The 54,046-nt window shown below is 69.1% G+C and carries 57 protein-coding genes (1 of these 57 cut by a window edge); 16 read left to right on the forward strand and 41 right to left on the reverse strand.

Annotated features, from left to right (window positions below; translation table 11 throughout):
• Positions 1–46: 46 nt before the first annotated feature.
• On the reverse strand, positions 47–691 hold the full coding sequence (locus AC1DSA_RS21315) for a hypothetical protein (protein WP_477892898.1): 645 nt from the start codon (positions 689–691) through the stop codon (positions 47–49).
• Between the two features lie 207 nt (positions 692–898).
• Between AC1DSA_RS21315 and AC1DSA_RS21320 the strand changes: the two genes are divergently transcribed.
• Positions 899–1,804 carry an SDR family NAD(P)-dependent oxidoreductase gene (locus AC1DSA_RS21320; RefSeq protein WP_477892899.1) on the forward strand — a complete coding sequence of 302 codons (906 nt, stop codon included), beginning with the start codon at positions 899–901 and terminating at the stop codon, positions 1,802–1,804.
• A gap of 14 nt (positions 1,805–1,818) precedes the next feature.
• On the opposite strand, the gene AC1DSA_RS21325 is transcribed toward AC1DSA_RS21320, so the two are convergent.
• Positions 1,819–2,103: an RcnB family protein gene (locus AC1DSA_RS21325; protein WP_477892900.1), complete on the reverse strand. Its 285-nt coding sequence runs from the start codon at positions 2,101–2,103 to the stop codon at positions 1,819–1,821.
• Between the two features lie 18 nt (positions 2,104–2,121).
• Here AC1DSA_RS21325 and AC1DSA_RS21330 point away from each other — a divergent pair, with 18 nt between their 5' ends.
• From AC1DSA_RS21330 to AC1DSA_RS21345, 4 genes are all read left to right on the forward strand, one after another.
• On the forward strand, positions 2,122–2,301 hold the full coding sequence (locus AC1DSA_RS21330) for a hypothetical protein (protein WP_477892901.1): 180 nt from the start codon (positions 2,122–2,124) through the stop codon (positions 2,299–2,301).
• A 179-nt stretch (positions 2,302–2,480) separates the two neighbouring features.
• Positions 2,481–3,140, forward strand: a complete 660-nt coding sequence (locus tag AC1DSA_RS21335; RefSeq protein ID WP_477892902.1) for a response regulator — start codon at positions 2,481–2,483, stop codon at positions 3,138–3,140.
• Positions 3,140–5,008: a sensor histidine kinase gene (locus AC1DSA_RS21340; protein ID WP_477892903.1), complete on the forward strand. Its 1,869-nt coding sequence runs from the start codon at positions 3,140–3,142 to the stop codon at positions 5,006–5,008. Before AC1DSA_RS21335 ends, AC1DSA_RS21340 begins: the two co-directional genes overlap by 1 nt.
• A gap of 125 nt (positions 5,009–5,133) precedes the next feature.
• Positions 5,134–5,355 carry a hypothetical protein gene (locus AC1DSA_RS21345; RefSeq protein WP_477892904.1) on the forward strand — a complete coding sequence of 74 codons (222 nt, stop codon included), beginning with the start codon at positions 5,134–5,136 and terminating at the stop codon, positions 5,353–5,355.
• A gap of 122 nt (positions 5,356–5,477) precedes the next feature.
• Here the strand turns inward: AC1DSA_RS21345 and AC1DSA_RS21350 are convergent, their stop codons facing one another.
• From AC1DSA_RS21350 to AC1DSA_RS21360, 3 genes are all read right to left on the reverse strand, one after another.
• A complete protein-coding gene (locus AC1DSA_RS21350) occupies positions 5,478–6,914 on the reverse strand; it encodes a UdgX family uracil-DNA binding protein (protein ID WP_477892905.1) in 1,437 nt (478 codons plus the stop codon).
• Between the two features lie 2 nt (positions 6,915–6,916).
• Positions 6,917–8,182: a putative DNA modification/repair radical SAM protein gene (locus AC1DSA_RS21355; protein WP_477892906.1), complete on the reverse strand. Its 1,266-nt coding sequence runs from the start codon at positions 8,180–8,182 to the stop codon at positions 6,917–6,919.
• Between the two features lie 76 nt (positions 8,183–8,258).
• Entirely contained in the window at positions 8,259–8,624 is a 366-nt protein-coding gene (locus tag AC1DSA_RS21360) for a DUF4148 domain-containing protein (protein ID WP_477892907.1), read from the reverse strand.
• Between the two features lie 114 nt (positions 8,625–8,738).
• Here AC1DSA_RS21360 and AC1DSA_RS21365 point away from each other — a divergent pair, with 114 nt between their 5' ends.
• A complete protein-coding gene (locus AC1DSA_RS21365) occupies positions 8,739–9,662 on the forward strand; it encodes a LysR family transcriptional regulator (protein WP_477892908.1) in 924 nt (307 codons plus the stop codon).
• Here the strand turns inward: AC1DSA_RS21365 and AC1DSA_RS21370 are convergent.
• The 5 genes from AC1DSA_RS21370 to AC1DSA_RS21390 all read right to left on the reverse strand — a co-directional run bounded on the left by AC1DSA_RS21370 (position 9,659) and on the right by AC1DSA_RS21390 (position 12,561).
• The gene (locus AC1DSA_RS21370; protein WP_477892909.1) at positions 9,659–9,973 is read right to left on the reverse strand and encodes a hypothetical protein; all 315 of its coding nucleotides are present in this window, start codon (positions 9,971–9,973) and stop codon (positions 9,659–9,661) included. The two genes, AC1DSA_RS21365 and AC1DSA_RS21370, sit on opposite strands and share 4 nt — an antisense overlap.
• 281 nt (positions 9,974–10,254) lie before the next feature.
• On the reverse strand, positions 10,255–11,172 hold the full coding sequence (locus AC1DSA_RS21375; RefSeq protein ID WP_477892910.1) for an EamA/RhaT family transporter: 918 nt from the start codon (positions 11,170–11,172) through the stop codon (positions 10,255–10,257).
• On the reverse strand, positions 11,169–11,579 hold the full coding sequence (locus tag AC1DSA_RS21380) for a hypothetical protein (RefSeq protein ID WP_477892911.1): 411 nt from the start codon (positions 11,577–11,579) through the stop codon (positions 11,169–11,171). The genes AC1DSA_RS21375 and AC1DSA_RS21380 overlap by 4 nt, the downstream gene beginning before the upstream one ends.
• Before the next feature lie 82 nt (positions 11,580–11,661).
• Entirely contained in the window at positions 11,662–12,339 is a 678-nt protein-coding gene (locus AC1DSA_RS21385; RefSeq protein ID WP_477892912.1) for a hypothetical protein, read from the reverse strand.
• Between the two features lie 3 nt (positions 12,340–12,342).
• Positions 12,343–12,561 (reverse strand): hypothetical protein, encoded by a 219-nt coding sequence (locus AC1DSA_RS21390; protein WP_477892913.1) that lies wholly within the window; start codon positions 12,559–12,561, stop codon positions 12,343–12,345.
• Positions 12,562–12,671: 110 nt separating this feature from the next.
• On the opposite strand from AC1DSA_RS21390, the gene AC1DSA_RS21395 reads away from it, so the two are divergent.
• The gene (locus tag AC1DSA_RS21395) at positions 12,672–15,479 is read left to right on the forward strand and encodes a PAS domain-containing protein (RefSeq protein WP_477892914.1); all 2,808 of its coding nucleotides are present in this window, start codon (positions 12,672–12,674) and stop codon (positions 15,477–15,479) included.
• 77 nt (positions 15,480–15,556) lie between these two features.
• Here the strand turns inward: AC1DSA_RS21395 and AC1DSA_RS21400 are convergent, their stop codons facing one another.
• Positions 15,557–16,414 (reverse strand): hypothetical protein, encoded by an 858-nt coding sequence (locus AC1DSA_RS21400; protein ID WP_477892915.1) that lies wholly within the window; start codon positions 16,412–16,414, stop codon positions 15,557–15,559.
• A 323-nt stretch (positions 16,415–16,737) separates the two neighbouring features.
• On the opposite strand from AC1DSA_RS21400, the gene AC1DSA_RS21405 reads away from it, so the two are divergent.
• The 3 genes from AC1DSA_RS21405 to AC1DSA_RS21415 all read left to right on the forward strand — a co-directional run bounded on the left by AC1DSA_RS21405 (position 16,738) and on the right by AC1DSA_RS21415 (position 18,978).
• Positions 16,738–17,160, forward strand: a complete 423-nt coding sequence (locus tag AC1DSA_RS21405; protein WP_477892916.1) for a VOC family protein — start codon at positions 16,738–16,740, stop codon at positions 17,158–17,160.
• A gap of 96 nt (positions 17,161–17,256) precedes the next feature.
• Positions 17,257–17,679, forward strand: coding sequence for a hypothetical protein (locus AC1DSA_RS21410; protein ID WP_477892917.1), 423 nt, complete (start codon positions 17,257–17,259; stop codon positions 17,677–17,679).
• Between the two features lie 147 nt (positions 17,680–17,826).
• A complete protein-coding gene (locus AC1DSA_RS21415) occupies positions 17,827–18,978 on the forward strand; it encodes an aminotransferase class V-fold PLP-dependent enzyme (protein ID WP_477892918.1) in 1,152 nt (383 codons plus the stop codon).
• Positions 18,979–19,030: 52 nt separating this feature from the next.
• On the opposite strand, the gene AC1DSA_RS21420 is transcribed toward AC1DSA_RS21415, so the two are convergent.
• The 5 genes from AC1DSA_RS21420 to AC1DSA_RS21440 form a co-directional block, all read right to left on the reverse strand.
• On the reverse strand, positions 19,031–19,339 hold the full coding sequence (locus tag AC1DSA_RS21420; RefSeq protein ID WP_477892919.1) for an MTH1187 family thiamine-binding protein: 309 nt from the start codon (positions 19,337–19,339) through the stop codon (positions 19,031–19,033).
• 61 nt (positions 19,340–19,400) lie between these two features.
• Positions 19,401–19,730 (reverse strand): hypothetical protein, encoded by a 330-nt coding sequence (locus tag AC1DSA_RS21425; RefSeq protein ID WP_477892920.1) that lies wholly within the window; start codon positions 19,728–19,730, stop codon positions 19,401–19,403.
• Positions 19,731–19,983: 253 nt separating this feature from the next.
• The gene (locus AC1DSA_RS21430) at positions 19,984–20,124 is read right to left on the reverse strand and encodes a hypothetical protein (RefSeq protein WP_477892921.1); all 141 of its coding nucleotides are present in this window, start codon (positions 20,122–20,124) and stop codon (positions 19,984–19,986) included.
• A 44-nt stretch (positions 20,125–20,168) separates the two neighbouring features.
• A complete protein-coding gene (locus AC1DSA_RS21435) occupies positions 20,169–20,696 on the reverse strand; it encodes a hypothetical protein (protein ID WP_477892922.1) in 528 nt (175 codons plus the stop codon).
• Positions 20,697–20,791: 95 nt separating this feature from the next.
• Complete coding sequence (locus AC1DSA_RS21440; protein ID WP_477892923.1) at positions 20,792–22,585, reverse strand: glutamine--tRNA ligase/YqeY domain fusion protein; 1,794 nt, start codon at positions 22,583–22,585, stop codon at positions 20,792–20,794.
• A gap of 203 nt (positions 22,586–22,788) precedes the next feature.
• On the opposite strand from AC1DSA_RS21440, the gene AC1DSA_RS21445 reads away from it, so the two are divergent.
• On the forward strand, positions 22,789–23,133 hold the full coding sequence (locus AC1DSA_RS21445; RefSeq protein WP_477892924.1) for a hypothetical protein: 345 nt from the start codon (positions 22,789–22,791) through the stop codon (positions 23,131–23,133).
• A 150-nt stretch (positions 23,134–23,283) separates the two neighbouring features.
• Here AC1DSA_RS21445 and AC1DSA_RS21450 read toward each other — a convergent pair whose 3' ends face one another.
• The 6 genes from AC1DSA_RS21450 to AC1DSA_RS21475 all read right to left on the reverse strand — a co-directional run bounded on the left by AC1DSA_RS21450 (position 23,284) and on the right by AC1DSA_RS21475 (position 27,532).
• A complete protein-coding gene (locus tag AC1DSA_RS21450) occupies positions 23,284–23,523 on the reverse strand; it encodes a hypothetical protein (protein ID WP_477892925.1) in 240 nt (79 codons plus the stop codon).
• Positions 23,524–23,985: 462 nt separating this feature from the next.
• A complete protein-coding gene (locus AC1DSA_RS21455) occupies positions 23,986–24,777 on the reverse strand; it encodes a LytR/AlgR family response regulator transcription factor (protein WP_477892926.1) in 792 nt (263 codons plus the stop codon).
• Positions 24,774–25,811, reverse strand: a complete 1,038-nt coding sequence (locus AC1DSA_RS21460; protein WP_477892927.1) for a sensor histidine kinase — start codon at positions 25,809–25,811, stop codon at positions 24,774–24,776. Before AC1DSA_RS21460 ends, AC1DSA_RS21455 begins: the two co-directional genes overlap by 4 nt.
• Positions 25,805–26,107 (reverse strand): 2TM domain-containing protein, encoded by a 303-nt coding sequence (locus tag AC1DSA_RS21465; protein WP_477892928.1) that lies wholly within the window; start codon positions 26,105–26,107, stop codon positions 25,805–25,807. The genes AC1DSA_RS21460 and AC1DSA_RS21465 overlap by 7 nt, the downstream gene beginning before the upstream one ends.
• Before the next feature lie 35 nt (positions 26,108–26,142).
• Positions 26,143–27,057 carry a DUF6622 family protein gene (locus AC1DSA_RS21470; RefSeq protein ID WP_477892929.1) on the reverse strand — a complete coding sequence of 305 codons (915 nt, stop codon included), beginning with the start codon at positions 27,055–27,057 and terminating at the stop codon, positions 26,143–26,145.
• Positions 27,058–27,382: 325 nt separating this feature from the next.
• Positions 27,383–27,532, reverse strand: coding sequence for a hypothetical protein (locus tag AC1DSA_RS21475; protein WP_477892930.1), 150 nt, complete (start codon positions 27,530–27,532; stop codon positions 27,383–27,385).
• Between the two features lie 170 nt (positions 27,533–27,702).
• Here AC1DSA_RS21475 and AC1DSA_RS21480 point away from each other — a divergent pair, with 170 nt between their 5' ends.
• Complete coding sequence (locus tag AC1DSA_RS21480) at positions 27,703–28,536, forward strand: undecaprenyl-diphosphate phosphatase (RefSeq protein ID WP_477892931.1); 834 nt, start codon at positions 27,703–27,705, stop codon at positions 28,534–28,536.
• Here AC1DSA_RS21480 and AC1DSA_RS21485 read toward each other — a convergent pair.
• From AC1DSA_RS21485 to mutS, 4 genes are all read right to left on the reverse strand, one after another.
• Positions 28,490–29,278: an esterase/lipase family protein gene (locus AC1DSA_RS21485; protein ID WP_477892932.1), complete on the reverse strand. Its 789-nt coding sequence runs from the start codon at positions 29,276–29,278 to the stop codon at positions 28,490–28,492. The two genes, AC1DSA_RS21480 and AC1DSA_RS21485, sit on opposite strands and share 47 nt — an antisense overlap.
• A 73-nt stretch (positions 29,279–29,351) precedes the next feature.
• The gene (locus AC1DSA_RS21490) at positions 29,352–30,149 is read right to left on the reverse strand and encodes an alpha/beta hydrolase (RefSeq protein ID WP_477892933.1); all 798 of its coding nucleotides are present in this window, start codon (positions 30,147–30,149) and stop codon (positions 29,352–29,354) included.
• A gap of 109 nt (positions 30,150–30,258) precedes the next feature.
• Complete coding sequence (locus AC1DSA_RS21495) at positions 30,259–31,089, reverse strand: proteasome-type protease (RefSeq protein WP_477892934.1); 831 nt, start codon at positions 31,087–31,089, stop codon at positions 30,259–30,261.
• The gene (gene mutS, locus AC1DSA_RS21500) at positions 31,086–33,689 is read right to left on the reverse strand and encodes a DNA mismatch repair protein MutS (protein ID WP_477892935.1); all 2,604 of its coding nucleotides are present in this window, start codon (positions 33,687–33,689) and stop codon (positions 31,086–31,088) included. Before mutS ends, AC1DSA_RS21495 begins: the two co-directional genes overlap by 4 nt.
• 82 nt (positions 33,690–33,771) lie before the next feature.
• Between mutS and AC1DSA_RS21505 the strand changes: the two genes are divergently transcribed.
• Positions 33,772–34,953, forward strand: coding sequence for an HPP family protein (locus AC1DSA_RS21505; protein WP_477892936.1), 1,182 nt, complete (start codon positions 33,772–33,774; stop codon positions 34,951–34,953).
• Here the strand turns inward: AC1DSA_RS21505 and AC1DSA_RS21510 are convergent.
• The 4 genes from AC1DSA_RS21510 to AC1DSA_RS21525 all read right to left on the reverse strand — a co-directional run bounded on the left by AC1DSA_RS21510 (position 34,904) and on the right by AC1DSA_RS21525 (position 39,591).
• Positions 34,904–36,661: a SulP family inorganic anion transporter gene (locus AC1DSA_RS21510; RefSeq protein WP_477892937.1), complete on the reverse strand. Its 1,758-nt coding sequence runs from the start codon at positions 36,659–36,661 to the stop codon at positions 34,904–34,906. The two genes, AC1DSA_RS21505 and AC1DSA_RS21510, sit on opposite strands and share 50 nt — an antisense overlap.
• Positions 36,662–36,664: 3 nt before the next feature.
• On the reverse strand, positions 36,665–37,510 hold the full coding sequence (ppk2, locus tag AC1DSA_RS21515) for a polyphosphate kinase 2 (RefSeq protein WP_477892938.1): 846 nt from the start codon (positions 37,508–37,510) through the stop codon (positions 36,665–36,667).
• Between the two features lie 93 nt (positions 37,511–37,603).
• On the reverse strand, positions 37,604–38,680 hold the full coding sequence (locus AC1DSA_RS21520; RefSeq protein ID WP_477892939.1) for a mechanosensitive ion channel family protein: 1,077 nt from the start codon (positions 38,678–38,680) through the stop codon (positions 37,604–37,606).
• Positions 38,680–39,591, reverse strand: coding sequence for an inositol monophosphatase family protein (locus AC1DSA_RS21525; RefSeq protein WP_477892986.1), 912 nt, complete (start codon positions 39,589–39,591; stop codon positions 38,680–38,682). Before AC1DSA_RS21525 ends, AC1DSA_RS21520 begins: the two co-directional genes overlap by 1 nt.
• Before the next feature lie 150 nt (positions 39,592–39,741).
• Here AC1DSA_RS21525 and AC1DSA_RS21530 point away from each other — a divergent pair, with 150 nt between their 5' ends.
• Together AC1DSA_RS21530 and cysE are read left to right on the forward strand one after the other, a co-directional pair.
• Entirely contained in the window at positions 39,742–40,464 is a 723-nt protein-coding gene (locus AC1DSA_RS21530) for an RNA methyltransferase (protein WP_477892940.1), read from the forward strand.
• Positions 40,465–40,493: 29 nt separating this feature from the next.
• Positions 40,494–41,267 (forward strand): serine O-acetyltransferase, encoded by a 774-nt coding sequence (gene cysE, locus AC1DSA_RS21535; RefSeq protein WP_477892941.1) that lies wholly within the window; start codon positions 40,494–40,496, stop codon positions 41,265–41,267.
• A gap of 188 nt (positions 41,268–41,455) precedes the next feature.
• Here cysE and mog read toward each other — a convergent pair whose 3' ends face one another.
• Together mog and yjgA are read right to left on the reverse strand one after the other, a co-directional pair.
• A complete protein-coding gene (gene mog, locus AC1DSA_RS21540) occupies positions 41,456–42,037 on the reverse strand; it encodes a molybdopterin adenylyltransferase (protein ID WP_477892942.1) in 582 nt (193 codons plus the stop codon).
• Entirely contained in the window at positions 42,030–42,650 is a 621-nt protein-coding gene (yjgA, locus tag AC1DSA_RS21545) for a ribosome biogenesis factor YjgA (protein ID WP_477892943.1), read from the reverse strand. The genes mog and yjgA overlap by 8 nt, the downstream gene beginning before the upstream one ends.
• A gap of 71 nt (positions 42,651–42,721) precedes the next feature.
• Here yjgA and pmbA point away from each other — a divergent pair, with 71 nt between their 5' ends.
• Entirely contained in the window at positions 42,722–44,098 is a 1,377-nt protein-coding gene (gene pmbA / locus AC1DSA_RS21550) for a metalloprotease PmbA (RefSeq protein ID WP_477892944.1), read from the forward strand.
• 115 nt (positions 44,099–44,213) lie between these two features.
• Here pmbA and AC1DSA_RS21555 read toward each other — a convergent pair whose 3' ends face one another.
• From AC1DSA_RS21555 to AC1DSA_RS21595, 9 genes are all read right to left on the reverse strand, one after another.
• Positions 44,214–44,663, reverse strand: a complete 450-nt coding sequence (locus tag AC1DSA_RS21555; protein ID WP_477892945.1) for a GatB/YqeY domain-containing protein — start codon at positions 44,661–44,663, stop codon at positions 44,214–44,216.
• Between the two features lie 78 nt (positions 44,664–44,741).
• Positions 44,742–44,954: a 30S ribosomal protein S21 gene (rpsU, locus tag AC1DSA_RS21560; RefSeq protein WP_104301834.1), complete on the reverse strand. Its 213-nt coding sequence runs from the start codon at positions 44,952–44,954 to the stop codon at positions 44,742–44,744.
• Between the two features lie 207 nt (positions 44,955–45,161).
• Complete coding sequence (locus AC1DSA_RS21565) at positions 45,162–46,391, reverse strand: BaiN/RdsA family NAD(P)/FAD-dependent oxidoreductase (RefSeq protein ID WP_477892946.1); 1,230 nt, start codon at positions 46,389–46,391, stop codon at positions 45,162–45,164.
• Between the two features lie 24 nt (positions 46,392–46,415).
• On the reverse strand, positions 46,416–47,183 hold the full coding sequence (cobA, locus tag AC1DSA_RS21570; protein WP_477892947.1) for a uroporphyrinogen-III C-methyltransferase: 768 nt from the start codon (positions 47,181–47,183) through the stop codon (positions 46,416–46,418).
• On the reverse strand, positions 47,180–48,085 hold the full coding sequence (ybiB, locus tag AC1DSA_RS21575) for a DNA-binding protein YbiB (RefSeq protein ID WP_477892948.1): 906 nt from the start codon (positions 48,083–48,085) through the stop codon (positions 47,180–47,182). Before ybiB ends, cobA begins: the two co-directional genes overlap by 4 nt.
• Positions 48,086–48,145: 60 nt before the next feature.
• The gene (locus AC1DSA_RS21580) at positions 48,146–50,956 is read right to left on the reverse strand and encodes a nitrate reductase (RefSeq protein WP_477892949.1); all 2,811 of its coding nucleotides are present in this window, start codon (positions 50,954–50,956) and stop codon (positions 48,146–48,148) included.
• Position 50,957: 1 nt separating this feature from the next.
• The gene (gene nirD, locus AC1DSA_RS21585) at positions 50,958–51,383 is read right to left on the reverse strand and encodes a nitrite reductase small subunit NirD (RefSeq protein ID WP_477892950.1); all 426 of its coding nucleotides are present in this window, start codon (positions 51,381–51,383) and stop codon (positions 50,958–50,960) included.
• Entirely contained in the window at positions 51,380–53,827 is a 2,448-nt protein-coding gene (nirB, locus tag AC1DSA_RS21590; RefSeq protein WP_477892951.1) for a nitrite reductase large subunit NirB, read from the reverse strand. The genes nirD and nirB overlap by 4 nt, the downstream gene beginning before the upstream one ends.
• Before the next feature lie 3 nt (positions 53,828–53,830).
• Positions 53,831–54,046: the 3' end of an MFS transporter gene (locus AC1DSA_RS21595; protein WP_477892952.1), read on the reverse strand. 1,071 nt of this gene lie beyond the right edge of the window; 216 of the gene's 1,287 nt are visible here — the last part of the coding sequence; its start codon lies beyond the right edge, outside the window — the gene reads right to left on this strand; the stop codon is at positions 53,831–53,833.

Here is a 54,046-nt window from a genome sequence, read left to right on the forward strand (position 1 = left end):
CCCGAGTGCCGCGGCCGGCGCGCCGCGGGGACGCGCGGGGGGCGCGTCAGAGCGTGGCGGGCCGGGTGGCAGCGAAGTGGTCGCCGCCGTGGGCATGGCGCTTCTGGTCGGCATCGCGCAGGGCGAGCAGCTGTTCGAGGTCGGCGCGGACTTCGTCCGAGGTGCGCGGAAGGACCATGGGTCCCTCGATGATGTCCGCCGGCTTGGTGAGCGGCGCCCGGCCGGGTGCCTCCGGCGGCGGTGCAGCGGGTGCGGTCCACGATCCCGGATGGGGCAACGGCGGACACTCGCCGGTGTCGTCGAGCACGAACTGCCAGGAGAAACCGGTGAGCCAGTCGCGGGCCTGCGGATCGAGGATCAACAGGCGATGAGCGAACTCCTGTTCGATGGCGGGACCGTGCTCCAGCAGGCGCGGCTCCCGGCGACGCACCAGGAAGCGGACGTGCAGGCCCTCCTGGCGCTTGCTGCTGGTGGTGCGCAGCATGTCGGCAGACACCCAGCCTTGCGGGATCCCGTTGCGGGTGAGCAGTTCGCGCAGAACCAGGCGCAGCACGTCCTTGCGCACCGAAGTCACCGATTGCGGCGACAGCTGGGACGCTTCGAACTGGATGCTGTTCTGGGCGGGATGGGAATTGTGCGGCTTGGGCGGTGGCCCCGCCTTTCGTCCCAGCAGCAGATCGAGCATCCCCATGAGTGGCCCCTTGTTCCTGTTGTTGTCAGTCGCCCCGGACAGTTTCCCGGAGGCTCGACTGTTGAGCGGGTCTGAGTTTTACAGATTGATGCAATTAGGCAAGGGTGGGCGACGCGAGCGGTCAGCTTCGCCCAACAAACGGGCGCGCTACTTTGCGTCGGGCCCGTGCGCTACATTCGACCGTTTTTTGCCAGCAACGGAGACAGGATGAGCTTGGATTTCAGCGGGCGTGTGGCCATCGTCACAGGTGCCGGGGGTGGCCTGGGACGCCAGCATGCACTGGCCCTGGCCGCACGCGGGGCGAAGGTCATGGTCAATGACCTGGGGGGCGCCGTCGACGGGTCGGGCGGCTCGTCGTCGGCCGCGCAACGGGTGGTCGCCGAGATCCGGGCGACCGGCGGCGAGGCCATCGCCAACGGCGCGTCCGTCACCGACTTTCCTGCCGTCCAGGCGATGGTGCAGCAGGCAATGGATGCGTGGGGCCGCGTCGACGTGCTGGTCAGCAATGCCGGCATCCTGCGCGACAAGAGCTTCGGCAAGATGGACCTGGACGACTTCCGCCTCGTGCTGGACGTCCACCTGATGGGCGCGGTGCACTGCTGCAAGGCGCTGTGGACCGTGATGACGCAGCAGAAGTACGGCCGCATCGTGTTGACGACCTCGTCCTCGGGGCTGTACGGCAACTTCGGCCAGGCCAACTATGGTGCCGCGAAGATGGCGCTGGTCGGGCTGATGCAGACCCTCGCCATCGAGGGCATGAAGAACGACATCCGGGTGAACTGCCTCGCCCCCACCGCCGTGACCCGCATGACGGAAGCCTTGTTTCCGCCCGACATGCAGCAGGCCTTCGGCCCGGAGGCCGTGGTGCCCGCGATGCTGGTGCTGGCCGCCCAGGATGCCCCGACGCGCACCACGCTGTGCGCCGGCGCAGGTGGCTTCGAGGCCGCCCACGTCACGCTGACCCAAGGCGCTTTCGTGGGCATCACGCCGGACGCGCCCGAACTGTTGCAGGAGCGCCTCGACACGGTGCGTGACCGCACCGGCGAAGCGGTGCCGGCCAGCGGCGCGGACCAGGGCGCGAACGAAATGCGCCTGGCCCGGCAGCGCCGCTAGGCTCGCGTGGTTCGTCAGTAGCTGCCGAGGATCGCGTTCGCGATCAGGCCGGTCGTCAGCGCCACCAGCAGGAACTCGCCGTCGACGTTCACCCACTGCTGGCCATAGGGCGGCGCGTACAGGCCGTTGAATGCGCGCCAGTCGTTCACGTAGTAGGCGTGGCTGCGGTACTGGTGCGGCAGGTAGCCGCCGCGGTAGAAGCGCTGGCCATGACCGCCATGGATGGGCTGGCCATAGCCATGGTCGTAGCCCGGAGCCGCGTAGCGGGGCGCCTCGTACCCGTACCGCGGCTGCTGCATTCCCGTCCGGGATCCCTGGTGGAAGGCGCGATCGTCGCCTCGATCGAAACGGCGATCCTGCCGCTCATGTCGCTCCTGCCGCTGCTCCGCGCGAGGGCCTCGATCCCCACGGTCGTGCTCGCGCTCGCCCCATTCGCGGGCGGACGCCAGGCTGCTGAAGCCGAGGGTGCCGGCGAGGACCGCACAGACGATGGCTGATTTCTTCATGGGTACTGCTCCTGTTCGATCCGCCATGGTGCGTGCGCGTCTTGTCGCGCACGCGAAGAGCAATCGCCGTCCGCGCAAAGCCAGGTAAGGGGATGTGCCCCCGGCGACCCATTTGGCAGAGGCGGAAAAGGCATTCGCGTACCACAATGGTTTCATTCTTGGAGCTGCGAATGTCAACGAGCGTGCTCATCGTCGAGGATGAACCCGAGTTCATGCGCCGGTTCACCAACGCCGTCCTGTCCGATTCCGCACTGGCCCTGGCCGGCAGCGCCGCCACGGCACGCACCGCGATCGCGATGATCGATGCGCAGCCGCCCGACGTCATCCTGCTCGACCTGGGGCTGCCCGACCTCGATGGCGTCGAAGTCATTCGCCACGTGATGCGGCGCGGCTGCGGCAGCGACGTGCTGGTGGTGACGATGTTCGACGACGACCAGCATGTGCTCGATTCCATCGAGGCCGGCGCCGCGGGCTACCTGTTGAAGGATGCCCTGCCCGAAGGCATCGTCGCCAGCGTTCGCGACCTGCGCGGTGGCGGCTCGCCCATCAGCCCCGGCATCGCACGCCGCATCCTCGCTCGCTTCCGCCTCGCGATGGGGCCGGTGCGCGTGGGGCCGGCGCCGACGGCCAAGGGGGGATCGCCGCTCACGGAGCGGGAGACCGAACTGCTGCGCCTGACCGCGAAGGGCCTGAGCTTCGACACCATCAGCGAACTCATGGGCATCTCGCCGCACACGGTGGTGGCCCACGTGCGCAAGATCTATCGCAAGCTCGCCGTGCATTCCCGTGGCGAAGCCGTCTACGAGGCCACCCAGCTGGGCCTGCTGTGATGCGTGCGCGGCCGATCGGCCTCACCTGGCTGCTGGCGCTGGCCTGCTGGCTGTGCCTGGCATCCGCGGCGCAGGCGGTGGTGCAGGAGCCGCCGGGCGCACTCATGGTGAGCGAGGCGTCCCGCACGCCGCCCGATGCGACCGCGGCCTGGAAGGCTGTCACGCTGCCGGACCTCTGGCGCAAGTCGCGCCCCAAGGTCGTGCCGACCGCCAGCTGGTACCGCGTTGGCTTCGACCACGCGCCGGGCGACTCCCAGCCCTGGGGTGTCCTGTTCCCTTACCTGTACGAAGGCGGGCAGGTCTGGCTGAACGGCGCGCTGCTTGCCACCATCCAGGAGAGCACGGCGCAGTCGCATGTGCGCTGGGCACGACCGCACCTCGTGTCGCTTCCCCCCGCGCTGCTGCGTCCCGGTGACAACGAACTGCTGGTGCGGGTCCAGCCTGCGCCCGACGGTTCTCTGCGCTTTCCCCGCGTGCGCGTCGGCCCCATGCCGGAACTCGCCCCGCTCCACGACGCGCATTTCTTCTGGGCCAGCGTCACGCCGCAGATCACGGCCGTCGTCTGCCTGCTGGTTTCGCTCTCGGTCCTGTACATCTGGTGGCGCCAGCGCGGCGAGGTGATGTACGGCCTGTTCGGCCTGGCGGTGGCGCTGTGGGGGATCCGCACGCTCACCTTCGTCGTCGAAGTGGTGCCCACGTCCGCGTGGCCCTTCTGGCGACTGCTCGTGCACTCGGCCACCGGCGGCTTCATCGTCGCGATGACGGTGCTGGCATGGAGGCTGGCGGGCATCCACAAGCCCTGGTTCGAGCGCGCGCTCTTCGGCTACTGGCTGCTGGGACCGCTCTGGATGCTGGCGCAGGGCGTGGCCGCCGAACCGCTCGTGAACCGGTGGTGGATCGGCGGCTTCCTGCCCATCGGCGCCACCATCGTCGCGGTGTCGGTGTGGTCGCTGGTGCGCCGGCCCACGCTCGAATCGGCCGCGTTGCCGGTGACCATGGCGATCGCCGCGCTGGCCGGCATGCACGACTATTTGATCCGCTGGGAACTCGATCCGCCCATCCCGTGGCTCGAAGCCTGGTTCGCCCAACGGTTCCAGCTGCTGCACCTGGGCGCCAGCCTGGTGCTGCTGGCGATCGGCTGGCTGCTCACCCGCCGCTTCATCGGCGCGCTGCGCTCGATGGAAGACGTCAACCAGACCCTGGAGGCGCGCGTGGCCGACCGCGAAAAGGAACTCGCCGCCAACTACGTGCGCCTGTTCGCCCTCGAGCGCGAGAACGCCGCCGGCCAGGAACGCCAGCGCATCATGCGCGACATCCACGACGGTCTCGGCTCGCGCCTGTTCGTCTCGCTGTCGCGGGTGGAGCGCGGGGAGATCACGTCGGACGAGATCGCCGATTCGCTGCGCGGCTGCATCTCGGAGATGCGGCTCGCCCTGGACACGCTGACGCCCTGCGAGCAGGACTTCCGCTCCACCCTGGGCAACTTCCTGTTCCGCTGGCGCAGCCAGCTGCTCGCGTGCGGCGTCCAGGCCCGCTGGGACATCGACGTGCCCGACGAGGCCCTGCAGCTATCGCCGCATGCCTCGCTGCAGCTGTTGCGCGTGGCCCAGGAGGCGCTGACCAACGTGGTCAAGCACGCCGGCGCCTCGATCGTCGATGTCCAGCTGCGGCTGGTCGACGGCAAGCTGGAGCTGGAGGTGCGCGACAACGGCATCGGTGCGGCGGGCGTGTCGCCGGAGTCGAGCGGCCGCGGGCTCACCAACATGCGCACGCGCGCCACGCAGCTGGGCGGAAACGTCGACGTGCACGGCGGCTCCGGGGGGACGCGCGTCACCGTGCGCGTGCCCTTGCAGGCGGTGTGCGCCTGACCTCTCCCGGATGGATTCGCGCCGACGGGGGATGCGCAGGCGCATGCATGCTATGTCCCAAACGCGGATCGTCTCCTACAGTGATGGCAAGCCGCTCCGGCCCCCATCGCCACCTGGAGGAAGCCATGAAAAGAAAGATCCGTCGCAAGGCCGGACTCGCCTCTGCCGGCTCCTGGCTCATCCCCGTCGCCTTCACGGCCGCCGCCGTCGTGTCCATCGCCCGCTTCAACGGCGGCCTGCCCGCGTACGCTGCATTCGCCCCCGTGCTGTTGCAGACCAGTTCGCAGCCGGCCTCCTTGCCGGACAATCCGGCGCCGGAGCGCAAGCCACATGGCCAAGCCTTCTGAGCACGCGTGCCTGCTATGGAGGGTCTGAGGGACGGGGATCCGAAGGGTTTGTTGCGCACGAGTGCCGGTAGCGTGGTGGGTCCCCACTGCGGGCACCCCGTCGTGCGCTGGCACGGGCCCTGTCACGACGCGGACTGACCCGGCGGGCCCACCCAGGCCTGCGCGAGATCGCCCACGAACTGCTCGAACGCTTCGGGCAATTGCTGCGGAGGCAGGTGCAACAGGGCTGACGGGTGCAGCGTCACGAGGACGCGCAGGCCATCCGGGCGCTCGAACCACTCCCCGCGTTCCGACGTCACGGCCACCGGCCGACCCAGCAAGGACCGCGCAGCGGTCGCGCCCAGTGCGACCAGCACGCGTGGTTGCACCAAGGCGATTTCCTCGTCCAGCCAATGCCGGCAGGCCAGGGCCTCCACCTGGCCCGGGGTCTTGTGGATGCGTCGCCTTCCGCGCAGCTCGAAGCGGAAATGGCGCACCGAGTTGGTGAGGTACACGGTGTCGCGCGCGACTGCGAGTTGCCGCAGCGCGCGGTCGAGCAGTTGGCCCGCGGGCCCGACGAAGGGCTGGCCTCGCAGGTCTTCCTGGTCCCCGGGCTGCTCGCCGACCAGCATGACCTGCGGCCGCAACGGGCCTTGTCCGGGTACGGCTTGCGTGGCCTGCGCGGCCAGGGGGCATTCGCGGCAGGCTTGCACTCGCGTGTTCAGTGCCTGCAGCGTGTCGGCTCCTCGCGCCAACGACGGAACAGGAAGCACCGGAATGCGCCGGGCCGGCCGCGTGGCGGGCTGCTCGATCATGCGGCCGCTGCGCTCCATCGCCTGCGCCGCCAGCGGTGCGATCAGCGGTGCTTCGGGCAGGTTGCGCCAGTACCGGCGCGGCATCTCCTTCACCGTCATGGCCAGGTTCAGGCGGGCCGGGTTGAAGATGCTCTGGTAGTAAGTCAGCCACAAGGCTTCGCCGGCATCGGCGGGCGGTGCATCGGCACGACTGGCGCCGCCTCGGAAATGCAACTGCCGACCGTCCCACTCCACGCACCGCCGGGGACCGAGGATGGCCCAGCGCAGGTTCGCGAAGCGGCGACTGAACCACGGGGCGTTCGCGTCCACGATGTGGTGCTCCGGCTCGAACCAGGCGACGTGCAGGGGCGGTCCCGCGTCCTCCTGCACCTGGCGGAAGCGCACGAAGGCACGCATCTTGTGCATCTCGCGCTGCACGGCGCGCGCCATCTGCCGTGCCGCCAGCATGTCGGCGTCGAGCGGGTCGTGGCGCAACAGGGGTTCGCGCTGCAGGCGCCAAAGCAGGCGGTAGAGCAGGGCGAAACGCGCGGCATCACTGTGCAGGATCACGCTGTCGCACAGCGCCAGCAAGCCCGCGGGCACGGTGATTTCCGCGGGAAGATGCGGCGCCATCCGGGGCGCTTCCATGGAATCTTCGAATAGGTCGGGATCGCCGTCGCCCGCGCACCAGGTCACCTCGGCCGGCGGAACCTGCAGCGCGAGCAGCGCACGAGCCTCGCGGCGAAATCCCGCGAGGTCGGTTTCGTCGGCCAGCCGCACGCGCATGGTCAGAACAGCGCGGCCTGCTGCGGCGTGGGTCGAACATCGACGTCGGACCGAGCCGAGGACCGCCGCGGACGGTGGTCCGCCAGCAGTACGAAGGGCAGCACCTTCTGTACCGGCACGCGCAGGCGGCGCAGATCTTCGCAGCGAATGCGCCGGGCGCGGCGTGCCAGCAGCAGCCGGTCCACCGCCTTCACCCCGAGGCCCGGCACGCGCAGCATCAGCTCGCGCGGCGCGTGGTTCAGGTCGACGGGAAAGCGCTCGGGATGCGCCAGGGCCCAGGCCAGCTTGGGGTCTACCTCCAGCCGGAGCATGCCGCCCGCGCGGGGGGAGGCGATCTCCTGCGCATCGAAGCCGTAGAAGCGCATCAGCCAGTCAGCCTGGTACAGCCGGTGCTCGCGCACGAGCGGCGGCGCCTTCAGCGGCAGCGCCGACGCGGCATCGGGGATCGGGCTGAACGCGGAGTAGTAGACGCGCTTGAGCCGGTAGGCGCCGTAGAGCTGCGCGCTGGTGGCGAGGATCGTTGCGTCGTCGGTGCCGTCCGCCCCCACGATCATCTGCGTGCTCTGGCCCGCGGCGGCAAACGAGGGCGGTTTCGCGCGTGCGGCTGGCGCGCCGGGCAGCGAGCGCAGCGGCTGCCGCGCGTTGTCCGTCCGTTCCGCTTTCGCGTCGTCGATGTGCACGCGCAGGCGTGCCATGGAGCGCCGGATGGCGGCCACATCCTTCTCCGGCGCCAGGGCGGCGAGCCCGCGTTCCGTGGGCAATTCGATGTTGATCGACAACCGATCGGCGTAGCGGCCGGCCTGCTGCAGCAGCTCGGGAGCGGCGTCCGGGATGGTCTTCAGGTGGATGTAGCCGCGGAAGTCGTGCTCGTCGCGCAGGCGCCGCGCGACCTCCACCACCTGTTCCATCGTGTAGTCCGGGCTGCGGATGATCCCGCTGGACAGGAACAGGCCTTCGATGCAGTTGCGCCGGTAGAAGTCGAGCGTGAGCTGCACGACCTCGTCGATGGTGAAGCGGGCGCGGGGCACGTTGCTGCTGACGCGGTTGACGCAGTACAGGCAGTCGTACTGGCACCAGTTGGTGAGCAGGATCTTGAGCAGCGAGATGCAGCGGCCGTCGGGCGCATAGCTGTGGCAGATGCCCACGCCCTCGTTCGAACCGAGGCCGCGGCCCTGCGTGGAATCGCGCCGGTCGCCGCCACTGGACGCACAGGAGGCGTCGTACTTGGCGGCGTCGGCGAGGATGGCGAGCTTGCTTCGGAGATCCACTGGATAATCGTACAGTGTTCCTCGCCGGGCCAGGCCCGGAGCCCCGCATTGCGCGGGGCTGCCGCCAACAATTTCCTTATTGGGCGTTCACGGGCTGGCCGGCCAGCTGGCGGGATGCGTCCGTGGCCGGCTTGCGCGCAGCCAGGTAGGCGGAGCCGCTGTCCTCGGCCGTCATGGCGGCCACCGCGTTGTGGCTGGCGAGGTATTCGGCCTGCACTTCCGCGCGGCTGCGCTCGCCCTTGAACGACTTCAGCGGGTTGTACGACGTGGACCAGGGGTTCACGCCGGCCTGGCGGTACTCGGCCAGCTGGGCTTCCACCTGGGCGCGGGTCTGCGTGCCGGCGACGCTGTTGGCGAACTGACCGGACAGGTCGGCGTCATCGGCGTGGGCGGCGACCGCGGCGAAGGACAGGGCGGCGAGGGCGATACGGGCGGTTTTCATGGTGTGCTTTCCTTTGGGTTTGCGTTGTCGATGGAGGGACTGTATTCCTCGCATTCGAAGCAAAAAAGCGCGCCAAAGACAAACAGACATTTCAATCAACGCAATAATCACCCCATGGACCGACTTCAATCGATGCGGGTGTTCCAGGAGGTGGTCGATCAAGGTGGCTTCGCAGCCGCTGCACGCAAGCTCGACCTGACGCCTGCCGCGGTGACCCGCCTGGTCAGCGACCTGGAAAAGCACTTGGGCGTGCGGCTGCTGCAGCGAACGACGCGGAGGCTGTCGCTCACGCCCGCTGGCGAGGCCTACCTGAACCGCCTGCGCACCATCCTGAGCGACATCGACGAAGCCGATGCCCTGGCGAACGCGCAAAGCCGCGAGATGAGCGGCACCGTGCGCATCCTTGCGCAGCCGGTGGTGGCGACGCACATCATCGCGCCCTGCGTTGCCGAATTCCAGCGGCAGTACCCGGAGGTCACGCTGGACCTTTTCGTGCACGACTTCGCCGACCCGGAGGTGGAGGACTACGACCTGACCATCGTCACCGGCCACGTGCCCCTGCTGTCCAGCGCGATCGTGCGCACCATCGTCGAAAGCCAGGCGGTGTTCTGTGCGTCGCCGGACTACCTGGCGCGCTTCGGCGAACCCGCCACGCCCGGGGAGCTGGCGGGGCATCGCTGCCTGCGGCTGCGCACGCCGGCGGTGCGGGCGCGCGTGCTGACGCTGATCGATCCCACCCAGGGGGATCGCCAGCTGGACGTCGAGGTCACGCCGGTGATGACCGCGAACCATACCGACACGTTGATGCGCGCAACGATCGCCGGCGCCGGCATCAGCAGCCAGCCGGCGGACCTGGTCGCTCCCCTGCTCAAGAGCGGCGAATTGCGGCGGGTGCTTGCGCCGTGGATCACCAACCGGTTGCGGCTGGTGGCCGCGCTGCCCAGTCGCCAGTTCATGCCCGCGCGCACGCGTGCTTTCCTGGACCACCTGGTGGACCACACGCGGCGATCGCTGTCCGGCCTGGGCGTCGCGTCCTAGCCCTGCATGGGCACCACGCGCAGCCCGACCCAGGCCGCGCCGATCACGGCGTTGACGGGTACCGCCAACGCGCCGGGCACGTAGAAGACCACCGACAGGCCGGGCGCCTGCAGCAGCGATTCCGCCACCACGCCGAGGCTGAAGAAAAACAGGCCGCACCACACCCAGCGCCGCATGTAGGTGGGCAGCCAGCGTGCCTGGTCGCGGTTGTGCCGCCATGCGGCCGCGCGCTCGATCAGGTTGCCTCGGTTGACATCCTTGAACAGCCAGCCGAAGAAGAAATAGCGATACAGCAGTGTGCTGAAGGACATATGCGGACTCATTTCCGGCAGGCCTTCGCGCGTCTCGCGCACCGGCCGCGTCGCCTGCCATGTTCAATCCTTGTAGCGCCAAGGGCCGTGCGTGTCCATGCTGCTTTCGTGTAGGAACACGGAAAGCGCTGCACCGGTTTGCCGGCGCTTGCCTGGAAGCACCCAACTGGTGCGAAACGAACGCCCTCAGCGTCTACGTCGAGGGCCAGCTAGCACCGTCGGCTACGCTGCGCAGCGACGCGCTGGCGTGACGGCGCCGTGGAATGGCGCGTGGCGATGGTTCAGAGCCTGAGGCCCAGCGCCAGCAGGCCCGCGACGACCAGCGCAAGACCGCCTTGCTCCACCGGGGCGAGCTTCTCGCGCAGCAGCCGGCGCGACACGAGATAGCTGAACACCACTTCGATCATGCCGAGCGTGCGGACGTTCGCCGCCGTGGTGAGCGCGAAGGCCGTGAACCAGCCGATGGAGGCGAGTGCGCCCATCGCGCCGGCGAGGGTGGACACGCGCCACGCGGTCGCTGTCGCGCGCAGCGCATCGCGCGCCCGCCACGCCAGCCAGCCACCGAGCAGCACGGTCTGGATGCTCTGCGCCAGCAGCACGCCCCACGCGCCCGCCAGCCAGGCGGAGCTCTCCGGCAGTTGCAAGGCGGCGCCACGGTAGCCCACGGCCGACAGCGCAAAGCCCGCGCCGGACGCGAGCCCGTACCACGCAGCCCCGGAGGTCCATGCACGGCCTTCGACGGTGGCGCCCTTTTGCGGCAGCGACAGCATCACCACGCCGGCCGTGGCGAGTGTGATGGCGACCAGCGTGACGATGCCGGGAAGCTCGCGCAGGAACAGCGATCCGAACAGCGCGACCTGCAGCGCATCCGTCTTCGAGTACGCCACGCCGACCACGAAATTGCGCTGCTTCATGGCGGCGAGCAGGAAGGCGGTCGCCGCCAGCTGGCCCAGCGCGCCGAGCAGCAGCCAGCCGAAGTAGCCACCGCCGAACGCGGGCACCGGTGCCGCCGTGGCGGGCAGGTGATGGAGCAGCAGCACCCAGGCGGCGGCGAAGGGAATTCCGTAGAGGAAGCGGGCAAGCGTGGCGCCGAGGGTGCCTGCCTGGGCGACCAGCGAACGCTGCGCCGCATTGCGCGCGGTCTGCGCGAGCGCCGCCCACAGGACGATCGGAACCCACAGCCAGGCCGCGGTGCTCAAGGGTTGCAGCTGCCGCCGGCGGCACGCGTGAAGGATTGGCCCCGGGCGAGCGCCAGCAGGCCGGTCGCGTCGACGACACGCAGCTCATTGCCCTGGGCCAGCAGTTCCATGGTTTCGTTGCGCAGCGGATCGGTCTTGACCAAAGAGCCCTCGACCCGCCCCGTGAGCTCGCGAACGCGCGCCTTGCGCGTGAGCCGGCCTTGCACGTTCTGCAACTGCTGCACGATCTCCAGCGTGAATTCATGCAACAGGCCGGCGCCGCACCACAGCCCGCCAACGTTGGCGGTGGTGTCCTGCCGCAGCGTCACCTGCTCGGACGCCGAAGGGGAAGCCGCGCGCAAAGCCAGCGGCATGCTCGAAAGCGCAACCAGCGAGGCGAGCGCCGCGCAACGGGCAAGGAACTGCATGCGCCAAAGATAGCATCCGTTGGCGTGCGGCGTGCGGCGTGCGGCGTGCGGCGCGCGGCGCGCGGGACGGAACGAGGCTGGCTCAGCGCCGCCGCGAGAGAGCAGGCGTGCGAGTGCGCGCCGGCCGGCCCAGGTAAAGCGTCTCGGACCAGGTGGCCACCCACTGCGGCCGGTAGGCGACCAGCAGGCTCACGAGCGCGCAGCTCCACGAGGCCTCTCCCATCGCGAGGAGGCCCATCGCCACTCGCTGCAGGCTGGCAAGGGGTGCCTGGAATCCTTGGCCCAGCCAGGCGGCCAGCAGGCTGCACAGGCCCAGCGCGACCATGGGTGCGAAGAAGGCACGTCCCAGCAGGTAGGCGACGGGGTTCGGCGCGAACGCCTTGCGCACGCCGTGCCCCAGCACCAGCATCAAGGTCGCTGGCAGCACGCCCGACCACACCGTGACCGACAGTGCCTGCCACCAGGGATGTCCGAGGGTGACCATGGTGCTGAGTCCCGCCACGGTCAGCAGGGGGATGGCGAGCGGCCAGCCGAGGAGCAGCACCACCAGCGGCGCGGCCGACCAATGCAGTGGCAGCGCCAGCGCGGCGGGGCCGGGCCATGACCAGAGCCAGGGCACCACGGTCAACGCCGCCAGGAAAGGTGTCGCGAGCCGGACCTGCCCCTGCCACGGCTGCAGCAGCCGCCAGGGCCGCACCGCCAGCGCGCAGGCCCAGGCCAGCAGCAGGAGCAAGGCTTCGACGGCGACGCGCGAGACCATGTCCTACTTCCCGTCGAGCCGGATCTTGCCTTCCCGGCAATAGCGCTCGTATTCGTCGCGCGTGATGGCGGCGGCGCCGGTGTTGCCCTCGTCGTCGGTCCACGACAGCGTGACACTGTCGTCGGCCACGTCGATGCCGACGTCGCCGTCGGGAACCGGCATCAGCACGCCGTCGCCAGCACGGAAGCAGACTTCTCCCCGGATCATGGCGTGCTGGGTCATGGCGGCTCCTGGTTGCGTGGGTCTTCAGTGTCCCGTCGGGTGCCACGGCCGGCCTGTCAGCGGACAACCCGTGTGTTTGCCGGAGGGGCGCCGCAGCGCACAATGCACGCATGAGGAGAACGTTGAGGGACGCGGGGGCGGTGTTGGCCCTGGCGCTGCTCACCGGCGCATTGCTGGTGTTTGAGTTGCTGTACTTGCGCGAGGCGTCCCTGCGCAGCGGCGAGGAACTCACCGATTCACTGTCGCGCGTGATCTCGGAGCAGACGGCGCGCACGCTGCAGTCCGTGGACCAGACGCTGCAGCTGTCGATCCTGCGGCTGGACGCGCTGCGATCGGCGCGCACGCTCGACGAGCCGTCCGCCCGGGCCGCACTGCGCGCCGAGCTCAAGGGACTGCCTTTCCTGCGCGCGCTGTGGGTGATGGACGCCGGGGGCCGCATCATCCTGGATTCGGACGAAGGCAACATCGGTGCCGCCATGGGCGATCGCCCCTATTTCCAGGCGTTTCAGGGCAAGCCGGACACCGAGTTCTTCATCGGCCCGGTGCTGCGCAGCCGCACCACCGGCACGTGGATGATGAGCGTCGCGCGGCCCATCCGCAATGCGGACGGCAGCCTGCGCGGCGTGGTGGCGGGGGCCGTCGAGCCTCCGTATTTCGAGCAGCTCTGGCGCGGCATCGATCTGGGCAGCACCGGTGCCGTCGTCCTGTACAGCCGCAAGGGACAGCTGCTCGCACGCAGCCCGGCCGACGAGTCGCTGCTGGGCAAGGATTTTTCCGCCCTGCCGCTGTTCACCCAATACCTGCGCAACGCACCGCAGGGCACCTTCATTCGCGAAAGCGGCATCGACGGCGTGATGCGGGTGGTGGCGTACCGGCAGTTGCCCGCGTATCCCGACCTGGTGGTGGCGGTGGGCTCCGGCTACAGCGAAATCCTGGCGCCGTGGCGCCGCTTTGCCGCGCTGACGGGCTCCGTGTGGCTCGCCGCGGTCGCCGTCGCCTTCATTCTCACGGCCCAGGTGCGCCGGCATGCGCGCAGTCGCCAGCAGACCGAGGACCGCTTCCGGCAGCTCGCGCAGGCCATGCCGCAGATCGTCTTCATGTCGGACCACCGGGGCTCGGTGACCTTCGTCAGCCAGCGCTGGGTGGAAGTGACGGGTCATCCGATCGAGGACGCGCTGGGCGCGCGCTGGCAGCGGATGGTCCATCCGGCCGACGTGCAGGCCATGGTGGCGCACGTGGCCGAGGGCCTGAGCACCGGAAAGGAACTGCAGCACGAGCACCGCCTGCGCTATCGCGACGGCGGCTACCGCTGGCAGCTGCTGCGCGCCGTGCCCGTGCGTGAGCGCAAGGACACCGTCGCCTGGTTCGGGACTGCCACCGATATCGACGAAATCAAGCAGGCGGAGGTGCGGCTGAAGGCGCAGGCCGAACAGCTGCACATGGCCGGCCGCCTCACGCGCATGGGGCACTGGCGCGCGGACCTCGCGAGCCAGCGCCTCACGCTGTCGGCCGAGGCCGCCGCGGTGCTGGACATGTCGCCGGATGCCGAGCCGACGCTGCAGGAGCTCTTCGCGATGATCGCTCCGCCCTCGCTGCCCGCTTCACTGCGGGCCCTGAGCGCATGCATCGAACGCGGCGAGCCTTTCGACCTGGAGACGGAGTTGGTCACCGCGGCGGGTCGGAACGTGTGGTTGCGGATGGTCGGCGAGGCCGTGATGGACCCCGCCACCGGCAAGGCCGTGGCGATCCAGGGCGGGCAGCAGGACATCACGTTGCGCATGCTGATGATGGAGGAGATCCGCCGGCTCAATGCCAGCCTGGAGGAACGCATCGCCGAGCGGACCGCCCAGCTCACCCGGCAGGAGGCGCTCTTTCGCACGCTGGCGGAACAGGCGCCGCTCCCTTTCTGGACCGTGGACCCCTCCGGACGCGTCACCTTCCTGAGCCGCGCCTGGTACGAACTCGCCGGCGGCGCGCCGCCGAAGTGGCACGGCGACGAGTGGCTGAAGGCCGTGCATCCGGACGACGTGGCGGCGCTGCATGAAGCTTGGCGCCGCTGCGCGCCGACGGGCGAACCGTACGAAGGCACCCGCCGCATCCGTGCCAGGGACGGCACGTACCACACCACCAGCTTCCGCGCTGTGCCCGTGCGCGACGAGCGCGGCGACATCCTGTTCTGGGTGGGCGTGGACGCGGACATCACCGATCTCGTGGGAAACCAGGAAGCCTTGCGCCTGGCCAACGAGCAGCTGGAATCCTTTTCGTATTCCGTGTCGCACGACCTGCAGTCGCCCCTGCAGCGCGTGAGCTCGTACGCGCGCCTGCTCCAGCAGGAGCTTGCCGCGATCCCGGAGGGACGTGCCCACCACTACCTGGCGCGCATCCAGGCCAATGCCGGCGACATGGCGCAGCTCATCGAGGGCTTGCTGGCGCTGGCCCACGTGTCGGAAGTCGAACTGATCCGGGCCGTCGTGAACCTGAGCGACATGGCCACCGAGATCCTGCAGGGGCTGCAGTCGAACCATCCGGCGCGCCGCGTGGCCTGGCGCGTCGAGCCCGGCCTCGCGGTGATGGGCGACACCCGCCTGATGCGCTCGGTGATGGAGAACCTGCTGGGCAACGCATGGAAGTTCAGCAGCCGCAGCGACGCGGCGGAGATCGTCGTCGGCGGCTCGCGCCAGCGCGGCGAGTACTACGTGCGCGACAACGGCTGCGGCTTCGACATGGCTTACGCCGACCGGCTGTTCGGCACGTTCCAGCGCCTGCATGGCGTCGATGAATTCCCCGGGACCGGCATCGGGCTCGCCACGGTCGCGCGCGCGATCGTGCGGCAGGGCGGGCGGGTCTGGGCGCAATCCTCACCGGGGCAGGGCGCCACCTTTTTCTTCACGCTGCCGCCGGCGGAGGGGGCTGCCTGACGGCGGTCAGCGCGTCCCTGCGCGGGGGCGCGTACCAACGGGGCGAGGATGTTGGCGCGCGGCGGGCGCGCGGGGGTTCAGCGGCGCGCGTCGCGCGGCAGGGTGGACTCGAGCGACTGGAACGCCGAGTCGATGGGATGGCGGCGCGGCTTGCCGGCCGTGTTCTCCTTGCCCATCATCAAGCGCACGATCTTGCCCGCGCGGCCCACCAGGAAGTGCGCCAGCGACAGCAGGAGGATGGCGCCGTTGAAAGGGATGTAGGTCAGCATCCCGTTGCCGTGCACGTAGCCCGGGTTGCTGTCCAGGTAGAAGCGCGTGTCCTGACGCTTGCTGGCCATCCAGCGGGCGCGCTCCTCGTGGGTCTCCAGGGTGATCCAGTTCACGCGCCGCAACAGCGGATTGGCCGCATCCACGCGTTCGAGATGGAAGGTCTGCGCCAGCGCTTCCATGCGCTTCATCACGTTCGCCGGAATGTCCTGTTGCCTGGCATTCGGCCAGATCACGGGGGCGTAGTGCGCGAGGAAGGTGTAGCTGCTCGGATGGGTGAGGGCCGCGAAGATGCAGAAGCGGCGCCAAGGGTGGCGCAGCCATACGCGCAGCAGCCGCAGCACGCCGTAGATCATGGTGACGTCGCGGCCGCGGTAGGCGGGCAGGGTCCCGGCTTCCATGCGGATGACGGTGGACAGCCGCCCTTCCAGCAACTGGCGAAACGCGTGGATCGAGGTGTAGCCCACCAGCTTGCCGGCGGCGTTGTACTTCACGTAGATCCACGTCCGCCAGGCGTCGCGCTCGACCACATAGGAGCGGAACTCCTCGAAGCTCAGCCCGATGAAGATCTGCGAATGCACCGCGAACAGGTCCTGCGCCAGCACTTCGCGGGCGGAGGCGCGCATGGAGTGGACGGCGTGGCAGCGGATGCGGGAAAGATTGCTCATAAGCCCTAAGCAGTTCACCTAGTATGGCAGAGCATTACAAATTGCAACAGTGCCTTGGATGGGTGGCGCCAGAAACTCGGAACTTGGGGCGCGCGCCCGAGGGAAACCATCCCCAGGTGAGCATTTTTCGACTCATTTCCATTTGTAAAAACACCACGTTCCCTTGCCGGCAATCGCAGCCCGCGCGGCGCTCAATCGGCCTGCCTGAACAGGGCCGCGCGCGAAAGGGGACAGCACCGCCTAGAGGCGTCCGTGTCGATTCCTGTGGCGCCCGGTCGTCGTGCAGGCAGGCGCGGGTTCCGCGTCCACCCAGGAGACGTTCCATGCCCATCCTCGACAGCTATCTCTTCTTCAACGGGCGCTGCGCCGAGGCGATGCGCCATTACGAGCGGACGCTCGGCGGCAAACTCGAAGCCCTCATGACCTATGCCGATTCGCCGGAGCCCGGGCAATGCCCGGCGGGCGCCGGGAATCTCGTGATGCACGCCCGCCTGCTCATCGACGGCCGCGCCCTCATGGCTTCGGACACCCCGCCGGGAATGCCGTCGAACCCGATGGGCGGCTTCAGCCTGTCGCTCCAGTACCCCACCCCTCAGGAAGCACGCCGGATCTTCGACGCGCTGGCGCAGGGCGGCGAGGTGCGCATGCCGATGCAAAAGACGTTCTGGGCCGAGGCCTTCGGCATGCTGGTCGACCGCTTCGGCACGCCCTGGATGGTGGGCGGCGGCATGAGCACCGGCGGCTGACGCCGCCTGTTGGTTGGCCGCATCGCGGAAACCTCTTGTAGTAGGTGCCGCGGCCCGCACGCGCCTAGCATCGCCGCCAGAAGGATGGAGGCTTGCATGGCAGGAAAGACGCGATGGGAACGGGCGGGGATGGCGGCAGCCTGGCTGCTGCTGGCCGCCGTGCCCACGCATGCGCAGGACGCGGTGACGGTGGCGCCGCCCGCGCCCGTGACGCCACCCACGTACAAGTGCGTGTCCAAGGGCAAGGTGGTCTACACGCAGGTCCCGTGTGCCGGCGGCCAGCAGATCAGCGCTTCGGGCGCGCACAAGACCGACAAGTACCAGCCGCCGCCGCAGGACCGCGCCAAGGCTGCGCGCCGGGGGCAGCTGACGCCGGAGGCGCGCGAGGAATGCACCGGCCTGGAAGGGCGCATCAAGGAGCAGGACGCCGAGTTCAAGGCCAAGGGCCCCGGGGCGACGGTGCAGGACGAGACTCCGCTGGTCAAATCCAAGCTGAGGTACCACGAACTGAAGTGCTGAAACCGGCGGGGCCGGCGCGCGGCCTTGCCATGACCGGGCGCAAGCTTCCCGCATCCCGTTCCCGGGCGAAACCCCAGCAGGCGAGGGTCTGGATCGAGGTGTTAAGCTGGATGGTTCCGATCCACTGACCACCCGAGAGACAAGCCCATGCCCGGATTGCTGCCCAACGTCGACCCCGACGGCCTGCTCGAATTTTCCGTCGTCTACACGGATCGCGCGCTCAACCACATGTCGCGCAGCTTCCAGGGTGTGATGAAGGACATCTCCGCGATCCTGAAGGACGTCTACAAGGCGCACTCGACAGTCCTGGTCCCCGGCAGCGGCACCTTCGGCATGGAATCCGTGGCGCGCCAGTTCGGCAACGGCAAGGACGTGCTGGTGCTGCGCAATGGCTGGTTCAGCTACCGCTGGACCCAGATCTTCGAGATGGGCCGGATCCCCGCCACCGAGACCGTGCTCAAGGCCCGCAAGACCGGCAGCGGCCCGACCGCGTCCTGGATCCCGGCGCCGATCGCCGAAGTGACGGCCACCATCCGCGAGAAGAAGCCCGCCGTGGTGTTTGCTCCGCACGTGGAAACGGCCGCCGGCCTGATCCTGCCCGACGACTACCTGCGTGCCGTGTCCGACGCCATCCATGAGGTCGGCGGCCTGTTCGTGCTGGACTGCATCGCCAGCGGTGCGATGTGGGTCGACATGAAGGCCACCGGCGTCGACGTGCTGATCTCCGCGCCGCAGAAGGGCTGGAGCAGCTCGCCGTGCTGCGCGATGGTGTGCCTGAGCGAGCGCGCCCGCAAGGCCATCGACGGCACCACCAGCAGCAGCTTCGCGATGGCCCTGAAGAAGTGGCTGCAGATCATGGAGGCGTACGAAGGCGGCGCCCACATGTACCACGCAACCATGCCGACCGATGCGCTCACACGCCTGCGCTCGACCATGCAGGAAACGCAGGCCTACGGCTTCGCCAAGGTGAAGGCCGAGCAGGAAGACCTGGGCCGCAAGGTGCGCGCGCTGTTCGAAAGCCGCGGCTTCCCCAGCGTGGCCGCCGACGGCTTCAAGGCGCCGGGCGTGGTGGTGAGCTTCACGACCGACCCGGAGATCCAGTCGGGCAAGAAATTCCTGAACGAAGGCTTGCAGACGGCGGCCGGCGTGCCCCTGCAGTGCGACGAAGGCAGCGACTTCAAGACCTTCCGCCTCGGCCTGTTCGGCCTGGACAAGTGGCACCACGCGGACCGCACGGTCAAGCAGCTGGCCGACGCGCTCGACCGCATCGGCGTGGTCGCGCAGAAGAAGGCGGCCTGAGGCTTTCCACCCCGTCCCGCCTTCCGGTTCCGTTCCCCGTGGGGAGGACAGCTCAGGTCCTGAGCTTCCTCCCCACGTGTCCTTCCACGGCGTCGATCTTGCTGACCAGCCGCGACTCCGTCCCCGCGCGGTAGTCCATCTTCAGGTTCATGCCGATGCGCTTGCAGTCGGCCTGCAGTGCCCGGAAGCACTCGCTGACCACTGCCATGACCTCGTCCCAGTCGCCCTCGAGAATGGTGCCCATCGCGGTGAGCTGGTAGCTCACGCCGCTGCGGTCGATGATGTCCAGGATGCGCGCGACGTGCCGGCTGAGGCTCTCGCCCTCGCCAGTGGGCGACATCGCGAATTCGAGCAGGACCATGGGAGCTCCGTCGGTGCGTGTGACAGGCGGAGCGTACCCAATTCCGCGCGAATGCGGCGCTTCAGCGCCTGAGCATGCGGGCGAGCATCCAGCCCACGAACAGGCCGGCGCCGATCGCCAGCAAGGGCGTGCGGGCGGTCTGCCGCTCCACCTTCCGCTCCAGCTTGTCGACGATGCCGTGCGGCTGGGGTCGTGCCGGCGGCTGTGCATCCGCCGCAGCGGGCATGGCCAAGGCAGCGGCCACCGGCAGGTAGCCGTCCGCATAGACGCGGACCTCCTCATCGAACACCACGATGTCGATCGGCTGGTCGTCGCCGAGGTTCATGTCGGGCCCGACGTCCGGCATGTGCGTGTCGCCAGTGAGCTTGAGCCGGTTCTTGGGGTGGGGCATGGTTTCCGTCCTTCGCTGTGGGTGGGTCCGGACCCAATCTAGACAAGCCTCGCGCCGCCCAGCGTAGGAGCGGGACTTCGCGCGGGCCAAGGGCCGTCCTAAGGCGGGTTTCGCCGTTGCACCAGATGCGGGATCGCCGGCGGAGTCCGCATGCCGCATCGCCGCCAGGCCAGCGCTGAAACGGCAACGCGCCATCGGGTGGCGCGTTGCGGAAGAGGATCAGCGGCCTGGCGGCCGCCCCTGGGGCGGAAGCTCAGGGCTTCTTGATCTTGCCCTTGGGAATGACCGCCGTGGTCGGCGGCATCGGCCGGTCGGACGTGCCTTCCTTGGGCGGGGAGGTGTCCTTCTTCGGTTTCTTGGCCATCTTGTTGCTGCGTTGCTCGCCTTTGGGCATGGTGGTCTCCTGTTGTGCCGAGCTTCCAATGTAGCAGCGCCGAGCTACGGCGCCACCTGCAGCACGCGACCTTTCGCGATGGCGATGGTGCCGGCCAACACATGGAACTCGGTCCCCGGCGTCAGGCGGCGCAGCGCGACCGCCGGGTGCAGCAACTGGAGTCGCGCCATGCCGCCTTCGTGCTGGACGACGGACTCCGCGAGCGGCCGATCCAGCCGCGCCGTGAAGCCATGCCGGCCGACCAGGAGCGTGCAGCGGCGCTCGCCGCCATCGAGGGCGGCGCGTTGCGCGATCGGCAACTCCACCGCTTCGAGCTGCACTTGCAATTGCGGATCGAAGGCCGCGTCCGGCGCGAAGTCCGTCGCCGGCGGAACGCTGCGCGGTATCTTCTTGACGAAATAGGCGATCAGGTTGCCCACCGCGGGCAGCCAGAGCACCAGCAGCAAGGTGCCGATGTCACGCAGCGTCGAAGGGTTGGGGGCCAGCCAGCGGACGACGCCGCCGGACGCCGCCAGCGTGAGCAGGGCGATCATCGCGAGTCGGCGGCGTGCAGGGGTCGCGATGAGGGCCATGGGGCATTGTGCGCGCGGGGGGCCGCGTCGATCTCAGGTGGGCGCATCGGAGTGCTGTGCTGTTTCAGCGCTGCGCCGCAGTGTTCTTTTCCGAACTACTTACCCCAGCTGTCCTTCAATCCCGTCACCCGATTGAAAACCGGCTTCCCGGCCGCCGCGTCGTGATCCTTGCGATCCGCCACGAAGTACCCGTGCCGCTCGAACTGGAACTTCTCGTCGCCGTGCGCCTTGCCCAGTGACGGCTCCACGTACGCGGTCACCACCTTCAGGCTGTCCGGGTTGATCTCTTCCAGGAAGTCCTTCTCGCCCGTGCCGGGTTGCGGCACCGAGAAGAGCCGGTCGTACAGCCGCACTTGCGCCTTCACGCCATCGGCCACGCCGACCCAGGTGATGTTGCCTTTCACCTTCACGGCGTCCGCACCGGGCGTGCCGCTCCTGGTGTCGGGCACCAGCCTGGCCTGCACTTCGGTGACCTGCCCGGATGCATCTTTTGTCGCGCCAGTGCACTCGACGACATAGCCGTACTTCATGCGCACCTTGTTGCCCGGGAACAGCCGGAAGAAGCCCTTGGGCGGCGTCTCCTCGTAGTCGCTGCGCTCGATCCACAGTTCCCTGCCGAACATGAAGTCGCGCTTGCCGCGCTCGGGTGCATGCGGATGCACGGGGGCAGAGCAGGGCTCCAGGTGGCCGGCGCCCATCAGCTCGTCCCAGTTGGTGACCACCATCTTCACGGGGTCCAGCACGGCCATCGCGCGCGCGGCCTTGGGGTCCAGGTCGTCGCGCAGGGCGATCTCCAGCGTGCTGTAGTCGATCCAGCTGTCGGCCTTGCTCACGCCGATGCGGTCGGCAAACAACTGCAGCGCTTCGGGCGTGTAGCCGCGGCGGCGCAGGCCGACGATGGTGGGCAGACGCGGGTCGTCCCAGCCGCTCACGTGCTTTTCGTCCACCAGTTGCTTGAGCTTGCGCTTGCTGGTGACCACGTAGGTGAGGTTCAGGCGTGCGAATTCGTACTGGCGTGGATGCGGCGTATTGACCAGGCCACCTTCGGCCAGGCGGTCCAGCAGCCAGTCGTAGAAGGGCCGCTGGTCCTCGAACTCCAGCGTGCAGATGCTGTGGGTGATGTTCTCCAGCGCGTCCTCGATCGGGTGCGCGAAGGTGTACATGGGGTAGATGCACCACTTGTTGCCCGTGTTGTGGTGCTCGGCATGCTTGATGCGGTACAGCGCCGGATCGCGCAGGTTGATGTTGGGGCTGGCCATGTCGATCCTGGCGCGCAGCACCGCCTTGCCATCCTCCAGCTTGCCGTCGCGCATGTCGCGAAAGCGCTGCAGGTTCTCGTCGATGCTGCGGCTGCGAAAGGGGCTGTCGACACCGGGCTTGCTGAAGTCGCCGCGGTGGATGCGCATCTCTTCCGGCGTCTGCTCGTCGACGTAGGCGAAACCGGCCTCGATCAGGTACTCCGCCGCGCGGTACATGAAGTCGAAGTAGTCGCTCGCCTGGTACAGGTGGTGCGTGCCGCCGGCGTCCCACGTGTAGCCCAGCCACTGCACGGCGTCCTTGATGCCGTCGACATATTCCTGTTCTTCCTTCTCCGGGTTGGTGTCGTCAAAGCGCAGGTGGCACACACCCTGGTAGTCGCGCGCCAGCCCGAAGTTCAGGCAGATGCTCTTGGCATGGCCGACGTGGAGGTAGCCGTTGGGTTCGGGCGGGAAGCGGGTGCGGATCCTGGCGGGATCAAGTGGCCCGGCCTGGTGCAGCGCGGCGTCAGCGGGATGACCCGCCCAGTGCCGCTGTGCGTACGTGCCCTGGTCCAGGTCGCGCTCGATCACCTGGCGCAAGAAGTTACTGGGCCGGGTCGCAGCGGAATCTTTATCGGTCGGGGAAGCCATATCCCGACGATTTTGTCATGCCTTGTTGCACTGCACCTTTTTGCGGGACGACGTGACGAAGTGACGGGTTGCGGGGACGGCCGGCGCCACGGGTTACGTCCAGCAACGCATTTGACGAGCCGGCCGCAAGTGTGCATCGATCCGGGACGTTAAATCAGGGCGCAGGACAAGTCGTCCCTGAGCAGTCAAAAAACAGGAACACCATGAAACTGAACCCCGTTCGCATCCTGGCCGCCACCTGCGTCGTGGCGCTCGCCGCCGTCGGCACCGCCGCGCAGGCACGCGACAACGTCTACTGGTCGCTGGGCGTGCAGGCCGCACCCGGCGTGTCGATCGGCGTCGGCAACACGCGCCCGGTCTACGTCGCGCCGGCTCCCGTCTATGTGGCGCCGGCTCCGGTGTACGTGGCGCCGCCGGTGTATGTGGCGCCCGCGCCGGTGTACTACGGGTACGGCCCGGCGCCGGTCTACTACAGCAATGGTTATTACGCCCACCCAGGCAAGCACAAGGGTTGGCACAACAAGCACAACCACCGTCACTGGGATTGAGTTCCGGCGCCGGTTGTCGCCCACCACAACCAGGGATCTCCAAGCGATTGGCCCCGGGCCCACAAGCCGGGGCCTTCTTTTTGGGTCCCTTGGCTCGTGGCCGCATCGCGCCGTCCCGCGTCGATTCGTGATCCGTGAAACCGCCTTGCCTCAGCGGTCCTGTCCGTTCTCCTGCTCGGGCGTCGGAAAAGGGGTGGGCAGCAGGGCCTTCAATTGCAGCTGGTCGCGCAAGTGCGGCCGCACGCTGTCGGCGCCGTGGCCGCTGTGTCCGCGCGCCGTGGCCCGTTCGACGAACCCTCGTTGCTTGCCCGTCCCGCCGCCTCGTCGTCCCGCCATCACCGGACGCCTGCGGTCCGGGTCGCCGCCGTTTTCGGGCTTTCCGTCTTTCATGTCGCTGTTTCCTCTGGTTGGAAACAGAGTAAGGGCCGTGAAACGCTTTACATGAAGGTGATGCCCAACGGTGATCGTCGGACGTCGACCGCCTGTCCGTAGGCGTTGGAGCTATGGTGCACTGTGCACACCGTTTGCGCGCGGGCAAAAAAGAACCCCCAGGGATGAGCCTGGGGGTAACAATGCCAGTCGCGGGACGGAGGGCCGGACCAGCTCACCCCGGAGGAGGAGGGGACTCAGAGGAGTCGGGGTGACCGGGACGCAAAGCGTTTGTGGGTTGTAGGAGGTTCAACGCCTTGCGTGCAATTCGATGTCTGCTAGTAGAAGCGTCGAAGGCGTTCGGAACTGTAGGACGTCGCCCACAGGAATTGCCAGACGATCCCCCTAGTTCCCATCACTTCGCGTTCCCCCAGCGGAATCGCTTGCTCATCGGCCTTGATTCGTACTGCAGTCGCGCTGGACTTACATGGGCTTGAACAGGTGCGCGTACAGGCGGCTGACCGGCAGGCGCTCCTTGCGCCCGCGCAGCGCCAGGTGCAGCTTGCCGGCCTCGTCGCGGTGCACGCTGTCGACGGCGGTCGCCCGCACCACCGTACCGCGGTGCACCTGCCAGAACAGCTGAGGCTCGAGCTGGGGCAGCAAGTCCTTCAGCGGGGTGCGGATCAGCACCTCGCCATCGGCGCACACCACGCGCACGTACTTGTCGGCGGCCTCGAAATACAGCACGTCCTCCACCGGGATCAGGCGGATGCTGGTGCCCACGCTGGCCTGGACCACCTTCAGCGCCGGCTGGGCCGCGGGCGCGGCCGCCTGCAACAGGTGGCGCAGCTGGCCCAGCGTGGCGTCGAGGTCCCCGCCACGTGCGGACCGCTGGGCCAGCACGGCGCGCAGCTTGTCGACGGTTTTTTGCAGGCGCGCGGGCTGCACGGGCTTCAGCACGTAATCGATGGCCTGGGCCTCGAACGCCTGCAGCGCGTACTGGTCATACGCGGTGACGAACACCAATGCGGGGAAGGGCGTGTCCTCCGGCCATTCGTCAGCCAATTCAGCCGCGGCTTCCAGGCCGCCCAGCCCGGGCATCCGGATGTCGAAGAACAGCACGTCGGGACGGTGCTGCAGGGCGGCCGCCACGGCTGCGGCACCGTCGCCCACGCTCGCCGCGATGCGCAGTTCCGGCCAGGCCCGCGCCAGTTCCGCCTGCAGGGCCTGGGCCAGCAGGGGTTCGTCTTCGGCGATGAGGGCGGTGGGACTCATGCGATGGGAAGATGGATGCGGGCGTGGGCGCCGCCGGCGTCGCGCCGGAACTCCAGCGCGGCACGGTCCGCATACAGCGAGTGCAGCCGCTCGCGGATCTGCGTCAGGCCGAATCCGTTCCCGTTCGATGCACCGCTGGCCTCGCCGACGCCGGTGTCGTCCACCTCGATCAGCAAGCGGTCGCCGTCACGGCGCGCACGGACCACGACCAGGCCGCCTTCCACCTTGGGCTCCAGGCCGTGCTGGATGCTGTTTTCCACCAGCGGCTGCAGCAGCAGCGCGGGCACCGGCACGCCGGCGGCATCGTCGGGCAGTTCCAGCGTGTACGCCAGTCGTGGGCCCATGCGGATCTTCATCAGCTCCAGGTAGTCGCCGAGGCGCTCGAACTCGGCGCGCAGCGGGTGCGTGGTCGCGCGCGACGCATCGAGCGTGGAGCGCAGGTACGCGATCATGTGGTCCAGCATCTGCTGCGCACGCGCGGGGTCCACGGCGATCAGGGCCCGCAGGTTCGCCAGCGTGTTGAACAGCATGTGCGGTTCCAGCTGGGTCTCCAGCACCTTCAGGCGCGCCTCCTCGGCGTGCTTCTGCGCCTCGCGCATCTTGCGCAGCAGGTACTCGCTCTTGTTGCGGGCATGGAACCAGTAGCTGCCCGCGATGCCAGCCAGCAGCGTGATCAGGATGCTGCTGCGCAGGTCGGCCGCGCTGTTCACCACGCGGCCGGGGAACAGCCCGAAGGTCTGGCAGATCAGGTCGCCCAGGCTCTTGCCGACCACGAATCCGGTGACGATGCCGCCCACCACCAACAGCAGGCCGTGCCAGCCCTGCGGCCAGCCCGTCTCCGCGGAGGAGGGAATGAGGTGGCGGCCCAGGTCGACGACGGCCCAGATGGTGGTGCCGATCAGCAGCGAATACAGCAGCGAGGGCAGGAAGGTATGGCGCGGGCCGAAGGCCTGCTCGATGGTGGCCACCAGCCCGCAGAAGAACAGCGTCTGCAGCAGGTGCCGCAGCTTGGCGGACCAGTCGATGGCTACCACGGGTCGCGCAGGCCCTGCTCGGTGGCCAGGCGCTCGCGCTCGCGCCGTTCCAGCTGGCGGCGCAGGGGACTGCCGCCACCGAGCACGAACACGGCCAAGCCGTGCATCGCCAGCCCGATGCCCCAGCCCAGGGCCGGGAACACCGACCACGTCCTGTGGCCGAAAGCCGCCTGCGCGGCGACGAGCAGCAGCGTGTTGACCACAGCGTACACGCCGGCGTGGACGAACCAGCCCATCTTCGCGGCGGCGCGCTTGCGGGCGAGGCGGTCGATCTGCTCGGGAGAAAGGGGCGACATGGCGTGATCCATTCTAGGACTCCGGTTGAGGGGGTTCAGGCGGCCAGGGCGTGTTGCGGGGGCAGCGCGAGCCGCCAGAGACGCGCAGCCCGCCCGAGGAAGATGCCGCTCAGCGCGCCGTAGAGGGTCGCTACCGGCAGCACGAAGCTGGTGTCCATCACGAGCGAGGGGTGCAGCGCCAGGCGCACCGCCACCGTGTAGCGCACGAAGAAGATGCCCACCATCAGCACCAGCGGCAGCCAGCTGCCCGGCAGGCGGTAGCTGCGCGTGGCGGCGTCGAAGCGCGCGGCGCTCTGGCCGGGGGCGAGCAGGGCGGTCATCGCGGCGGCGGCCATGGCCCACAGCCACAGCGCCTCGGGCAGGACCGGCGAGCGGCCGAAGGCGGAGATCGCCGACGCCAGCGAGAACAGCAGCATGGTGAAGGGCAGGACCGAGATGCGCGTCAGGCTCGCGGTGCGTTCACGCAGCTGCGACAGCCCCGCCGTCACCAGGCTGGCGAGCAGCATCCAGGCCCACGGCGGGGTGTTGCGCACGATGGGCAGCAGCCCGGAGGCGTAGCCCCACAGCTGCTGGCCGAGGTAGCGCTGCGGCAGCAGCGTGAACGCACCGGCGACGATGCAGCCGGCGAGGTACAGGATCTGCATGGTCCGGCGGTGGCCGGCGATGTTGCCATTGGCCAGGTGCCGGAACGACAGGAACAGCATGACCAGCACCACCGGCACCAGCAGGTGGATGGGCGTGTAGCCGGCGAGGTTGGGCAGGCTGTGGTCGTGAATGAACAGCGCCGAGATGGCGGTCACCAGCATCAGCGTCACCCAGGCATGGCCGAAGGCACGGTGCAGCCGGGGGCGCTGCGTGCGGCCGCGCCGGGCCCAGAGAGCGACGGGGCCGGTGGCGACCGCCAGCAGGGCGGCGGTCATGTGGACGGCGATCACGGGGTTCATCTGCATGGCGGTCTCCTGGTCGGATGGCCGCACTGTCCGCCGCGCCGCGGGCCGGGGCGAGCCGGTTGCGACGAAACAGCGGCCCGGGGGAGCGAAATGCAGCGGGCCCGGAGCCAATGGGAAGCGCCTGCGGCATGTCATGGGCAGGCAAGGGAAGCTGCGCGACCTGGGTGGACTTGGCAGGTCAGCGTGACGGTCGGGTCCGGCCTCCTGGCAGAAGGTGTTGCCGGCTTCGAGGGTGCGTTCTTCGGTCGCTACCCCGCGCGGCGCGGGTGCTGCGCATCCAGGCGGAGCGCGACGCCTGGTGCGTCAGCCCACGCCCGGTAGCGCGTCAGCCCCACACGCGGCGGTATTTTTCCGCCAGCTGCTGCTGGCGCACCATGATCTTGGGCACGTCGGGATGCATCGGGCTGATCTCTTTCATTGCCCAACGGTAGAAGGCCTGGGCGCACACCACGTGGAGCAGGTTCAGGATTTTCATAGGGGCCCATGGTCGGGGCGATCCGATCGCCGCCCTGTAGGCACCGTGCGCAACGGCCGCCGGAGCATGGCGACAGCGCGTGTCGGACAAAACGATGGCTGAGCCATCCGGGCAAGCGCTGAGCCAGCCGGCGGCCCGTCATAATCCGCGCTTTCGTTTCGGGAGCGCGCGTGGACACCGTTCTGCTGGTCAAGGCCGCCATCATGGGCATCGTCGAGGGCCTGACCGAGTTCCTGCCGATCTCCAGCACCGGCCACCTCATCCTTGCCGGCCACCTGCTGGGCCTGCAGGGCGAACGCGACAAGGTGTTCGAGATCGCCATCCAGACCGGCGCCATCTTCGCGGTGATCATCGTGTACTGGCAGAAGATCCGCAGCACGCTGGTGGCGCTGCCGAGCCAGGCCGAGGCGCAGCGGTTCTCGCTCAACGTGCTGGTGGCCTTCATCCCCGCCGTCGTGCTCGGCCTCACCCTCGGCAAGCTCATCAAGGAGCACCTGTTCACGCCGGGCGTCGTTGCGACCACATTCATCCTCGGCGGTTTCATCATCCTGTGGGCCGAAGGGCGCCGGCACCCGGTCGTGCGCATTCACGAGGTCGAGCAGATGCGCTGGACCGATGCGCTGAAGCTCGGACTGGTGCAGTGCCTGGCGCTGGTGCCGGGCACCAGCCGCAGCGGCGCGACCATCATCGGCGGCATGCTGCTGGGCCTGTCGCGCAAGGCGGCGACCGACTTCTCGTTCTACCTGGCGATCCCGACGCTGATCGGCGCCGGCGTGTACAGCCTGTACAAGGAGCGGGCCTCGCTGGGAACGGAAGACATCCCGATGTTCCTGGTCGGACTGGTGTTCTCGTTCGTGAGCGCGTGGCTGTGCGTGCGCTGGCTGCTTCGCTACATCTCCACGCACGACTTCAAGCCGTTCGCGTGGTACCGCATCGCCTTCGGGATCGTGGTGCTGCTTACTTCCTGGACCGGCTGGATCCAGTGGACCGCAGCGGCCGCCTGATCGCGCGCGCGATGCCGTAGGGCCGCCAGCGGCCTTCGGGCTGGGCGAGTCGGTCGGCGACGATGCGCAGCACTTCCGGATGGGAGGGCATGCCCAGGTGGCTCGCGTTCACCGCGACGTTCTCCATCTGCGGCCCCTCGCTTTCCAGGCAGCCGCGCCAGGCCACCAGTCCGTCGGACTCGCTGTAGATCGATGTGGTGGGGACGGGCGGGCGCTGCGCCACGCGCTCCAGCAGCTCCGGCGTGAGCTGCTCGGTGTTGCCACCGAGCATGCGGAAGATGGTGCCGGCGTGGTTGCCGCCGGACATGGACTTGTGCGGCGTCGCCAGCGTGATCACCTGGCGCACCAGCTCCGGGCAGGCCTTGGCGATCTCCCGAGCATAGATGCCTCCGAGGCTCCAGCCGACCAGGCTCACGCGGCGGCCGTGCCGGGCATGCAGGGCGTGCACCCGCTCGGCGAGCATGTCCAGGAATTCGTCGAAATGACCTTCCGGCCCGGTGTTGACGCCCAGTTCCCAGTCGTGCACGTCCAGCTCGCAGCTCTTCAGGTGGCTGCGCAGCTGGGACGTGGTGAGGGCGCCGGCGCCGAGTCCGGGGTAGACGATGACGGGGTGGCCATCGCCGCGCACGGGAGTCAGGGAGCCGACCTTGGCGGCGAAGGTATCGAGAAGGGCGCGCAGCGGTTCGGTGGCCAGCAGGGCGAGAGAGGGGGCTTCGAAGGCCACGGCTTGGGAAGAAGGCATGGCCCCATGTTGAGCCGCGCGGCCACGATCCATGTGGGCGCGGCCAGCACAGCCGCGTAGGACAGCCGCGCCTTCAGAGGGCCAGCAGCGCCGCCTCGATCGCCGCCGCGGTGGCCAGCGGCCGTTCCATCGGGAACAGGTGCGAGCCCTCCATCATCGCGATGCGGCCTTGGGTGACGCGCTCGGTCATGCCCATGCCCACCTGCCGGATCTCCTCGGACTGCAGGCCGCCGATGAAGGCGACGGGGCCGCGCAGCGGATGCCGCTTGAACAGCGCATCCATGTGGTCGGGCAAGGTGTTGTAGATCGCCGTTTCGATGTCGCGGTCGAAGCTCAGCACGCGCTGCCCGTCCTCGTCGTGTGTACCGTGCGCGATGTAATCGGCCAGCATCTGCGGCTCCCAGCGGGCGAAGGCCTTCTTGTGGCGGAAGTGTTCCAGCGCAGCTTCCTTCGAAGGCCAGCGGTTCTTGCGCTTGCGGCTGACCGCGCCGGGCGAGATCGATCCCACCAGCTGCGTTCGCTTGGCGGCGCGCAGCGCGTGCGCCTTCCAGCCGCCCAGGAGCGGCGAGTCCAGCAGAAGCACCCCGCGCGCCAGCTGCGGATGGCGTGCCGCGCACATCGCACTGAGGAAGCCGCCCAGCGAATGGCCCACCAGGAAGGCGGGTTCGCCGGCCTTGTCCACCTCGCGTGCGGCGAGGTCGTGCAGCTGCTGCACCAGCCCCGGCCAGTTGTTGCTGACCGGGTACTGCGCATCGTGGCCGAACTTGTCCACGGCCTTGACGGTGAAGCCGCGTGCGCGCAGGTGCCTGAACAGGACGCCGTAGGTGCCGGCGGGAAAGCTGTTGGCGTGGGAGAAGATGACGAGGGACATGGCGGTGGGGGCGGGTAGGCTGGCGGTGAGCGCGAAGCGCCGAACCCCAGCGCGCGCATCGCTGGGTTTCGCCTGCGGGCTCACCCCAGCCTACGGGCTCACCTTGCCGTCAGATCAGTTTTTCTTCCGGGCGCGTGATCTTCTTGAGCGGCTTGCTGCGCCCGCCTACGTCGGTGCGTAGCGGGATGTCGGTGTGCGTCTGGTCCCAGACCGGATCGTCGAGGCTGTCGAACACCTCGCGCAGCTTCTGGCCCCAGCCGTTGTGCAGCATGCGGAAGTACGGGTTCTGCATGTCGATGCAGACGATCTTGTCGGTTTCGAAGCGGTTGGCCTCGTACACCACCAGGTCCAGCGGCGGGCCGACGGACAGGTTGGACTTCATGGTGGAGTCCATGGACACCAGCGCGCACTTGGCGGCTTCGTCCAGGTCGGTTTCCGGCGTCAGCACGCGGTCCAGCACGGGCTTGCCGTACTTGTACTCGCCCACCTGGAAGTAGGGCGTCTCGGCGGTGGCCTCGATGAAGTTGCCGGCCGAATAGACCTGGAACAGGCGCATGCCTTCGCCGCGGATCTGGCCGCCGAAGATCAGGTTGACGTTGAACTCCACGCCGGCCTGCTGCAGCGCCTTGGCGTCGCGGTCGTAGACGTGGCGCACGGTCTGGCCCAGCACGCGGCAGGCGTCGAACATGCTGGTGGCGTTCCAGATGGTGATGGGATCGGCCGTCTCGTGCTCCTTCAGGTGCTCCACCTGCAGGATCTCGCGCACGGACTGCGAGATGCTCAGGTTGCCGGCGGACAGCAGCACCATGAAGCGGTCGCCCGGCTTCTCGTACACGATCATCTTGCGGTAGGTGCTGATGTTGTCCACCCCCGCGTTGGTGCGCGAGTCGGACAGGAACACCAGTCCCGCATTGAGCTTGATGCCGACGCAATAGGTCATGTGAGCAGTTTCTTGAGCGTGTACAGGGCGTCGAGCGCGTCGCGCGGCGTCAGGGCGTCCGGGTCCAGGGCGGCCAGGGTCGCCTCCAGCCGGGTGGGCGCTGCGGCATCAGCCGCGGGCGGCGGTGCAAACAAGTCTACCTGCTCGCGGCTTTCCTCCTGGTGCTTCTCCAGCGCCGCCAGCGCATGGCGGGCGTGGTTGACCACGCCGGCGGGCATGCCGGCCAGGCGGGCGACCTGGATGCCGTAGCTGCGGCTGGCGGGCCCGGGCTGGATCTCGTGCAGGAACACGATGTCGGCGCCCGACTCGGTCGCGCCCACGTGCACGTTGACCGCGCAGTGGTGCTTCGCCGGGAATTCGGTCAGCTCGAAATAGTGGGTGGCGAACAGGGTGAAGGCCTGGGTCCTGTCGTGCAGGTGCGCGGCGATGCCGGAAGCCAGCGCGAGGCCGTCGAAGGTCGAGGTGCCGCGGCCGATCTCGTCCATCAGCACCAGGCTCTGCGCGGTGGCGCCGTGCAGGATCTGCGCCGCCTCGGTCATCTCCAGCATGAAGGTGGACTGGGCGTTGGCCAGGTCGTCGGCCGCGCCGATCCGGGTATGGATCGCATCCATGGGTCCCAGCCGACAGGCCTGCGCCGGCACGTAGGAGCCCATCGAGGCGAGCAGGCAGACCAGGGCCACCTGGCGCATGTAGGTGGACTTGCCGCCCATGTTGGGGCCGGTGATCACCTGCATGCGCTGCTTCGGGCCCAGGCGCGTGTCGTTGGGGATGAACTGGCCGCCGGTCGTCTCCGCCAGCCGGGCTTCGACCACCGGGTGGCGGCCCTGCGCGATCTCGATGCCCGGCTCCTTCATGAACTGCGGGCGGCACCAGTGCAGCGTCAGCGAACGTTCCGCCAGCGCGCACAGCGCGTCCAGCGAAGCGAGCGAGCGCGCGAGGCGGGTGAGGCAGGGCACGTGCTCCTGCAGCGCGTCCAGCAGCTGCTCGTACAGCCACTTCTCGCGCGCCAGCGCGCGCTCCTGCGCGGACAGCGCCTTGTCCTCGAAGGCTTTCAGCTCCGGGGTGATGAAGCGCTCCGCGTTCTTCAGCGTCTGGCGGCGGCGGAAATCGTCCGGCACCTTGTCCAGCTGGCCCTGCGTCACCTCGATGTAGAAGCCGTGCACCTTGTTGTACTGCACGCGCAGGTTGGCGATGCCGCTGCGCGCGCGTTCGCGCGTTTCCAGCTCCAGCAGGAAGCCGTCGCAGTTGTCCTGGATCGCGCGCAGCTCGTCGAGGTCGGCGTCGTGCCCGGTGGCGATCACGCCGCCGTCGCGCACCAGCGCCGCCGGGTCCTCGCGCAGCGTGGCGGCCAGGCGCTCGGCGCAGCCGGAGGGCGGCTGCAGGTCGTGCGCCGCATTCGCCAGCAGTCCCGGCAGCCCGTGGATCAGGGCGGCAAGCTGCTGCGCCTTCGCCAGCGCCACGCGCAGCCCGACCAGCTCGCGCGGGCGCACCTGCCGCAGCGCGATGCGGGCGGTGATGCGCTCGACGTCGCTCACGCCCTTGAGTTCCGCGCGCAGCTTCTGCCACAGCGTCTCGCGCAGCCCGCCGATCGCGTCCAGCCGCTGCTGTGCCACCGTGCGGTCGCGCAGCGGCTCCAGCAGCCAGGACCTGAGCATGCGGCTTCCCATTCCCGTCATGCAGGTGTCCAGCAGCGAGAACAGGGTGGGACTGTCCTCGCCGCGCAGGGTCTGCACCAGTTCCAGGTTGCGCCGGGTGGCGGGCGGCAGCTCGATGCGCTCGCCGTCGCGCACCACCTGCAGCTGCTGCACATGCGACAGGGCCCGTCCCTGCGTGTGCTCCGCATAGGCGAGCAGCGCCGCCGCGGCGGCATGGGCGTGCGGCAGTTCCTCCGCGCCCCAGGCGGACAGGCTGGCTGCCTTCAGCTGCTCCAGCAGCTTGCGCTCGCCCAGGCCGCTGTCGAACTGGAAGCCCGGGCGCTGCGTCACGGGCATGCTGGCGCGCAGGCCCTGCAGCCGCTGCGCGAACGCCGGCGTGATGTCGGCGCTGTGCAGCACCTCGCTGGGCGCCACGCGGGCGACCCAGTCGGCGAGCGCGTCGCCGTCGCATTCCGCCAGCTGCAGCGACCCTTGGGTGACCGCCAGCCAGGCGAGGCCGACCCGGTGCTTGGCGCCCTGGTGCACGGCCAGCAGCACGGCCTCCGACTTGTCGTTCAGCAGCTCGCTGTCGGTCAGCGTACCGGGCGTGACCACGCGGAGCACCTTGCGTTCGACCGGACCCTTGGCGGCGCCGACCTCGCCCACCTGCTCGCAGATCGCCACCGATTCGCCGCACTTGATCAGGCGGGCCAGGTAGCTTTCCATCGAGTGGAAGGGAACGCCGGCCATGACCACCGGCTCGCCGGCGGACATGCCGCGCCGGGTGAGCGTGATGTCCAGCAGCCGCGCGGCCTTCTCGGCGTCGTCGTAGAACAGCTCGTAGAAATCGCCCATGCGGTAGAACACGAGCGTGCCGGGGTACTCGGCCTTGATGGCCAGGTACTGCACCATCATTGGCGTGTGCTTGCCCAGGTCGGGAGGGGAGGGTACGGCGGGGGACGACATGCAGGGCGGATTATCCGGTGCCTCACGAAGGCCCCCGCGATCGGAGACAATCCCGGCGCGATCAGAACAACGGCAGTTCCCTGTGTCTTCTTCTTCCGGCGACTCGGTCGCCCTGAACTCCCCCGCCCCCGCACGCCGCCTGCGCGGCTGGCTCGCCCGGCTTCTTCCAGGTCCCGTCGGCATCGACGGCTGGGAAACCTGGCGGGTCGTGGCCCGCGCGGCCGCCGGCATCCTGTTCGCCGGCGTGTTCACGCGGCTGCTGGCCGGCCCCGGCCCGACGGCGGCGTGGCTGGTGGCGCCGCTGGGTGCCACGGCCGTCCTGGTGTTCGGGCTGCCCGCCAGCCCGCTGGCCCAGCCCTGGGCCGTCGTGGCCGGCAACACGCTGTCCGCGCTGGTGGGCATCGCGTGCGCGGGCCTGATTCCCGACCCCGCCATCGCCGGCGGTGTCGCGGTCGCCGTGGCCCTGCTGCTGATGGTGCAGGCGCGCTGCCTGCACCCGCCGGGCGGCGCCGCCGCCTTGCTGATGGTGATCACGCACACCACGCAGTTCCACTTCGCGCTGTTCCCGGTGCTGCTGAATTCGCTGCTGCTGGTGCTGATGGGCGTCCTGTACAACGGGCTCACCGGCCGCGCCTACCCGCGCGCGCAGCTGCCGGCCCCGGAGGCCGGCCTGCAACCGGTGCACGGGCGCGGCTTCAGCGCCGCGGACCTGGATGCGGCGCTGGCGCACTACAACCAGGTCGTGGACATCAGCCGCGCCGACCTCCATTCGCTGCTGGAGCACGCGGAGATGGCGGCCTACCAGCGCAAGCTGGGCGCGCTGCGCTGCGGTGACGTCATGACCCGTTCGCCGGTCTCGGTGCAGTTCGGCACGCCGCTGGCGGAGGCCTGGGACCTGATGCGGGCGCGGCGGGTGAAGGCGCTGCCGGTGGTGGACCGCGCACAGCGCATCACCGGCATCGTCACCACCGCGGATTACATGCGCATCGCCGAGCCGGACCGCCATGAAGGCGTGGGCGGGCGGTTGCGCGACCTCCTGCGGGCCAGCGGCGTCACCCATTCGGACCGCCCGGAGGTGGTGGGCCAGATCATGGCGCGCCAGGTGCGCGTGGCCAGCCAGGACCGGCTGCTGGCCGACCTGGTTCCGGTGTTCGCGGACGACGGACACCACCATATCCCGGTGATCGACGGCGAGCAGCGGCTCGCCGGGATGATCACGCAGACGGACCTGGTGCGGGCGCTGTACCGATCGCCAGCGGCCTAGCGTCGGGGAAGCGGGCCTGGTACAGCGCCACGGCCTGCTCCAGGTTGTGCAGCATGCGCTCGGTGCCGAGTTGCTGGCCCAGCGGCGAGCTGCGCACCATGGCCAGCGGGCCCGGGTTGAGGCCGACCAGCCAGACTTCCACGCCCGCGTTGCGCAGGCGTTGTTCGGCCTCGCCCCACATCTTGATCGCGGTGTATTCCAGGTCGAACACGCCGCGCAGGTGCAGTGCCACCACGCGGGGCCGCTCGGATGCGATCAGCTCGGTGATCTTCTCGCCGACGCGCGCGGCATTGGCGAAGAAGATGCGCCCTTCCGGCCGCAGCAGCAGCAGGCCGGGATAGCGCAGGTCCCCCAGGTTGTCCTCCGAACGGGGCCGGAACACATTGGTGCCCGGCTTGCGGAACAGCATGTGGACGGCCGGGTCCGAGACCTGGTAGGCCAGCGCCGCCAGCGACACGATCATCGCCACCAGGATGCCTTGCAAGGTGCCCAGCAGCACCACGCCGGCCAGCGCGGCGAGCGCCCAGACGAACTCCGTGCGGCGCACGCGGTGGATCGCACGGAACTCCGCGGGCTTGATCAGTCCCACGGAATAGACGATCACCACCGAGGCCAGCGTGGCCTGCGGCATCGCGCCGATGAAGGGGCCCAGCAGCAGCAGGGCGGCCAGCGCGAAGGCCGCCGTCACCACGCCCGCAAGCTGCGAGCGCGCGCCGGACAGCCGGTTGACGGCGGTCTGCGAAGTGCCGCCGCCGGCGGGCATGGCTCCCATGAACGCGCCGGCCGCATTGGCGGCGCCGGTGGCGATCAGTTCCCGGTTCGGCACCGGCCGGGGCTCCTCGCTGCGTGCGAAGGCCCGCGCCGCGGCCGTGGTTTCCGCGAAACTCATGAGCGCGATGCCTGCGGCCGCCGGCCACAAGGTTTGCAACAGGTGCCAGTCGGGCAGCACCGGAGAGGGCAGCCCGGTCGGCACCTTGCCCACCGCTTCGATGCCCAGCCGGCCCAGGTCCAGCCACTTCATCGCCAGGACACCGAGCACCACCGCCACCAGCGGTGCGGGGGCGCGCGGCACGAAGCGCTCGAACCCCACCAGGATCGCCACCATGGCCAGCGCCATCAGCACCGTCGGCCCGTGCACCTCCGGCAGGCCTTGCAGGATGGCGCCCACGTTGTGCACGAAGCTGCCCTTGTGGAAGTGCAGTCCCAGCAACTTGGGCAACTGGTCCACCACGATCACGGTGGCGATGCCGGCCTTGAAGCCGACCAGCACCGGTTCGGAAATGAAGTCGGCGACGAACCCCAGGCGCAACATGCCTGCGGCCAGCAGCATGGCGCCGACCAGCAGCGACAGGGTGGCCAGGGCGGTGACCTGGCCGGCCGGATCGAGCGCCGGAGTGATCTGCGCCAGGGCCGCGCCGGTGAGGATCGCGATCGTGGTCGTGGTGCTCACGCTGAGCGGCCGCGAGGTGCCCAGCAGGGCGTAGACGGCCATGGGCACCAGGCAGGTGTAGAGCCCCACCTGCACCGGCAGGCCGGCGATCGTCGCATAGCCGAGTCCCTTGGGGATCACCACGGCCGCGGCGGTCGCGCCGGCGACGAGGTCGGGCGCCAGCCACTGCGGCTGGTACCTGCGCGCCCACTCCAGGACCCACGGGCTGCTGCGTCCGGAATCGATCAGCGCCGCCAGGTCGCGTTCCGATGCCGCCACTGCTCAGAACCTTTCCGCGATGCGCCGGTACGGGTAGTCCGGCTCCTTGTAGTCGCCGGACTTGCCGCGCTTGGGCAGCACGATCTTCTCGCGCTTGACCTGCTCGTAGGGGATGCGCGAGAGCAGGTCGCTGATGAGGTTCAGGCGCCCGCGCCGCTTGTCGTCGGTGTGCGCGACGAACCACGGTGCGAAGTCCTTGTCGGTCGCCTTGAACATCTCGTCGCGGGCACGCGAGTAGTCGAACCAGCGGCTGTAGGACTTCAGGTCCATGGGCGAAAGCTTCCAGACCTTGCGGCCGTCGTCGATGCGGTCCTGCAGGCGCCGGGTCTGTTCCTCGGCGCTGACTTCCAGCCAGTACTTGATCAGCTTGATGCCGGAATGGACGATCGCCTCCTCGATCAGCGGAGCGCCCTGCAGGAAGCGCTGCGCTTCCTCGTCGCTGCAGAAGCCCATCACGCGCTCGACGCCGGCGCGGTTGTACCAGCTGCGGTCGAAGATCACGACCTCGCCGGCCGCGGGCAGGTGGCGCACGTAGCGCTGCATGTACATCTGGCTCTTTTCGCGCTCGCTGGGCGCGGGCAGGGCCACCACGCGGAACACCCGCGGGCTCACCCGCTCGGTGATCGCCTTGATGGTGCCGCCCTTGCCGGCGCCGTCGCGGCCTTCGAACAGGATGCACACCTTGGCCCCGGTGCGCTGCACCCACTCCTGCAGCTTCACCAGCTCGACGTGCAGCTTGCGCAGTTCCTGTTCGTACTCGCGGTTGCCGAGCTTCGCGGGCGCCACCACGCCGCCGTCGGCGGGCACGTCCTTGTGCGCCTTGCCGTCCTTCGTTTTTTCCTTTGCCATGACGTGTGCTCCTCAGTTGGAGCCACTTTCGTCCGCGGAGGCGGTCCTGCCAATGGGACCTTCGGTCTACCCGGCCCCCGCCGAGGGATGCCCTCAGGCCGCCGGGGTCGCCGCGGGCTGCGCAGGCTGCGGTTCCGGGCGCAGCGCCGGCAGCGACTGCGCATGCTCGCGCACCAGGAAGGCGACCAGTTCTTCGCGCACGCGGCAGCGCAGGTCGAAGGCGCTGCCGGCATTGCGCGCGGACACCAGCACGCGGATCTGCAGGGTGTTCTCCGTCGCGTCGGTCACCTGCACCGAGCACACGCGCCGGTCCCACTCGGGGGCCGCCTCGACGATGCGCCGCGCCTCGGCACGGATCGGCTCCACCGGGGTCGCGCGATCGACGGGTATGAACACCGTTCCCATGACCTCCGATCCGGTGCGCGTCCAGTTCTCGAACGGGTTTTCGATGAACCACTGCAGCGGCACGATCAGCCTCCGCTCGTCCCACAGCTTGAGGACCACGTAGGTGCCGGTGATCTCCTCGACCCGCCCGAACTCGCCCTTGACGACCAGCACGTCGTCGATGCGCAGCGGCTGCGCCAGCGCCAGCTGCAGTCCGGCGATGAGGTTGCTGAACACGGGCCGGGCGGCGATGCCCGCCACCAGGCCCAGCACGCCGGCCGACGCGAGCAGGCTGGCGCCCACCTGGCGCATGCCGGGGAAGGTCATGAGCATCATGGCCGCGCCGCCGATGACCAGCAGCACCATGGCGCTGCGCGCGAGCACCCGGGTCTGCGTTTCGATGCGCCGGGCGTGCAGGTTGTCTTCGCTGTCGGTCGGATTCTTGCGGATCACGCCGTCGGCCAAGCCGCCGATGGTGCCGGTCGCCAGCCAGGTGAGCGCCGCGATCAGCAGCAGGCCGTTGGCGTGGCGCACCGACCCGATCCCGGCGAGCGCGTCGGGCAGCACCTGCCAGGCCACCTGCATCGCCAGCAGCGGCGCCGCCAGGCTGGAGGGGCGCCGGGTGCGCGCCATCATGGCGTCGAGGACGACCGAGTGGTGCGTCACGCGCGCGAGCACCACGCGCGCCAGCCCGTGCAGCAGCACGGCGCCCAGCGCCGCCACCAGGGCGATCGCCAGCGCCCAGCTCCAGCGCGGGTCGGCGTGGAGCGAGTCCAGCAGCGGCATCAGGCGTCGGACGCCGGGCCCTCTTCGATCTGGGTGCCGGGTTCCATGGTGGGCTCCACCAGCGTGGGCGTGTTCTGGCGCAGGTCGGCCTTCTCGCCGGCGCTGGCGAACTTGCTGTACTTGCCGAGGATCTGGACCAGCTGCCCGTAGATCTTCGGGTTGCCGGCGACGCACTCCCGCTGCTCCAGGAAGTCGGATTCGCCCGTGAAGTTGCCGATCAGCCCGCCGGCTTCGGTGATGAGCAGCGAGCCCGCGGCGACGTCCCAGGGGGACAGGCCGGTCTCGAAGAAGCCCTCGGTGAAGCCGGCCGCCACGTAGGCGAGGTCCAGCGCGGCGGCACCGGGACGGCGCAGGCCGGCCGTGCGCTTCATGACGTCGGCCATCATGCGCAGATACACGTTGAAGTTGTCGCCCGGGCGGAACGGGAAGCCGGTGGAGATCAGCGACTCCTTCAGCTGGATGCGCTTGCTCACCCGGATGCGGCGGTCGTTGACGTACGCGCCGCGGCCGCGCGTGGCGGTGAAGAGGTCGTTGCGGGTGGGGTCGTAGACCACGGCCTGCTCGACGCGTCCCTTCACGAGCAGCGCGATGCTGACGCAGTAGACGGGGAAGCCGTGGATGAAGTTGGTCGTGCCGTCCAGGGGGTCGATGAGCCAGACGTGGTCGGCGCCGGCGCGGCCATGTTCGCGGCCCGATTCCTCGGCCCAGATGCCGTGGTCGGGATAGGCGGTGAGCAGCGTCTCGATGACGATGCGCTCGGCGGCGTGGTCGACCTCGGTGACGAAGTCGTTGGTCTGCTTCTGCGAGATGCGCACGGCCTCGACGTCGAGCGCGGCCCGGTTGATGATCGCGCCGGCGGCGCGGGCGGCCTTGACGGCCACGTTGAGCATGGGGTGCTGGTTGGACGACATGTTGTTCAAGAGCTTCGCCCGGGGGGCGGGATGCATGCCGGCGATGCGGATGCCACGTTAGCCGCGATTTTACCGGGCGGGGGCCGACCCCGCCCCCGGGGGGGTGACGTTCGTCGTCCTACGTCGGACTGCGTACGGGACAATCGCGCCATGCGCACCCGTTTCGTCCTGATCCAGCCCAGCCACGCCGGCAACGTCGGCGCGGCCGCCCGCGCCCTGAAGGTGATGGGCTTCGACGACCTGGTGCTGGTGCAGCCGCGCTGGGACGACGTGCTCGCGCGCGAGGAGACGATCGAGCGCGCCAGCGGCGCGGTCGACGTGCTGCGGCAGGCGCGCGCCGTGGCCACGCTGGACGAGGCGCTGGAAGGCATGACCCACGTGTGCGCCACCGTCATGACGCCGCGCGACTTCGGGCCGCCCACGGTCGCGCCGCGCGAGCACTTCGCCGAGGTCGCCCGGGCCGGCCACCACGTGGCCTTCCTCTTCGGCTCGGAGCGCTATGGCATGCGCAACGAGGACGTGTACCGCTGCCATGCGGCCCTGCGCATCCCGGTGGCGCCGGACTACGGCTCGCTGAACCTGGCGTCGGCCATCCAGGTGATCGCCTACGAATGGCGCCAGGCGCTGGGCGGCTACGAGCTGCCGCCGGCGGCCGGTCCCCGGGCGGCCGACGCCGCCGCCGTGGCCGGCATGCTGCAGCACTGGGAACAGGCGCTGGTCGAGATCGGCTTCCTCGACCCGGCCGCGCCCAAGAAGCTGATGCCGCGCCTGAACCAGCTGTTCAACCGGGCGCAACCCACCCCCGAGGAAATCCACATCCTGCGAGGTGTCGCCAAGGCCATGGCGGAAGCGGCAAAAAAGGGCAGGCCTTAGACTTGGCGGGACAGAAGCAAAGAACCCCCATGTTCCGCCGCCTGCGTTCCGACATCCAGTGCATCCTCGACCGCGACCCTGCCGCGCGCAGCAAGTGGGAGGTGCTCACGTGTTATCCGGGGCTGCATGCCCTGGTGCTGCACCGCGGCGCGCACTGGCTGTGGCGGCGCGACCTGCGCTGGCTGGCGCGCTTCACCTCGCACTTCTCCCGCTGGCTGACCGGCATCGAGATCCATCCGGGCGCCACGATCGGCGATGACGTCTTCATCGACCACGGCATGGGGGTCGTGATCGGCGAGACGGCGGAAGTGGGCGACGGCTGCACCATCTACCAGGGCGTGACGCTGGGCGGCACCTCGCTGTACAAGGGCACCAAGCGCCACCCGACGCTGGGCCGCAACGTGGTCGTGAGCGCCGGCGCCAAGGTGCTGGGCGGCTTCACCGTGGGCGACAACGCCAAGATCGGCAGCAACGCCGTGGTGATCAAGCCGGTGCCCGAGGGCGCCACCGCCGTCGGCATCCCGGCACGCATCATCCAGGCCGACGACACCGCCCGCCGCGAGGAGGTCGCGGCCAAGATGGGCTTCTCCGCCTACGGCATCACCCAGAGCGACGACCCGCTGTCGCAGGCGATGAAGGGCCTGATCGACAACGCGTCCTCGCAGGAGCACCAGATCGCCCTGCTGTGGCATGCGATCGAACAGCTGTCCGCGCAGCGGCGGGACGCGTCGTGCGTGCCATCGGACGCGAAGACCAAGGAAGACTTCGAGGCGGACAAGCTGACGCAGCTGGTGGGCAAGTAGGCGGGGCGGCGTCCGAGGCTGGCGCAGCCTGCAGGCTGGCACGGTCCGTAGGCTGGCGCGGTCCGTAGGCTGGCGGTGAGCGCGCAGCCGAACCCCAGCGCCTTGCGCACCGCTGGGGTTCCTTTCGTCACCCCAGCCTACCCCCAACCCCAGCCGTCCCCCAACCCCAGCCGTCCCCCAACCCCAGCCTACTTGCGGATCGCGCTCTTCGGCCGGAACCCCTTGCAGACCTCGTCGTTCGTTTCCAGGTAAGGCCCGCCGATCAGGTCCACGCAGTAGGGCACCGCGGCGAAGATCCCCGGCACCACCTGCCTGCCTTCTTCCTTCAGTCCTTCCAGCGTCTCCTGGATCGACTTGGGCTGGCCGGGCAGGTTGATCACCAGGCTTTGCTTGCGCACCACCGCCACCTGGCGCGACAGGATGGCCGTGGGCACGAAGCGCAGGCTGATCTGCCGCATCTGCTCGCCGAAGCCCGGCATTTCCTTGTCCGCCACCGCGAGCGTCGCTTCCGGCGTCACGTCGCGCGGCGCGGGGCCGGTGCCCCCGGTGGTGAGCACCAGCGAGCAGCCGGCATCCACCAGTTCGATGAGCGTCGCGCTGATGCGCTCCTTTTCGTCGGGAATCAGGCGTTCGGCGAAGGTGATCGGGTTCTTCAGCGCGCGACCCAGCCAGTCCTTCAGCGCGGGCAGGCCCTTGTCTTCGTAGACGCCGCTGGAGGCGCGGTCGCTGACCGAGACGATGCCGATGGTGACGGGGTCGTGCTCACTCATGTTCTTCCTCGTCCAGCGTGTCGCGCACCAGCTGGAAAATCTCGCGGAAGGCGCGGCCGCGGCGCGGCGCCTGGCCCTTGGAGACCTCGTCCTGCGTCGGCGCGCCGTCCTTGCGCGCCTGGCGCACCAGGGCGCGCAGCTGCTGCGAATCGGTTGCAGGGTGCGCGGCGATCCACGACTGCACGGCGTCGTCGCTGGCGATCAGGTCATCGCGCCACTTCTCCGCGGCGTGCAGCGCCAGCGTCTGCTGCGCGGAGCCGCTGCGCTGTACGTCCAGCGCGTCGCGGATCGCCTGCAGCGTGTCGGGGTCCAGCTGGCGCATCAGCTTGCCCACGTACTGCGACTGGCGGCGGCGCCCTTCGAAGTTCGTGATGCGCCTGAGTTCGTCCAGCCCGGTCTGCAGCGATTCGGGCAGGGCCAGCCGCTCGAACAGGTCGGACCGCAGGGTCAGCAGGGCCTCGCCCAACTTCTGCAGTTCGGCGCTTTCCTTCTTCAGCTCCGTGCGGCTGGGTTCGCCGCCGGTCTGCTCGGCGCGCAGTTCGAGGTCCAGTTCGCTGCCTTCGGCGACGAAGTGGCCTTTGACGAAATAGCCTTTTTTGGGTTTGCGGGACATGGGGGGAAGGTAAGGGAAGGGCCGGCTGCGCGACCGTCCGACGCTGCGATGCACAAGTATCATAGCCCGCCATGAACAAAACACCCGCGCAGGACGGATCCGGCTTCAGCTACGGCCGCGCCGACTTCGAAGAACTGGTCGATTTCGCCCTGGCGCACGCCAGGAAACTCGGCGCCACCGATGCGGGAGCGGAGGCGTCCGAAGGCTGCGGCCTGAGCGTGTCCGTGCGCAAGGGCGAACTCGAGACGGTGGAGCGCAACCGCGACAAGTCGCTGGGCATCACCGTGTACATGGGCAGCCAGCGCGGCAACGCGAGCACCTCCGACTTTTCGCGCCCGGCGATCGAGCGCACGGTGCAGGCCGCCTACGACATCGCGCGCTTCACCGCGCAGGACCCGGTGGCCGGCCTGCCCGACCCCGAGGATGTCGCGCCGCTGGAATCGCAGCGCGACCTGGAGCTGTTCCACCCCTGGAACGTCACGAGCGAGGAAGCCGCGCAACTGGCGCTGCGCTGCGAGCGCGCCGCCTTCGACACCGATGCGCGCATCGACAACAGCGAAGGTGCCGGCGTCTCGGCGCAGCAAAGCCATTTCTTCAGCGCCCACACGCACGGCTTTCGCGGCGGCTACGCCAGTTCGCGCCATTCGATCTCGGTCGCTCCCATCGCCGGCCGCGGCGACGAGATGCAGCGCGACGCCTGGTACAGCTCGATGCGCTCGGCCGGCGAACTCGCTTCGCCCGAGGCGGTGGGCCGCTACGCCGCCGAGCGCGCGCTGTCCCGCCTGAAGTCGCGCAAGATCAGCACGCGCGAGTGCCCGGTGCTGTTCGAGTCGCCGCTGGCCGCCGGCCTGCTGGGGGGCTACGTGCAGGCCACCAGCGGCGGGTCGCTGTACCGCAAGAGCACCTTCCTGCTGGACTCGCTGGGCAAGCAGGTCTTCGCCGACCACATCGACGTGGTCGAGGACCCGTTCCTGCCGCGCGGCAAGGGCAGCGCCCCCTTCGACGAGGAAGGGGTGCGCACGCGCGCCCGCAAGGTGGTCGACCAGGGCCGCGTCGAAGGCTACTTCCTCAGCAGCTATTCGGCCCGCAAGCTGGGCATGAAGACCACCGGCAATGCGGGCGGCTCGCACAACCTGACGCTGGCCTCGCGCCGCACCGAGCCGGGCGACGACCTGGTGGAGATGCTCCGCAAGCTGGGCACCGGCCTGTTCGTGATCGAGCTGATGGGGCAGGGCGTGAACTACGTGACCGGCGACTACTCGCGCGGCGCGAGCGGCTTCTGGGTGGAGAACGGCGAGATCGCCTACCCGGTGCAGGAGATCACCATCGCCGGCAACCTCAAGAACATGCTGATGGGCATCGAGGCGGTGGGCGCCGACGTCTACAACTACGGCGCCAAGACCGTGGGCTCGATCCTGATCAACCGGATGAAGGTCGCCGGCAGCTGACCTCGGTTTTCTCCCTCCCCTTCGGGGGAGGGTCAGGGTGGGGGCCCTCCCGGCACTCGGCCAGGCCCCAGCGCCCCCATCCCAGCCTTCCCCCAGCGGGGGAAGGACAAGTCCCTCAGCCCGCCAGGGCCGCTTTCACGGCCGCGCTGACCTGACCCATGTCCGCCTTGCCGGCCAGGCGCTGCTTGACGGCGCCCATCACCTTGCCCATGTCGCCGGGGCCCTTGGCGCCCAGCTCGGCCACGATGGCCTTCACCTCGGCGGCGACCTCGTCGGCCGACAGCCGCGCGGGCAGGTAGGCCTGCAGCACGGCGGCTTCGGCCTGTTCCTTGGCGACCAGGTCCTGGCGATTGGCCTTCTGGAAGGCCTCGATGCTGTCCTTGCGCTGCTTGAGCAGCTTGTCGACGATGCCGACCACGGCGGCGTCGTCCAGCTCCACGCGCTCGTCCACTTCCTTCTGCTTGATGGCGGCGGTGAGCATGCGGATGGCGCCCAGGCGCTCGCTGTCCTTGGCGCGCATGGCGGCCTTCATGTCCTCGGTGATGCGTTCCTTGAGCGTGGCCATGGTGGGTTCCTTGTCGGGTGCATGAAAAAAGCCCGCGCGGGCGTCCCCGGGCGGGCTTTCGGTACTGTCAGCCGGGGCTCAGTACAGCTTCTTGGGCAGCTGCATGCTGCGAACGCGCTTGAAGTGGCGCTTGACGGCGGCGGCCTTCTTGCGCTTGCGCTCGGCAGTGGGCTTCTCGTAGAACTCGCGGGCGCGCAGTTCGGTCAGCAGACCCAGCTTCTCGATGGTGCGCTTGAAGCGGCGCAGCGCCACGTCAAACGGCTCGTTTTCCTTGACACGAATGGTCGTCATGACTTCCAGAATGTTCAGTGTGGCGGATGAAGATCGAGGACATCCGCCGGGGGTCCCCACCCTTCGACCTCGGGGGCGAATCCGAGTTCTGTTCGATCAGGCCGGTGGGGGTTTGCCAGCAAAGCCCGAGATTATAGCCGCATGTGGACAGCCGGCAACCGGCCTGCTCGTCCGTGAGCCGCGGGCGGGGGCTTCCCGGCCTGCAGGTCAGCGCCCGGCCAGCGCCTGCCCGCAGGCGTACCCGCTGGCCCAGGCCCACTGGAAGTTGTAGCCGCCCAGCCAGCCGGTGACGTCCACCGCCTCGCCGATGAAGTACAGGCCGGGCTGGCGGGTGGCTTCCAGCGTCTGCGAGGACAGCTCCCGGGTGTCCACCCCGCCGGCGGTCACTTCGGCCTTGCGATAGCCCTCGGTGCCGGTGGGCACCAGCTCCCAGGCCGAGAGGCGCTGGGCCAGCTGCTGCAGGGACTTGTCGCCGGCCTCGTTCACCGGCCGCTGCCAGGCCGGGTCCTGCTGCACCCAGGCGTCGGCCAGCCGCGCCGGCACCCACTGGGCCAGTTCGTTGGCGATCAGCTTGCGCGAGCCGCGCGCCTTGGCCGCCAGCAGTTCCACCGCCAGGTCGTGGCCGGGTGCCAGGTCGATGCGGATCGGCGTTCCTTCCTTCCAGTAGCTGGAGACCTGCAGCACCGCCGGGCCGCTCAGGCCGCGGTGGGTGAACAGCAGGTCCTCGTCGAACGCGATGCGCTCCTTCTTCGTCCCGGTCTCGATGCGCACCGGCAGCGCCAGGCCCGCGAGCTGCGCGAAGGGCGCCCAGGCCTCGCCGTCGAACGTGAGCGGCACCAGGGCCGGGCGCGGCGGCACGAGCTTCAGGCCGAACTGCTGCGCGATGCGGTAACCGAAGTCGCTGGCGCCGATCTTGGGGATCGAAAGCCCGCCGGTGGCGATCACCACGGAGCGCGCCTGCACGGTGCCGCGGCTGGTCCGCACCTCGTAGAGGTCACCCGCTCTCGCGATGCCGGACACGCTGCACGGCTGCCAGTGCGTCACGCCGCCGGCCGCGCATTCGGCCAGCAGCATGCGGATGAAGTCGTCGGAGGAGCGGTCGCCGAACAGCTGCCCCTTGTGCTTCTCGTGGAAAGGAATGCCGTGCTTCTGGGCCAGCGCGATGAAGTCCTGCGGCGTGTAGCGCGCCAGCGCGGACCGGCAGAAATGGGGGTTGTCCCCCAGGAAGTGCTTCTGCGGCGCCCGCGCATCGAGGTCGCGGTTGGTGAAGTTGCAGCGGCCGCCGCCGGAGATGCGGATCTTCTCGGCGACCTTTTCCGCGTGGTCGACCAGCAGGACCTTGACGCCCAGCTGGCCGGCGACACCGGCGCAGAACAGGCCCGCGGCGCCGGCGCCGATGACGATGGCGTCGAAGGTCGTGGGGGGCGCGTCGGGCATGGACGCGCATTATGGGTGCGGCGGCTACGCGACCCGCTGGCGGTCCACCGCCTGGCCGGCCACGGCGACGCCGCGCACCACGTCGCCCACCACGATCACCGAGGGGCTCGCGAGCGACTCGCGCGCCACGGTGGCGGCCAGTTCGCCCAGCGTCGTGACGGCATGGCGCTGGTCCGGCTGCGAGGCGCGCTGCACGATCGCCACCGGCGTGTCCGCGGGCAGCCCGCTCAGCAGCTCCGCCTGGATGCGGGCCGCGCTGCTCACGCCCATGTAGATCACCAGGGTCAGGCGCGCATCGCGGGCGGCGGCCGCCAGAGATTTCCAGTCCAGGGACTCGGCACCTTTCTGGGCGTGGCCGGTCAGGAAGATCACGCCGTGCGCATGGTTTCGGTGCGTCAGCGGAACGCCCAGCGACGTGGCCGCGGCCAGGCCCGCCGTGATGCCGTTGATGACCTCGACCTGCACGCCGGCGGCGCGCAGGTGTTCCACCTCCTCGCCGCCGCGGCCGAAGATGAAGGGGTCGCCGCCCTTGAGGCGCACGACGTTCTCGCCCTCGCGCGCGGCCATCACCATCAGCTTCTCGATGAAGGCCTGCGGCGTGCTCTTGCAGCCGCCGCGCTTGCCGACGTAGACGATGCGCGTGGATTTCGGCGCGTGGCCGACGACCTCGTCGCTCACGAGGTCGTCGACCAGCAGCACGGTGGCGGACTGGATGGCCTTGAGGGCCTTCAGGGTCAGCAGATCCGGGTCACCGGGCCCGGCGCCGACGAGGGTGACTTTGCCTGTGTTCATGCCGAGGCCAATCGCAAGATGTGTTCCACCTGGAGACCCATGGATTCGGGGATGGGCTTACGCCCCTGCAGCACGTCGCGGATGTAAGTGGCGGTCGTCTCCGGGTCCACTTCCTTGGGCAAGTCCGGCAGGTCGGTCAGCGTGCCCTTGCGCCCTTCCTGCAGCGGCACCCGCGTGCCGCGCACGAAGCCATCCATCTGCGGCAGGCGGCGCGCATCCGCCACCACTTCGCCCTCGGTGCCGCGCAGCAGCAGCGCGGTGGCGCCGATCATCTCGAACACCTCGCCCATGGACACGGCGTATTCCGGATGCGTGTAGCTGCTGACGATCACGGCCGGACCGTCCACGGGATTCATCAGCTTCACCAGGCTGTGCGCGCTGTTGCGCAGGCCGATCAGGCGGCGCGCGTCCAGCAGGCGCTTGAGCCCGGGGCTCAGCACCTCGGTGGGGACGAAGGCCACCTGGCCATCGCGCAGCACCGGTGCGTGGTCGGACGCCTGGATGTCCAGCGCGTGCAGCACGTCGCGCACGAACACGCGGCTCGATTCGGTGGACGTGCCGTGGATCAGCACCGGGACGCCCTGGCGCGCGACCAGGCCCGCCAGCAGCGGCGTCAGCACCGGCAGCCGACGCGCGCCGTTGTAGCTCGGCAGCACGACCACCGGCCGGCCGCTGTCGGCATGCACCCGTCGCAGCCGCGCGTGGGTGGCGTCGAGGAATCCGCACATCTCCTCGGGCGTCTCCCCCTTCACGCGCATCGCGATGCAGAAGGCGCCGACCTCGAGATCGCTGACCTCGCCGTCCAGGATCTGGCCGAACAGGTCGCTGGCCCGGGCGCGGTCCAGCGGCCGCGCGCCCTGCTTGCCGCGGCCAATTTCCTTGAGGTATTGACTGATGCCCACGCCCAATTGTCCCAGAGGCCTGATGACCCCTGGCTATAAGCTGAATCAGGCGACGGGCGATCAGGCCGCCGCAGCGAGCGGCACGATCGCGCGCACCATGCGCTTGAGCTCCGGCACGCAGGAGCCGCAGTTGGTGCCGCAACGCAGCTTGGCCTGGAGCGAGCCGAGCCGCTCTTCCGGCGTGCCGGTGCGACTGGCGAGATGGCCTTCGATGGCCTGCGTTTCCACGCCGAAGCAGCTGCAGACCTGCTTGCCCTTTTGCGGCACGGCCACCGGTGCCTTGGCGCCGGGTGCGAGCAGCAGCCGCCCGTAGGCCTGCGCGGGCAGGTCCTGCAGCAGCAAGGCCTTGAGCCAGGCTTCGGCGCTGGTGTCGCCCGCCAGCAGCAGGCCATCGAGCTTCATGTCGGCGCCGTCGCGCCGCACGCGCAGGCTGCGGCGCTGGCCCTTGCGTTTGTCCGCATAGCGCAGCGTTTCGGCGCCCGCCAGCGCGAACAGTGCTTCCAGCCGTTGCAGCACCTCGTCCGGGGGCGGCTCGTGGGCCGCGGCGCGGAACAGCACGCCGCTGCGCTCCTGCGTGGCCGCCTGCGCCAGTGGTGCATTGTTGGAGAAGGGCACGCAGGACGCGAAGGGAAAGAGCGCCATCAGCGCCTGCAACTGTTCGCGCACCTCGAACGCATCGCCCGCGGGCAGCCATGCCGCGGCCAGCAGGGTCCACGGCAGTTCCGCCTTCAGGATCTTCACCGCCGCGTGCTTCAGCTCGGGTTGCTTCGAAGTGGCGCAGTAGGCCGAGGTGGTGAGGGCGTTGACGCCCAGCAGGCGTTCTCCCGTGCTGGACAGGCCGCTGAGGAAATCGGCGCCCCAGTGCATCGCGACGAAGGCCTGGCTCAGGCCCAGTTCGGTGCTGGCCTGCACCGGCAGGACGATGGAGCCGCGCCGCGAGGTGACGTGCACCAGGTCGCCTTCCTTCAGCTGGCGGCGCGCGATGTCCTGTGGATGCATCTGCACCGCCGGTTCCGGAACGTGGCCGAACAGGCGGCCGAGCGTGCCGGTGCGGCTCATGCCGTGCCACTGGTCGCGCAGCCGCCCGGTGGTGAGGGAGAAGGGATAGCGCGACTCGCGCGGCTCGGCAAGCGGCTGGTACTTCACGGCGGCGAAGCGCGCCTTGCCGTCGGCGGTGGGGAACACGCCGTCTTCGTACAGCCGTTCGCGGCCCCGGGTGGCCCCTTCGGGGAAGGGCCATTGCTGCGGCGACTGCTCCAGCAGCGAATAGCTGAGGCCGGTGATGTCGAGGTCGCGCCCGCGGGTGGACTCGCGGTGTTCGAGCCAGATGGATTCGGGAGTGGCGTAGGGGAAGAGGGTGGTCGCGCGGCCGAGCCGCGATTCCAACCGGCGCCCGAACTCCACCGCGATCTGCCAGTCGTGGCGCGTGCCGCCGGGCGCGGCCACCGAGGGGCGCACGCGGCTGATGCGGCGTTCGCTGTTGGTGACGGTGCCGTCCTTCTCGCCCCAGGTGGTGGCGGGCAGCAGCAAATCCCCGTAGCTGCAGGTCTCGGTCGTGGCGAAGGCTTCCTGCACCACGACGAACTCGGCGCGCTGCAAGGCGCGGCGCACCGTCGCCAGGTCGGGCATCGATTGCGCGGGATTGGTGCAGGCGATCCAGAGCGCCTTGATCTCGCCGTCGGCCGCGGCCTGGAACATCTCCACGGCGGTCTTGCCGGGTTTCTCGGGGACCGAGGGCACGCCCCACAAGGCGGCCACTTCGGCGCGGTGCTGCGGGTTGGCGAGGTCTCGGTGTGCCGAGAGCAGGTTGGCCAGCCCGCCGACTTCGCGTCCGCCCATGGCATTGGGCTGCCCGGTGAGCGAGAACGGGCCCGCGCCTGGCCGGCCGATCTGCGCGGTGGCCAGGTGCATGTTGACCAGCGCCGCGTTCTTGGCGGTGCCGCTGCTGGACTGGTTGAGGCCCTGGCAGTACAGGCTCAGCGTCGCGGGCGAGGTGGCAAACCAGCGCGCCGCCGTCAACAGGTCTTCCTTGCGGATGCCGCAGGTCTGCGCCACCAGGTCGGGCGTGCACTCGCGCACCACGTCCTTCAGCGCGTCGAAGCCGCCCGTGTGCTGCGCGATGTACGTGGGCTGCGTCCAGCCTTCCCACAGCATGATGTGCAGCAGGCCGTGGAACAGCATCACGTCGGTACCGGGCTGGATCGGCAGGTAGAGGTCCGCGAGTTCGGCGGTGTCGGTGCGGCGCGGGTCGCAGAAGACGATCTTCAGCTGCGGATTGCGGGCCTTCGCCTCCTCGATCCGGCGGAACAGGATCGGGTGCGCATAGGCCGTGTTGCTGCCGACGATGAAGATGCAGCCGGCGTGGTTCACGTCGTCGTAGCAGTTGGGCGGCGCATCGGCGCCCAGCGTCATCTTGTAGCCGGCCACCGCGCTGCTCATGCAAAGCCGCGAGTTGGTGTCGACGTTGTTGGTGCCGATGAGGCCCTTCGCCAGCTTGTTGAAGACGTAGTAGTCCTCGGTGAGAAGCTGGCCGGAGATGTAGAAGCCCACGGCATCCGGCCCGTGCGCGCGGATCACCTGCGCAAAGCGGTCGGCCGCGATTTCCAGCGCGGCGTGCCAGTCCACCCGCAGCGGCCGCTCGCCCCGCTGCTCGCGAAGCATGGGATGCAGCAGGCGGGTGTGCTGCGTCACCGGCGCCGACGCCGTCAGGTGCAGCGTCGACCCCTTGGTGCACAGCCGCCCGAAGTTGGCCGGATGCTCGGGGTCGCCGCGCACGCCCGTGATCTGGTCGCCCTGCGACGCGATGATCACGCCGCAGCCCACGCCACAGTAAGGGCAGGTGGAGCGGGTCTCCGTCTCCTTCAAGGTCATGTCAGGAGTGCGGCGCCTGCACGTCGAAAGTGGCGTCGCCCAGGGCGCCCGTGCCGGCGCAGGGCCCGGCCTTGGGCGGCTGCACGTCGAGCGCCAGCGTGGCCAGTTCCACCGGGTCCAGCAGCACGTTGCCGCCGTCGACGCGGCAGGAGAAGCGCTGGGTGCAGCCCTCGTCCGGCGCCTTGGCGCAGCCGTCGTCCAGGCCGATGGTCCAGTTGTGCAGCGGGCAGGCCACGCTGGTGCCGAACACGATGCCCTGCGACAGCGGCCCGCCCTTGTGCGGGCAGCGGTCGAGGAGGGCGAACACCTGGTCCTGGTCGTTGCGGAACACCGCCACGTCCATGCCGCGCTCGCGCGCCACGCGCCGGGATCCCAGCACCGGGATGTCTTCCACGCGGCAGATCACCTGCCAGTCGTTCGCCTTCATGCCGCCTGTCCTTCCGCAGTGAGTTTTTCGAACTGGCGCGTGTCGACCTGCGCCTTGTGCTGCTCGAACCAGGGGTCGGGTTCGCCGTCCAGGGCGAACTGCAGCCGCTCCCACAGCACCTTGCGGCCGGCATGGTCGTCGAGGATCTTCTTCTTGACGTAGTCCAGGCCGACGCGGTTGATGTAGTGCACCGTGCGCTCCAGGTACCAGCCTTCCTCGCGGTACAGCTGCAGGAAGGCGCCGCTGTACTCCAGCACTTCGTCGGAGGTCTTCACCTTGCAGAAGAACTGGCCGGCCTCGGTCTTGATGCCGCCGTTGCCGCCGACGTAGATCTCCCAGCCGGAATCCACGCCGATCACGCCCACGTCCTTGATGCCGGACTCCGCGCAGTTGCGCGGGCACCCGGACACGGCCAGCTTGACCTTGTGCGGGGCGTACATGCGCCACAGCGCGCGTTCCAGGTCCTTGCCCATCTGGGTGGAGTCCTGGGTGCCGAAGCGGCACCATTCGCTGCCCACGCAGGTCTTCACCGTGCGCAGCGCCTTCGCGTAGGCGTGGCCGGAGGGCATGCCGATGTCCTTCCAGACGTTCTGCAGGTCCTCCTTCTTCACGCCCAGCAGGTCGATGCGCTGGCCGCCGGTGACCTTGACGGTGGGGATCTTGTACTTGTCCACCACGTCGGCGATGCGGCGCAGTTCGGACGCGGTGGTCTCGCCGCCCCACATGCGCGGGATCACGGAGTAGGTGCCGTCCTTCTGGATGTTCGCATGGCTGCGCTCGTTGATGTAGCGCGACTGCGGATCGTCCTTCGCCTCCTTGGGCCAGGTGGAGATCAGGTAGTAGTTCAGCGCCGGGCGGCACGAGGAGCAGCCGTTGGGCGTGCGCCATTCCATGAACTGCATGGTGGCGGCGATCGTGATGAGCTTGTTGGCCTTGATCGCGTCGCGCACTTCCTGGTGGCTGTGGTCGGTGCAGCCGCACAGTGCCTTCTTCTTGGGCGCGGAGGAATAGTCGCCGCCGGCGGTGAACATGATGATCTGTTCSACCAGCCCGGTGCAGGAGCCGCAGGAGGCGCTGGCCTTGGTGTGCTTGCGCACGTCGTCCAGGGTGAACAGGCCCTTTTCCTTGATGGCCTTGCAGATCGTGCCCTTGTTGACGCCGTTGCAGCCGCAGACCTCGTCGGCGTCGGCCATCGCCGCGGCCTTGTTCTGGCCCTGGTGGCCGGCATCGCCCAGGTTGGACTCGCCGAACATCAGCTTGTCGCGGATGTCGCCGATCTTGCGGCCCTCGCGCAGCAGCTTGAAGTAGTAGCTGCCGTCCACGGTGTCGCCGTACAGGCAGGCGCCCACCAGCTTGTCGTCCTTGATCACCAGCTTCTTGTAGACGCCGCCGAAGGGATCGCTCATCACGATCTCTTCCGTGCCTTCGCCGCCCATGAACTCGCCGGCGGAGAACAGGTCGATGCCGGTCACCTTCAGCTTGGTGGAGGTGAGCGAGCCGGTGTAGCGGCCGATGCCGAACTGCGCCAGGTGGTTGGCCGCCACCTTGGCCTGCTCGAACAGCGGCGCGACCAGGCCGTAGGCGATGCCACGGTGGGCCGCGCACTCGCCCACGGAATAGATGCGGGCGTCGGTCACGGTCTGCATGGTGTCGTTCACCACGATGCCGCGGCTGCAGTGCAGCCGGGCCTTCTCGGCCAGCTCGGTGTTCGGGCGGATGCCGACGGCCATCACGACCAGGTCGGCCTCCAGCTCGGTGCCGTCCTTGAACCTGATCGCCTTGACGCGGCCATCTTCGCCGCCGACCAGTTCCTGGGTCTGGGCGCCGATCAGGAACTTCAGGCCGCGCTCTTCCAGCGACTTCTGCAGCAGCTTGCCCGCCACGTCATCGAGCTGGCGCTCCATCAGCCAGGGCATCACGTGCACCACGCTGACGTCCATGCCGCGCTTCATCAGGCCGTTGGCCGCTTCCAGGCCCAGCAGGCCGCCGCCGATCACGACCGCCTTGCGGAACTTCTGCGCGGCCTCGATCATCGTGTTGGTGTCGGCGATGTCGCGGTAGGCGATCACGCCCTGCAGGTCCTTGCCCGGCACCGGCAGGATGAAGGGGTTGGAGCCGGTGCACAGCAGCAGCCGGTCGTACTCTTCCTCGGTGCCGTCGTCGGCGCGCACCACCCGCTTCACGCGGTCGATCTGCACCACCTTCTTGCCGGCGTGCAGCCGGATGCCGTTCTGCTCGTACCACTCCCAGGAGTTCAGCACGATCTCGTCCAGCGTCTGCTCGCCGGCCAGCACCGGCGACAGCAGGATGCGGTTGTAGTTCGGGTGCGGCTCGGCGCCGAACACCGTCACGTCGTACAGCTCCGGCTGGATCTTGAGGAGTTCCTCGAGGGTGCGCACACCGGCCATGCCGTTGCCGACCATCACGAGTTTCATCTTCTTCATCGTTTACTCCTGCGAAAGATGGGAAAGGGGTTGCGGGTGCGCGCGGCCGGAGGGCCAGCCCGCGGCGCCGGTGGCCGTGTGCACGCGGGCGCGGCCGCCGTGGCCCACCCAGGAGCGCGTCCAGCGGCGCTGCACCGCGCGCAGCAGCCCGACCACCAGCAGCGCCAGCGCGGCGAACACGAGGAAGCCCCAGGCGTAGGTGCCCAGGTACTGGCGGGA

The organism is Ramlibacter sp. P4_H7 (assembly GCF_056400765.1).

Bases quoted from the DNA above. Each gene is read 5' to 3' on its own strand.
- AC1DSA_RS21315 (WP_477892898.1), bottom strand. From the start codon at position 691: ATGGGGATGCTCGATCTGCTGCTGGGACGAAAGGCGGGGCCACCGCCC.
- AC1DSA_RS21320 (WP_477892899.1), top strand. From the start codon at position 899: ATGAGCTTGGATTTCAGCGGGCGTGTGGCCATCGTCACAGGTGCCGGG.
- AC1DSA_RS21325 (WP_477892900.1), bottom strand. From the start codon at position 2,103: ATGCAGCAGCCGCGGTACGGGTACGAGGCGCCCCGCTACGCGGCTCCG.
- AC1DSA_RS21335 (WP_477892902.1), top strand. From the start codon at position 2,481: ATGTCAACGAGCGTGCTCATCGTCGAGGATGAACCCGAGTTCATGCGC.
- AC1DSA_RS21340 (WP_477892903.1), top strand. From the start codon at position 3,140: ATGCGTGCGCGGCCGATCGGCCTCACCTGGCTGCTGGCGCTGGCCTGC.
- AC1DSA_RS21345 (WP_477892904.1), top strand. From the start codon at position 5,134: ATGAAAAGAAAGATCCGTCGCAAGGCCGGACTCGCCTCTGCCGGCTCC.
- AC1DSA_RS21350 (WP_477892905.1), bottom strand. From the start codon at position 6,914: ATGCGCGTGCGGCTGGCCGACGAAACCGACCTCGCGGGATTTCGCCGC.
- AC1DSA_RS21360 (WP_477892907.1), bottom strand. From the start codon at position 8,624: ATGAAAACCGCCCGTATCGCCCTCGCCGCCCTGTCCTTCGCCGCGGTC.
- AC1DSA_RS21365 (WP_477892908.1), top strand. From the start codon at position 8,739: ATGGACCGACTTCAATCGATGCGGGTGTTCCAGGAGGTGGTCGATCAA.
- AC1DSA_RS21370 (WP_477892909.1), bottom strand. From the start codon at position 9,973: ATGTCCTTCAGCACACTGCTGTATCGCTATTTCTTCTTCGGCTGGCTG.
- AC1DSA_RS21380 (WP_477892911.1), bottom strand. From the start codon at position 11,579: ATGCAGTTCCTTGCCCGTTGCGCGGCGCTCGCCTCGCTGGTTGCGCTT.
- AC1DSA_RS21385 (WP_477892912.1), bottom strand. From the start codon at position 12,339: ATGGTCTCGCGCGTCGCCGTCGAAGCCTTGCTCCTGCTGCTGGCCTGG.
- AC1DSA_RS21390 (WP_477892913.1), bottom strand. From the start codon at position 12,561: ATGACCCAGCACGCCATGATCCGGGGAGAAGTCTGCTTCCGTGCTGGC.
- AC1DSA_RS21395 (WP_477892914.1), top strand. From the start codon at position 12,672: ATGAGGAGAACGTTGAGGGACGCGGGGGCGGTGTTGGCCCTGGCGCTG.
- AC1DSA_RS21400 (WP_477892915.1), bottom strand. From the start codon at position 16,414: ATGAGCAATCTTTCCCGCATCCGCTGCCACGCCGTCCACTCCATGCGC.
- AC1DSA_RS21405 (WP_477892916.1), top strand. From the start codon at position 16,738: ATGCCCATCCTCGACAGCTATCTCTTCTTCAACGGGCGCTGCGCCGAG.
- AC1DSA_RS21410 (WP_477892917.1), top strand. From the start codon at position 17,257: ATGGCAGGAAAGACGCGATGGGAACGGGCGGGGATGGCGGCAGCCTGG.
- AC1DSA_RS21415 (WP_477892918.1), top strand. From the start codon at position 17,827: ATGCCCGGATTGCTGCCCAACGTCGACCCCGACGGCCTGCTCGAATTT.
- AC1DSA_RS21420 (WP_477892919.1), bottom strand. From the start codon at position 19,339: ATGGTCCTGCTCGAATTCGCGATGTCGCCCACTGGCGAGGGCGAGAGC.
- AC1DSA_RS21425 (WP_477892920.1), bottom strand. From the start codon at position 19,730: ATGCCCCACCCCAAGAACCGGCTCAAGCTCACTGGCGACACGCACATG.
- AC1DSA_RS21430 (WP_477892921.1), bottom strand. From the start codon at position 20,124: ATGCCCAAAGGCGAGCAACGCAGCAACAAGATGGCCAAGAAACCGAAG.
- AC1DSA_RS21435 (WP_477892922.1), bottom strand. From the start codon at position 20,696: ATGGCCCTCATCGCGACCCCTGCACGCCGCCGACTCGCGATGATCGCC.
- AC1DSA_RS21440 (WP_477892923.1), bottom strand. From the start codon at position 22,585: ATGGCTTCCCCGACCGATAAAGATTCCGCTGCGACCCGGCCCAGTAAC.
- AC1DSA_RS21445 (WP_477892924.1), top strand. From the start codon at position 22,789: ATGAAACTGAACCCCGTTCGCATCCTGGCCGCCACCTGCGTCGTGGCG.
- AC1DSA_RS21450 (WP_477892925.1), bottom strand. From the start codon at position 23,523: ATGAAAGACGGAAAGCCCGAAAACGGCGGCGACCCGGACCGCAGGCGT.
- AC1DSA_RS21455 (WP_477892926.1), bottom strand. From the start codon at position 24,777: ATGAGTCCCACCGCCCTCATCGCCGAAGACGAACCCCTGCTGGCCCAG.
- AC1DSA_RS21465 (WP_477892928.1), bottom strand. From the start codon at position 26,107: ATGTCGCCCCTTTCTCCCGAGCAGATCGACCGCCTCGCCCGCAAGCGC.
- AC1DSA_RS21470 (WP_477892929.1), bottom strand. From the start codon at position 27,057: ATGCAGATGAACCCCGTGATCGCCGTCCACATGACCGCCGCCCTGCTG.
- AC1DSA_RS21475 (WP_477892930.1), bottom strand. From the start codon at position 27,532: ATGAAAATCCTGAACCTGCTCCACGTGGTGTGCGCCCAGGCCTTCTAC.
- AC1DSA_RS21485 (WP_477892932.1), bottom strand. From the start codon at position 29,278: ATGCCTTCTTCCCAAGCCGTGGCCTTCGAAGCCCCCTCTCTCGCCCTG.
- AC1DSA_RS21490 (WP_477892933.1), bottom strand. From the start codon at position 30,149: ATGTCCCTCGTCATCTTCTCCCACGCCAACAGCTTTCCCGCCGGCACC.
- AC1DSA_RS21495 (WP_477892934.1), bottom strand. From the start codon at position 31,089: ATGACCTATTGCGTCGGCATCAAGCTCAATGCGGGACTGGTGTTCCTG.
- mutS (WP_477892935.1), bottom strand. From the start codon at position 33,689: ATGTCGTCCCCCGCCGTACCCTCCCCTCCCGACCTGGGCAAGCACACG.
- ppk2 (WP_477892938.1), bottom strand. From the start codon at position 37,510: ATGGCAAAGGAAAAAACGAAGGACGGCAAGGCGCACAAGGACGTGCCC.
- AC1DSA_RS21520 (WP_477892939.1), bottom strand. From the start codon at position 38,680: ATGCCGCTGCTGGACTCGCTCCACGCCGACCCGCGCTGGAGCTGGGCG.
- AC1DSA_RS21525 (WP_477892986.1), bottom strand. From the start codon at position 39,591: ATGTCGTCCAACCAGCACCCCATGCTCAACGTGGCCGTCAAGGCCGCC.
- AC1DSA_RS21530 (WP_477892940.1), top strand. From the start codon at position 39,742: ATGCGCACCCGTTTCGTCCTGATCCAGCCCAGCCACGCCGGCAACGTC.
- cysE (WP_477892941.1), top strand. From the start codon at position 40,494: ATGTTCCGCCGCCTGCGTTCCGACATCCAGTGCATCCTCGACCGCGAC.
- mog (WP_477892942.1), bottom strand. From the start codon at position 42,037: ATGAGTGAGCACGACCCCGTCACCATCGGCATCGTCTCGGTCAGCGAC.
- yjgA (WP_477892943.1), bottom strand. From the start codon at position 42,650: ATGTCCCGCAAACCCAAAAAAGGCTATTTCGTCAAAGGCCACTTCGTC.
- pmbA (WP_477892944.1), top strand. From the start codon at position 42,722: ATGAACAAAACACCCGCGCAGGACGGATCCGGCTTCAGCTACGGCCGC.
- AC1DSA_RS21555 (WP_477892945.1), bottom strand. From the start codon at position 44,663: ATGGCCACGCTCAAGGAACGCATCACCGAGGACATGAAGGCCGCCATG.
- rpsU (WP_104301834.1), bottom strand. From the start codon at position 44,954: ATGACGACCATTCGTGTCAAGGAAAACGAGCCGTTTGACGTGGCGCTG.
- AC1DSA_RS21565 (WP_477892946.1), bottom strand. From the start codon at position 46,391: ATGCCCGACGCGCCCCCCACGACCTTCGACGCCATCGTCATCGGCGCC.
- cobA (WP_477892947.1), bottom strand. From the start codon at position 47,183: ATGAACACAGGCAAAGTCACCCTCGTCGGCGCCGGGCCCGGTGACCCG.
- AC1DSA_RS21580 (WP_477892949.1), bottom strand. From the start codon at position 50,956: ATGACCTTGAAGGAGACGGAGACCCGCTCCACCTGCCCTTACTGTGGC.
- nirD (WP_477892950.1), bottom strand. From the start codon at position 51,383: ATGAAGGCGAACGACTGGCAGGTGATCTGCCGCGTGGAAGACATCCCG.